The organism is Endozoicomonas numazuensis (assembly GCF_000722635.1).
In the GTDB taxonomy this organism is placed as follows: domain Bacteria; phylum Pseudomonadota; class Gammaproteobacteria; order Pseudomonadales; family Endozoicomonadaceae; genus Endozoicomonas_A; species Endozoicomonas_A numazuensis.
Genome location: NZ_JOKH01000002.1, coordinates 304,216 through 357,686 on the forward strand (window position 1 = coordinate 304,216; position 53,471 = coordinate 357,686).

Genomic DNA, 53,471 nt, shown 5'->3' on the forward strand with positions numbered 1-53,471 from the left:
TACGTTGACACAGAAACCACCGGCCTGAGCGCCCAAGATGAAGTCGTAGAGATAGCCATTATCAATGACAATGGTGAAGCCCTGCTTAACACGCTGGTTAAACCAACCCACCATGATTGCTGGCCAGAAGCTCAGGCGATTCATGGAATCAACCCGAAAGACGTTGCCCATGCTCCCACTTATGATGCGCTACGCCCAACCATCCGGGCATTGTTTCAGGATCAGGAAGTCGTGATCTACAACAAAGCATACGACAGCCAATATCTTGGTACAGATCTTGGAGCCGCGAAAAGCGTTCAGTGTTGCATGCTTCTCTTTGCCGAACACTTCGGTGAATGGAACCATCGCTATGGCAATTACAAATGGCAGAATCTTAACAAGGCCAGTCGGTATGTCCAGTACAAATGGGAAGGAGAGGCGCATCGTGCCCTGTCAGATACGCAGGCAACAAGAGCCGTCTGGCATTACCTGACTCGTCCTGATGTTCGCCAGCGCATTGATGCTCTGAGAAACGCATGATCCCCCTACTCTTCAGGCTGGTGATGATAGTTCTTTTATTGCCAGCCAATACAGTCCTTTCTTCTACTCTCACCATCAATCTGTTTGTCTCTGAAACCATGGGTGAAACAGCTCTGGTTGAGATAATACGGGAAACAACATCTCTTCAAAACCTCAATATCATCGTGCGAGGAATGGGAGCCAGAGATACCAATCTGGCTCAAAGCATCACCCGCTGGCAGCACCGAATCAAACAGGCAGATGCCGGGAAGATTGTTCAGATCAACCCTGTTTTGTTCCGTGAGCAGAATATAAACCAAGTACCTGCAATGACTGTTGTCATGAATGGCAATACTGAATTGACCGTTTTGGGTGTTACTTCACCTGAATGGTTGCTGCGGCAGTACCATACAGGCCAGCGTGGCAATATGGGTACCTATGGTTCAACACTGCCTGTCAGCGAACCGGATTTATTGGAATATTTGTTACAACGACTCAAACAGCAGAACTGGCAGCCCCTTCAAGAAAAAGCACAGAAGCGATTGCAGGCCAAAACCTTTTCTTTCGGAGCAAAGCTGCCAGCCAGTCAAAAGGTGTCCAGCAAAATACTGAAAGTGTCTGGCAATTGGCATACGCCCATAATTGCTCTGGATATCAATGATCGTCAGCAGCAGAAAGCCGTGATTCCCTGGTTACAGCAATTCCCTGATGCGTTGATTCTGGCTTCCAATGGCTCAATACAACAGTTTCAGAACTTACCCAGCCTCTGGCATGAGCATCAAATTTATATTATGCCCACAGAGCTGATTCATCGTTTTCAGCTCACGGCTTTGCCTGTATTACTGACACCTGAAAACCACAGTCATTGGAGAGTCACCACTGCGGCAGTATTACCGTTTTCAGCGGTCGATATAGTGTCATGGGTTAAAGCTTTGGTTTCATCTGCTTATGCGTTGGAAACCACTGAAAATCCATCCAAAGCCCTGTGCCAGAACGTATCTATTTTGTCTGAAAAATTGATTACTTTTGTGCCCTGGAAAGAGCTGTTTCCCATTCGTATCGGACTGGCAAAACTGGGCTCCGGCAAAGAACCCAGTGACAGAGCCAAAACCAACACAGGGCTGTGTTTATGTGAAGACAGCGCAGGTATGTTTCACCCCGGAGTGACTACCGGATTCTGGCGACCTCAACGACTGATCGAATTGACTCGCAGCCCCGGCTGTCTGATGGCACTGGGCGGTCATAAGCTCCCTATTGTTGACCAGCGTCGTTGGGGAACATTAGGTTCTGCCAATATTCCCAAAGGCATAACTTATCTGCACGCTCACGTTTACAGTCTGCCGCTGATTGAAATGTTAAATATGTTCACTGGCATTGGCGGCTGCACCAGTGATCTGGTGGACTTTGACCTGATCAATCTGTCAGAAGTAGATCCTTCGTGGAATCATCCTGAGTTAGCGGCTCTGCTTTCACCTGACCTTGCTGCTTATGCGAATCCTGCGGCAATGAATGCCTGTACTGCTGATGGCGTAGCCGCTCTGAATTCACAGCCTATGGATAATCTGCACTGGTGCGCTGGGAGCTGGGGTTCCCTTTATCCGTTATCCGGTTTTACCAGCACCTATGGTCACTTTGCTGATAACACCAGCCTGCTGGCAACACGGGCTTTAGCCAAGATTCACAGAATTGGGCTTGGCAGAAAAACCTTCGGTGAAGAGGCTCAGTGCCATAGCAAAATCACTCCATGGCTTCCCAAAAGCCAGTACAAGATGAGCATGTTCTGGCCGGAGCCGGAAAAACAGAAAGCTCACTGGATCGGCGCCTCTGCCTCAACATGGGGAATGCATCGTCATCCATTGGGTAAAGACGATGCGATGTATCTGCTGTGGCAGTATCGGGATTGCTGTCAGACCGCCAGCCAATGATAAAACCTGATTCCTACAAAATGCTGAGTGGATTATTCGCTCTCTGCTTTCACACCGTAATGGCAGAAGCCACTCATGAAGCCATTCGTACATTTGAGCAACATACCCGCTCAAACTGGCTCCAACAGATTAACCAGAAGTCTGAAGCTATTACTCGAAATCCTCACTCTATTGCCAACCAAGTGCCAAATCTGATGATGGAGAAGCCTTCAGACAGCTCTCACCGCCAGAAACTGGAAAGCTATTACCAGAATGAAGATTTCGATGGCCTGCAGTCCTTTGGTGAACAGCGGGCACAACAACTGGAAACAGAACAATCACCAGAAGGTGAAGCATGGCGTTTATTGAATCAGTCACCAGATCGTTATTATCCCGATGCCAACGAACACAAGATTCTACACCCTATAGAGCAGAGTATTAACGCTCTGCAACACCCTAATACTTGGTCAAAACAGAAGCACTGGCCTACCGATGCTCAGTGCAATCCCATATACGATAAGAACGGTGAAATGAGTGCCACCATCGCCCGTCTGCGACAGCATTTCAAAGGCTGTGATTACCAGAAAAAACTGGTGCTAAAACAAGGCCGCCAGGTGCATAGTCCGGATATTCGTGAATGCACGCGGGCTGTAGTAATTGACAACAGCGTTACCTTGCACCGAAAAATCAGGGTTCAGCCGTTCGCAGAATATGTTTCCGGCTCAGGGCTATCGGGCATGAACGGATGTGCAAGCCAGTCAGATCAAGAAGGCTGCTTACAGATTCGGTTAGGCAAAGATGCGGGAGCGGATAACTACTATCACTGCGGTTGCTGCATCAAAGAAGAAACCTTCACAGTAACACTACCCAGACCACAGGCATTAAGCCGTGCAGTGCTTCAGGAAGCCCGCTGGGATGACCGGCTGCAAGTCTGGATCAATGATAAAAAGGTCTGGCAGAGCAACTCTGATTTTCCGCCTGAAAGCGGTGGTGGATGTGAACTGGATTCTAATTTTCACCTGAACAGTCCTGTTTCACTGGATAGCCGTGTATTGGATACAACAGGCAATCAAGTCACTTTCAGAATCCGAACCTCTGTTGGCGATCAGGGCGAAGGTTTTGCTCTGATTAAGTTGTATTTCGATATAAGTCAGCTAGTAGAAGATGACCGCTGGGTGCCTTCATCAGCACTGGAGCAACTGAAAGAAATGAAGCAATGGCAGAGTGATGGACTGTGCAGTCTGACATACCAATGCCTTGAGACTATGAGCGACTCTGAACATACGATCCACGGTAAAGTAATTCCTCTGCAACAAAGTCTCTCATCGCAATTACCAGCCAACTGCAAAACCGCCAGAGCGGAAGCGGATTGTTTTTACTACAAAACAGCATCAACACAGTATCCGCCTGATCATTGTGCAAAGTATGCCAATGATCCCAACTGTGAATTTCTGGACAGCCGTTGTTTAGGAGAAAAGTCTGGTATTTGTTACACCCGCGAGGATCGCTACGACTGCGGCTACACAGGCAGCCTGAACCGCATCGGCATTGAAGAGAGTATTCACTGTGAAGGTCAGCCTATGCAGTGCATGTTAGGCGAGTGTCAGGCCAATATAACGGATGCGGATAACACCGACTTTGCCAGTGCGGTCAGTGGTCTCCATGCTGCCAAACATATGTCGCATGATATGCAGTGTAATCAGGACGGGAGTGGTTGCAGGATATTCAATGGCAAACCCTGCACCTGCAAACAGGGCATTTTCAATATGGTGGACTGCTGCAACCTGCCAACAAATGTGAACTTTGCAAGTTATATGAACCTGCTGCTGATGGGCTACCTGTTCGATAAGTCAGCAATCCATCTACAAGGCAATTTCCCCAATCAGCTGACTGGGTATTATAAGAAAATGCGGGAACCGATGATGCAGGGCATCAACAAGCTCAGCCAGCCTGCAAAGAATCTATGGTCAGACATGGGCAAAAGCTGGGACAAGCTCACAGAAAAGCTTTGGCCAACACCGGCTGAAGTTCATACCCAAACGGCCACTGCCAAGCCTATCGCCGGAGAACTGTCGCAGGAAGCTCAGAAGACGATGCTCGGCAATATGCAGCAACAGCTGATGCGAAAGATGGCCGAAGTCGTCCATAAAATTCTGGGCGAAGATGCCTCCAACCTGCTGTTCCGAACCGCTGGCAACAACCTGGCTTCTCAGGGTGGACAGCTCAGCCAGAAAACCCTGATTATGAATCCAGCCATCACATCAGCCATCAGTGCCGTCACCATGATCTACACAGCTTACACCATGACCAAACTGATTATCCAGATCGCTTATCAATGCGACGATGAAGAGTTTGAATTAGCTGCCAAACGGGAAATGAAAACCTGCCACAAAGTCGGCAGCTACAGTGAATCTGAGATATTGGGATTAAGCAATATGGAATACAACAGCTATTGCTGCTTCAGCTCGCCTCTATCCCGCATTTTACAAGTTCAAATCAGGAAACAACTCAAAACAGGATGGGGATCAGCCGAACATCCTGACTGCTCTGGCATTAGTCCCGAAACATTACACTCCGTAGACTGGAACCGAATTGATTTGAGTGAGTGGCTGGCACTGCTAAAACTGCAAAACAAACTGCCAGAGGTGAATGCCGATACTCTGAAGCATCTAAATCTCGAAAGCTTGACGGGAAAAGGGTCAAGGCTGGATTTTGACCATCACCGGGAAGATAGTCGAGAAAGGCTATCAGAAAGATACAAAGCTGTTAAAAAACAACATGTTGAGAGCTTCAATTTTATCAAAACAGAATCACTAAGGAATCACAAACTATCTCATTGACTCCCCCTGATTTATTCATAGTTTCATATATTGATATGTAAGAAACAATTAAAGGGAACTTCTGCATGAATATTGGAAAACCAAATTTAACGATGCCACAAGGAACAAACGTTTCTCAAAACCAGCAGGAAGCCACAAATAGCCCAAAGAAATACCTGCCTTCAGGTACAGAGTCAGCGTCCAACAAAGCAGCAGAAAAAACATTTTCTGAACGAAAAATTGAATCCCCACCATCAGCACAAACTGACAGTATAACGAAGCTTGTTATGGACAAATATGAATTATCACCAGATACAAGAGTCTTTCGCATGTGTGATAAAAAATTCCTTGATCTAAATAATATGCGTGCTCATGGAAACCCCACTCCTGAGTCAACACAGGTCAGAGATTTTTATAACATGGTTGAAGACCCTGTGACAAAGGGGTATATCGAACATTGCAAGAGAAACAATATATCCGCACCAGAACCTCGACTCATTTCGGGGAAAACCTTTGCTGATAAATTAGCACCTTGTCTGAATGTCTCTGTTGAGCCAGCAGTAGATTATTACGTTGAGGGAATGGTGCTTTTCAGCTTCAGGCTTGGAGATGCCCTTGATATCGGTGCAAGAATCTATCCCGATGAAACTTCTGTGGCACAGTTAACGACCCCTCTGATTATTACCATACCAACGGATAAAACAGTACCTATCCAGCTTGAAGATATAGATATTTCACCAGAAGACCCTTGAAACAAAAATGGAAATCCCTCGCACCATCAATGACCCGGTCCAGTTCCTGTTTTGGTCTTTGGACGAAATCTACCCCGTAGCCGTTGGCCTGATCTGGGGTATCTGGTTTGACCAGCTGTTGCTTGGCATGTTTCTGGGCTGGATGGCAATTCGTGTTTATCGCCGGTTCCGGGATCGTCACCCTGATGGTCACTTGAGCCACCGGCTTTACTGGCTNTGAACTTTGCAAGTTATATGAACCTGCTGCTGATGGGCTACCTGTTCGATAAGTCAGCAATCCATCTACAAGGCAATTTCCCCAATCAGCTGACTGGGTATTATAAGAAAATGCGGGAACCGATGATGCAAAGCATCAACAAACTCAGCCAGCCTGCAAAAAACATTTGGTCTGACGTTGGAAAAAGCTGGGACAAGCTCACAGAAAAGCTTTGGCCAACCCCGGCTGAAGTTCATACACAAACCGCCACTGCCAAGCCTATCGCCGGAGAACTGTCGCAGGAAGCTCAGAAGACAGTGCTTGGCAATATGCAGCAACAGCTGATGCGAAAGATGGCCGAAGTCGTCCATAAAATTCTGGGCGAAGATGCCACCAACCTGCTGTTCCGAACCGTTGGTAACAACCTGGCTTCTCAGGGCGGACACCTCAGCCAGCAAACCCTGATTATGAATCCTGCCATTACCTCAACCATCAGTGCTGTCACCATGATCTACACGGCTTACACCATGACCAAACTGATTATCCAGATCACCAACAAGTGTGAAGACAAAGAATTTGAATTAGCCGCCAAGCGAGAAATGAAAACCTGTCACAAGGTTGGAAGTTACAGCAAATCCAAGTTTCTCGGGTTAGCCAGTATGGAATATAACAGCTATTGCTGCTTCAGCTCGCCACTATCCCGTATTCTGCAAGTGCAGATCAGAAAGCAGTTTAAAACAGGATGGGGATCAGCTGAGCAACCTGACTGTTCTGGCATTTCTCCCGAAACACTCCATGCCGTTGACTGGAACCGAATTGACCTTAGTGAATGGCTGGCACTGTTAAAACTGCAAAACAAGCTGCCAGAGCTGAATGCCGATACCCTGAAGCAGCTCAACTTGGAAACCCTCACAGGTAAAGATTCAAGGCTGGATTTCGATCAGCACCGGGAGGACAGTCGAAAGCGGCTGGAGGCTCGCTATCATGGTATAACACCCAGCCATATCAACAACTATCAAACGACAAAAGCAGAAGAAGTTCGCTATTCAGCACCTCGCCACTGATGACAGTACTTCTTAACGCTCTGTTCAGAGTGAGGCCCCGTACTCTGTCCAGCTCTGATTGAAGCACCTGCTTCTTACAAAGCCAGCTTCATTGACTCAAGCCAGGTAACTGTTTCCGGCAATCTTTGCTTTCTCAGTCTGCCCAGGTACTCATCAACCGTCAGGGGTGGATTTTTTAAAGCAGCTCTTGCTGAGCGAATGACGCCAATGACTTCTGCGGGGTGCAGGTCAATCAGGTCATGGATAAAGCTGTCAGGATGGATTGCCTGAAGCTCATACGGGGCAAGGGCTTCATCAGGAAAATCTTTCAGATTATAGGTGACTATAACATCGGCGTTGGCGGCAATGGCCGCAGCAACAACATGCCGGTCATCCTGATCAGGTAATTGAACAGAGTCAATCAGGTGCTCGAAGCCTTCAACCAGTGCATCCCGAACATGAGCATTCATCAGCTGTCGGGTTTTGTTCAGGTAGTTTTCATCGATATCTGGATGATTGGCTTTCAGGTTGCGAGTCCACTCATCATGAATCTGGTCTGTCCACCTGGCGCGAAAGGTGTCTGTTATAGCCAATCTTAACAGCACATCTCTTAACACCGAAGGATAAAGGACACAGGCATCAAAAACAGCCGTAAATTGAGAAGCCATTAGTACTCCGGATCATGCATCTGGGACAGGGCTGACAACTCATCCAGAGCTGATAGTCGTTTCGCATCCACAGCTGCTTTGTAATCCATTAAGTCCTGATACCGGACTCTGCGATGCCGTCCAACCTTGTGATGAGGGATGTCTCCCTGATCCAGCATTCTGACCAGATAAGGCCGGGAAACATTAAGAATATCCGCAGCCTCCTGAGTGGTCAGTTCCGCATGGATTGGAATGATTTTTACCGCATTGCCCTGACCAAGCTGAGCCAGAATATCAACCAGCAGGCTCAACGCCCTGGTCGGAATTGACAGCGCATGCTTTTCACCATCCTTAGAGCTGATGTCAATTTGCTGAGATTCGGTACCCGTCTCAAGATAAGCTGAAATCTCACGGCTGCACTCCTGTGCAATCGCAATCTCTTCAGCCGTAGGCAGGGTTAGTTTGTCTTTGATAGTCATAGGCATTCCTTGATGGCGTACTTCCTGCAGAGTTTTTCAAGATAGTTGTCACTAATTACAGTTTAATCGAAATAAACGAAATAGCAATAAACGAAATATTCGAAACCAACCTGATAATTCTGAGAGCAACTATGAAAATCCCTCGCACCATCAACGACCCAGTCCAGTTCCTGTTCTGGTCACTGGATGAAATCTACCCGGTAGCCGTTGGCCTGATCTGGGGTATCTGGTTTGACCAGCTGTTGCTTGGCATGTTTCTGGGCTGGATGGCAATTCGTGTTTATCGCCGGTTCCGGGATCGTCACCCTGATGGTCACTTGAGCCACCGGCTTTACTGGCTCGGTTTTTATTTCGTAAAAGCCAGAACTTTACCCAATCCTTATGTCCGGGTCTTTTACCCTTCCCGAAAATGACCATTCAAGATTATCTGCAACGCCTGAAACAATGGCGGCAACAGCTCTGTGTGGACAGGCTAATTCTGTTGGTATTGGTGCTGAGCAATGCATTATTGCTGATCCACTGTCTGAACCGTAAACCGTCTGTTGAGTTGAGCCTGCCGTTTATGGANGCACTCCTGTGCAATCGCAATCTCTTCAGCCGTAGGCAGGGTTAGTTTGTCTTTGATAGTCATAGGCATTCCTTGATGGCGTACTTCCTGCAGAGTTTTTCAAGATAGTTGTCACTAATTACAGTTTAATCGAAATAAACGAAATAGCAATAAACGAAATATTCGAAACCAACCTGATAATTCTGAGAGCAACTATGAAAATCCCTCGCACCATCAACGACCCAGTCCAGTTCCTGTTCTGGTCACTGGATGAAATCTACCCGGTAGCCGTTGGCCTGATCTGGGGTATCTGGTTTGACCAGCTGTTGCTTGGCATGTTTCTGGGCTGGATGGCAATTCGTGTTTATCGCCGGTTCCGGGATCGTCACCCTGATGGTCACTTGAGCCACCGGCTTTACTGGCTCGGTTTTTATTTCGTAAAAGCCAAAACCTTACCCAATCCTTATGTCCGGGTCTTTTACCCTTCCCGAAAATGACCATTCAAGATTATCTGCAACGCCTGAAACAATGGCGGCAACAGCTCTGTGTGGACAGGCTAATTCTGTTGGTATTGGTGCTGAGCAATGCATTATTGCTGATCCACTGTCTGAACCGTAAACCGTCTGTTGAGTTGAGCCTGCCGTTTATGGATGGGCAGATCGGTATTCATTCCGGTGAAGCATCTCAGGTCTATTACGAGTGGTGGGGGCTGTCTCTGGCTGAACTGCTGGGAAACATCAATCCACAGAATCTGTCGTTTGTGGAATTCAGGCTGCAAAGCCTGCTGTCACCGAACCTGTACCAACAGGTACACGAAACGCTGAATCAACAATTTCATCAGTTGCGGGAAGACCAGGTTTCCTTAAGCTTTGAGCCATTACAGCTTGAATTTGATGAAACGACTCATGAAGTCAGAGTGACTGGTAACAGCGCCCTGTCATCAGGCCATCAACGGCTGTCGGGGCAGAAAACATTTACCTTTCAGTTCAACCTGATCCGTTATCGACCTGTGCTTGCAGCTATCCAGATTGAATCTGATCTGAAGTAACCTTCCTTTTCTTTCAGAGAATTCATTATGAACAAAGCATTTGCTGTTGTTGTGTGCCTTTATTGCTCATTGACCCAAGCGGCTGCGCCAGTGAAGCTGCAAGTATCACCAGGTCAGCAACAGCCTGTCACCCTCAGTCGTTTACACCTGAACCGAATTGTCACTCCTTTTACCGCACCACAGATTCGTACCATTGATCAGGCAGATATTCGAATCGAAGGCTCAGTGATTTATCTCTCTTCACAGCAAGAAGAACCCTTTGTCGTGTATATCACACCTCATGATAGTGAAGCTCATGCTCTGTCTTTGCTTGTTACGCCTCTTGATGTACCGCCCAAGGAAATCCAGCTTTCTCTATCAAAACAGTGGCAGCAAAAAATCAATCATAACAAGGAGGTAGCAAAACGATTTGAAGAAGCCTCCGACTATCAGCAGGTGATGACAGAAGTACTTTCTATGCTCGTGAAAGGACAGATACCAGAAGGTTATGAGTTGAGTAATATCCATAAACCCGATATTCAGCATTGTCAGCAAGACGGCCTGGTATTTGATTATTCCAGGGGGCAGGTTGTCCAGGGGCATTATTTCAAGGTTCTGGTTGGGACAGCTAAGAACGCTACCGAAAAGCCTCTTATTTTCCATGAGAAAAACTGTCAAGGCAGCCATACCGCCGCTGTCGCCATGTGGCCAAAAAACACTCTGCATCCCGGTCAACGCAGAGAGCTATTTATTCTTTTGAACACTCCCGATCAGGAATCTGCACCTGTGGTGCGCCCTTCTCTGCTGACCTATTAAAAATAAACCAATGAATACTCTCAACCATTACCTGACACCAAGGATAAAGCGTTATGGCATTGTGCTTGGCACTGCGGTGATTTTAGTTGCTCTGATTTTTGCCACCAGTAAACGGCAGGATTCAGACATGACCAAAGCACCGGAGCAAACCACTTCATCCGTTGACTTTACCGGCGTCCCTCCAAAAGAGTTAACCCTGAACCGAATCAGTGCTGACCTGGAACGTATCCATCAACAACAGAAAGCTTTGCACGAAGAACATCAGCAGGAAATGGACTCTTTAAGGGAGAGACTGCAACAGGAAATTCGCCAGCTAAATCAGCCAGAGCAACCAGCTCAACACACCTTTTCTGTCCCTGAACCTTCAACTCCAGAGCTGACTCCTGATGTTTTGCAATGGAACCAGTACAGCCAATCACCAGCGACTAATTACAATGAATCCGGTTACTATGATGCACCTCCTCAACCACCCAGACCTATCCGGGTATTGGGAGCTACATATCCTCAAGCGGTGGCACTGGATTCCAAGCTCGAAGATAAGCCAAAGCTCTTACGCCTACCCGCTGGCAGTCTGTTATCCGGTCAGCTAATCACCGGACTGGATGTTCCTACAGGACAAGGGGCGAGACGTGAACCCTACCCTGTGCTTATCCGGATTAAAGCGTCGGCAATTTTGCCCAATCGTTATCGCACCAATGTCAGGGAGTGTTTTGTATTAGCTTCCGGTTATGGCGACCTGAGTTCCGAACGGGCTTATCTGCGAAGTGAAACCTTGTCGTGCATCTTCAAACACAACCATAAGGAGCAAGTGATTGAACGACCTTTAGAGGGTTATATCGCTGGTGAAGATGGCAAGGCCGGATTACGAGGCAGATTAGTCAGCAAACAAGGACAAGTAATGGCTAAAGCAGCTATGGCAGGATTTCTCAGCGGTGTCAGTGAAGCATTCGATATCAAACCAGTCCCTGTCTTTTCTGTAGTACCCAACCAGAATGGTCAAATCCAATCGCCTTTTCAATCTGGGTTAAAAGGCAGCGAAGCCCTACAAAGCTCTCTGATCAAAGGTAGCAACAAAGCTTTAGAAAAACTGGCGGATTTTTACCTGAAGCTAGCGGATCAGATGGTGCCCGTCATTGAAATCAGTGCCGAACGCAAGGTAGACCTTATTCTAACCCGTGGTCTTAAAAACTAATCTTTCGAGACTTTCCCCCATGTTTAAACACGATACCAGAGCACTGCTTCTGATAGCTTCGCTCGTACCTATTATTCAAGGCTGCTCATTATTCGGCGTTGGAGAAGCTGAGTATGCGTGCCCAGAGCCCGGTAAGGGCGTATGTAAATCGGCAAGACAAGTTTACCAGGATACTGATTCACTGCCTTCTGAAGACCTCCCTCCCACTTCTCCCAAAAGCTTTACAGAGCCCGACCTTCGTCTTGTAACTCCCGAAGCGGTGCCGAACCGAACACCCGCTCAAATCCTGAGAATCTGGATCGCCCCCTGGGTTGATAAACAAGGTAACTGGCACAGCGGTGGAGTCGTAATGACAGATATTGCCCCAAGAGACTGGCAATCTGCCATTCCCGTCTATTCACCTTCTGATGACTAATGGAGTCATTGACCATGCACTTACTTCTACCCCTTTCTGAGAGACACCCCTTCATAGTGAAACAGCAGCAACTAATGCTGTCACTGGCAACGCTGATCATCCTTTCTTTATTACCACCTGAGCTGCAGGCGGCCAATCCTGTCAATGCGACGGGCTCGAATGATTTTGCGGAAATTTATGGCCGTTTAGTGGGCTGGATCAAAGGAGACTTGGGACGAACACTGTCTATCTCTTTCGTCCTGATCGGTCTGGCTTACGGCATGGCTCGCAACTCTCTGATCGGCTTTGCTACCGGGGTCGGTGCCGCTGTGGGATTGCAGGTTACACCTACCATTATTAACTCTATTTTCGGGCTTTAACCATGACCACTTCACAGGCTTTATCGATTATTAATCACTGGCTACATCCGCATAATGCTGACAATGAAACAGCCCTACTACCAAATGATGCCCAAGAGCCAGAACAGCCCATAAAATCCAGTTCAGGCTGCGCCGGATATCAGGTAGGCACCGGAACCATCCTTCATCAGCAACAGAAGCTAGTGGAACAAGTGAACGAGCAGCTTAATCTACCGACAGAACTGCAGCTCATGTTTGACCAGACACTGGATAATCTCACCCACTGGCTCCACCTCCTACCTGCACACCCACAGCACCATTGCGAGCCAGCTGGAGCAGTTCGCCATGCACTGGAAACCGCATTCTGGTCTGTTACCGCTATGCAACAGATTCACAGAGATCATGATTTGTATCCGGATCAACGCAGAGCAAGAGAACCACTATGGCGATTAATGGCAGGCGTCGCCGGACTTTTATATGACTGTGGTCGAATGACTTCTTGTCTTGTGGTTCAACAGCCATCAAGTAAGCAAGCTGAAGAGCAGCCAGCAGAGCTATCAATAGGACAATGGCCAGCCTTCGAACAGGCTCTTGGAAGCTGGTTGCAACAGCATCGCATTACAAACTATTCACCTCACTGGAAGCAGTGTGATACCAACCCTGAGAAGCCATTAACGCCAGAATATACCGCCATCAACCTACTGCTGTTACCGCAGCTAACCCCACAGGCATTCCGCAATGCCCTGCAACCGGATGGAGACAATGGAACCCTCTGGCAAACCTTTATCAGTGCGCTGACCGGACAAAAAACTGGTCATGGCGTATCACAAATCATCAATGCGGTAGAGTTGGCTCGCCTGAAAAGCGTCAAACTGCATTTCGTTCGTGGAGAAGCCCTTAACCAGATTATGAAACCGGCGAAAACTGAGGGCCAGCCAGAAACGGGAAAGGATGATGAACTGAAGTGGCTTGAGAAGGTTATATCCAGCCTCCACAGCGAAGATATCAAGTGGGCGAAAGACAGCCTCCTATTACCATGGCCGGACTCTGCGGAATCCGAGAACCTACCAGAGCCAGATATTCTGCTCAAACAATGGAATCAAAGAGGTTGGATCAGACCTGTCGGCAACCTGATTATTTTTCGCCGAAATGGTCGTACGGTAATTGCTCTGCAACCCGTTATTTCCCAACAGTGCAAACAATGGCTGCCATCAGGCTCTTTTGCAGAAGAATATTCAGAAGAGAGTGCAGGAGAGAGTGCAGGAGAGAGTGCAGGAGAGCAGCATGATCAGTGATCGTCCTTACCTGCAAAACTGGCGACCTATTTATGAGCTGAGCTCGGCTGTCGTCTGGTTATCAGCTATGAACATCGCTCACACACTGTCGTTTTTCAGCTCTCTACCACCGATTGGTTTTATTCTGACGTCTTCTTTCTGTGCTGCCATGACGATTACCCGTCTGGCACAGGCAATACCAAGATGGCAGCAACACCGACGATTAAAAGGCAAAAAGCTGACCCTACTCAAGCTGACCCGTAAACAATGCCAATCGCTGCAAACAAAAAATCAGGAACAAGGAGTCTGGTTAGGCTGGGGGTTTGAGTGGCAACGGCTGCACGGACAACGAGCCTGGGATTTATTACGCAGTGATAACCTGCCTGCCAAATCAGAAAAAACCATGGGTGCAGGTTGGATTCATGGCATGGAGGAGCATGAAGAGCGGCTATACCAGCCTCTTGAACAGATTCAGATGCACACGATGGTCATTGGTGTCCCCGGCAGCGGTAAAACCCGATTATTTGATTTGTTGGTAACACAGGCTGTATTACGCAATGAGCCTGTCATCATCATTGATCCCAAAGGCGACCATGACCTTGCCAGCCACACTCTCAGAAGCTGCGAGCTATCAAGTAATAAATATCGGTTTATGAAGTTCCATCCGGGCTTTCCGGCGGATTCGATTCGCATCAACCTGCTTCAGAACTTCAACCGCTCCAGTGAACTGGCCAGCCGGATTTCGGGATTAATGCCATCCAGTGGCGACAATGCGCCGTTTCAGGCATTTGCCCAGAAAGCGGTCGATGCAGTGGTGCAGGGTTATCTGCTTTGTGGTCAGCGCCCTACTCTGGTGATGATTCGACAGGGATTAGAAGGAGGAGTAACCAAACTCCTGATCAAAGCGCTCACTATTGTTTGTACCCGCCATAATACTCAGGCTCCAAACACTGCCCAGGGAAAAGAAGCGAAGGGCAAAAGTAACATCGAAGCTGTTGCACGACGCTGGATAGAATTCTATCGAGAGAAGGTGATGCCAGAATCCCCATGCACAGATGTTGAGGGTTTAATCTCCCTGTTTGAACATGATCGGGCGCATTACAGCAAAATGATTGCCACCCTACTGCCAGCTCTCGGAATGCTGACTGGCGGTCCGCTGGCTCGCTTATTATCACCTGACCCTACCGATATTGACGATCTGCGCCCCTGCACAGACACAGTGAATCTGATCGAACAAAACAAGGTGATGTATTTCGGGCTTGATTCCCTGTCTGATCCCATGGTCGGTAAAGCCATTGGTCAATTGCTATTGGCTGACCTGGCGGCTGTCGCCGGTGACCGTTACAACTATTCATCGAAAGACTCGCAGCAGGATGACAAACCCATCAACCTGTTCGTAGACGAAGCCGCTGAAGTACTCTGCCCTCAGTTGCTGTCCCTGCTCAACAAAGGTCGGGGCGCAAAATTCCGGTTATACGTCGCCACACAAACGCTAGCAGATTTTGAAGCCCAGTTGGGTTCAGAAGCTGCTGCCCAGCAGTTTATAGACAACTGCAATCACCTTATCTGCCTGAGAACACAAAACCCCGACACCCAGAAATTCATCACCGATAAACTGCCACCGGTTCGCTATCGCTACTTTATCCGTAATCAAGGCATCAGCACGGATGCCAACCGTCCCATGGAATTTACCGGCAACCTCAGCGAGCAACAACTGGAAGAAACCGGAGACCTGTTCCCACCACAACTACTGGGCGAGCTGCCCAACCTGGAATACGTAGCCCGACTGGGCGGCGGACGTTTATTGAAAGGCAGAATTCCGATTCTCTGTGCTCCAAAATTCTGATAATTCGATTTCATCTCTCCTATGACACACTCTCAAAAACAAGTCAGTCCTTTGACTATCTGGTGCTTTGGGCTTGGCCTGATATTGCTCTGGCTGGCGATTTCCGGGCAAAGCATGAATCAGTATCTTCAAAAAGAGCAGCAGCAATATGCTCGTAGATTAGGTAAAGATAATGCGCTGTGGATTATGCGAACCGGCAATCGTCTATATGCCGCAACCATTGCGAAGCCCGGGATTCAGAACTTTCTTTTGGAGCGCACAACTCCCGACAGAAAAATGGGAGAAGGATTAGCAAAGGTTATTGAGCTCTTTCAGGGCGTGGTTAAGAACTTTCTGAGTCTGATACAACAACTCCTTTATCGGATTTCGGTATTGCTGGCTTGCTTGCCATTCTGGGGCGTGATGTTTATTGCCGCCATTGTCGATGGCCTGTTAATCCGAAAAATCCGCTATCACGACTTCCATTACACCAGCCCCCTACAAAACCTATGGAGTCGGCGGGCATCAAAATGGATTCCCGGTTTATTTCTATATCTGATCATTATCCCACTGCCCGTTCCGGTGTTATTGATTCCGGCAGCAGCCTGGTTGACAGCTTTGTGTCTTGGGTGGTGGACAGCGAACTGGCAGAAGAAAGTCTGATGCCCTTCGTTCTGCTATTAATCGGATTCCTTTCAGCCACTGCTTCAGCTCAGCAGCAATGGTTTGATCGCCATTCTGAAGGCTGGTTCTGGTATGAACACATTGCCGAGCCAGAAACAGACGAGAATAAAATCAACGACCAAAACGAAAGGCATCAGCCACTCACAACAGCATGGATCAGAGATAATATCGGTCAATATCTGGACAAAGCCATCGATCTCCCCAGCAAAGAAAACGTCAGCAACTACCTCTATCTCGACAGACTGATCAAAGAAAAAGCAGAACGTTTTGCCTATGTCGGTAAGCAAGTCATCGAAGGCGATCCTATGCTGGATGAAAACGTCCGACGACCAATATCTCCTGCAGCGGCAAAAATCAAAGATGACACGGCTTACAAGGCCAGAGAAATTATTTTGAAAAAGATTGCCCGGATAGCTGGCCTGGTTTTTTACTATCAGGGAAGTTGCAGGCTTTGCCATATTCAGGCCAGAACAGTACAGCTCCTGAGCATGGAATACGGCTTTGAGCTGATTCCTATCTCAACCGATGGACAGCTAATTCCAGAACTACAAAACAGTCGAACAGAACGGTCACCACCTGCATCTCTGAATATTGTCACATACCCTGCTCTTTTCCTTATGCAGCCTCCCGACAACATTGTTCTTATACGACAGGGCTCCACATCTTTGACTGCACTGGCGGAGCGGCTTGTTGATGTTGCCTATCAACAAGGCTGGATCAATAAAGGTGAGTACCAGAAAACCAGAATCTCCAATGACACCTGGAACGAAGGCTTACCACCTGAAATAATAAATCTATTCAGCAAGCCTCCCTCCTCATCTCACCAATAATCAACGTCTTAGTCTGAATATTATGAATACTGAACTGATGCTCTTTGCTAAATACGAGAAGCCCTACGTCCGCCTCGAAGAAGTATGTGATGAGTTCTTTGGCCTTTGCGAGAAAAAAGCCAAAGCAGCGGCGGCTTCTCAGCAACTGCCTGTGCCGGTAGTCCGGCTGACTGAAAGCAGGAAGTCGCCAATGATGATTCGGCTATCGGATCTGGCCAGTTATCTTGACACCCGGCACCAAACCTATAGCAATACCTGGGAGAAAGTTAGAAGTGTACGATAGTCTTTTGGGCGGTATTCAGTTTGGTCATCTTCAACTTTCGTTGATAGAGGCTATCAAAACTTCCTATGCAGAAAAAAACCTATCACTCCGTAAGCTTATAAGATTAATATTTATTAAGCATTATTAATATATATCAACAACTTAAACACAAGTATAATCGCAACCCTCCAATTTCTCTGGGATCGATAGTTGGCACGGTTTTCGCTTTATCGTTGATAACTGCAAAATTAGAGTTCAACTGAATCCACCTACAACTGATGAATTTTCATAATGAAAAACTTTGCAATTAAGAAAGCCAGACCTTTGCCTGTCATCATCCTTGCTGATACCAGTGGAAGCATGAGCATCAACGGAAAAATTGATGCCATGAACCAGGCATTGAAGGATCTTATTGACACACTGGGTGGTGAAAACCGGTTACACGCTGAAATCCAGCTATCTATCATCACTTTCGGAGGCGATAAGGCTGTAGAGCACCTGTCTCTCAAACCAGCCCATCAAATTACAGATTTCACTCCCATGGAAGCCATAGGAAGAACCCCTATGGGCGATGCTTTCGCCATGGCACAGGCTTTGATAGAGGATAATGAACGCATACCTTCACGCGCATATCGACCATTTATCATCCTAATATCAGATGGTTATCCAACTGACAGCTGGCAATCAGCCTTTGACAACCTCTGCAAGTCTGAAAGAGCCCAAAAAGGTACGCGACTGGCCATGGCTATCGGTGATGATGCAGACATAAAAATGCTGGAAGACTTCAACAATGACTTAGAAGCATCTGTGTTTAAAGCAAATGATGCCAGAGACATCATCCACTTCTTCCGAGTGGTTAGTATGAGTGTCACCAGCCGGTCACGCAGTGTTAACCCGAATGAATCAGTAGAGATTGATTTCGACACTCCTGAAGAAGACTTTCTGGACCTGGATTTTCAACCATGAGATGGCTGTTTAGCAGGGCAAGTGTAATAGGCCCTGCTCATGTTCTATCAGGATTACCTAACCAGGACTCTGTAGGGATACGCACTTGCAGGCAGTATTGGGCAGCTAGCGTCTCTGACGGGCTGGGGTCAAAACCATTTTCTGATGTCGGCTCCAAACTAGCTGTCAAAGTTGTCTTGAACAGCCTCCATGACACCATTGATAGCAATGATCATCATAAATTTGTTACCCATCTATATAATGAATGGCTTAAACAAATTTCCCCATTAAAAGCTACCGATGCTGCTGCCACTTGCTTAGCGGCATTTGGACGGGGTGGTGATTGTGTCCGGCTAGTTCAGTTAGGTGATGGTGCGATCCTATACCGATCAAGAGGGGTAACTTCACTCTTTACCTCCTCGGATAATAAATTTGGTAACGAAACCTCCGCTTTAGGTTCTTCGAGGCGCTTCTCTGACTGGAGCATCATTGATATCGAAATACCCGAAAAGGGAGATGGCATCATTCTGATGACTGATGGAATTTCAGAAGATATCGAGCCAGAGGACTTTCCAGAATTTATGCAGTCTATGTATGAATCGCTTCGCCGAAAAAGCACCCGCGCCAGAAACTCATGGCTTAAGCGGGAGCTAAAGGCGTGGCCTACGCCCGGTCACAGTGATGATAAGAGTATTGCGGTTGTTTTCAGGAATTAGTTATTGATGAGCATTAATGTGAAAAACAGTCTGAAGCCGGAAAAGAAAAAAACAGGCAACAGAACCGTAACTGACCAGTACGGTACTGATTATGAACTCACTGGACTTGTTGGGGCCGGAGGCCAGGGTACCGTTTGTTCGACTCAATACCCCGAAGTTCTGCTTAAAATTTTCAACCAAAAATCTTCTGTAGAGCAGAAAAAAGAATGGATTGATCGTATTCAGTGGATCATGCGACAGAATCTCGAACAGCTGAATATTGCTTCTCCGAAAGCCCTGATCATCAAGCCAACTCCAGGTTATGTTATGGAGCTTATGGATGACCTCATTCCACTTCAGGACTTGATCATAGAAACAAATGAGTCTCTTCAGAATGGAGAAGGCCTTCAGGGATTCCTGAATACAGGGGGATTAACTCGACGATTCAGCATATTAGCCAAACTTGCTCGTTTATTGGCTGATCTACATACACGTGGACTTGCTTATGGCGACCTTTCTCCAGCAAATATTTTCATCTCAAAATCCATAAATGAATCTGAAGTATGGTTGATCGACTGTGACAACCTTGCCACATCTTGTCGATTATCCGATCAGCACATTCACACTCCAGGGTATGGTGCACCGGAGGTTGTCACAGGAACAAGAGGAATCAACACTCTTACTGACAGCTGGAGCTTTGCTACCATTGCATTCGAAATATTGAGCCTGATTCATCCACTAAAAGGCGACCATGTCGAAGATGGGGAGCCCGAGCTTGAAGAACAAGCTTATCAGGGTAAATTCCCATGGGTTGACCACCCTGATGATTCATCAAACAGCTCCAGCGTTGGCCTTTCAAGAGATATGATAAGTACCCGCCGCCTGCGTGAGCTTTTTGAAGCGAGCTTTAATGCTGGAATGCTACAACAAAATCATCGACCTACGATGAACGCCTGGGCTGAAGCTTTTGAGGCTGCTGCCAATATATGCATTTCATGCGAATCCTGTCGTAGCTGTTTTGTCTACAAACCCGATCACATTTGTCCTTTCTGTGACCACAAACAGTCTCCAGATAATCAATTGCTATTAAGGCATTACATCTACTCTTCGATGCTGACTGAAGATAAAGAGCTGAATGCCACTCCTTGGGTTTCAACAGGTCATGCCTGCGTACTGAAAAAACAAAGTGAAATCATTTTACGTAATTCGGCACCAGGCTCACGCCTTTACAACCAATCCGAAGAGCTATGTCGCATTGAGTACAGTGATGAAGGTATCACTATTAAGCCCAAACCAGCCTGTAAAGTCGTTCTTCAGAAACACGGAAGCCGAAAAAAAGAACGCATAAACCGGGTATGGAAATACACGACATCTGAACGTAGCCAGCAGCGATTTATGTTGCACATCATGAATAAGACAAGCGGCTCTCAAGGCTTTGGTCACAATGTCTGGCACTTTATCTGGTAAGAATTATGAAACTAATAAATAGTTGCTTGCTGGAGCCTGAGATCATACGACTAAGGCCGCTTGATCAAGATGAATATATCAAAAGCCAATGGCAACAAGGTGATGAAGCTTATTTAATCAGTCGACAGGGAGATATCTATATCAACCAGCAAGATCATTTATTGCCGGTTGAGATTATTGATCATGAGGATAAGGTCAAAACTCTGGTTGCTCAAAGAAATACGTTCTGGGTTATTACAGCCCTGACACCCCAGGATATTTATCTACAGAAATGTACTGTTTCAGCAAGAGTTGAGAACAGCTTTAAAATAGGTGTAGATGAATGGACTGCGGAGAACTTATCCAGCAAGAATGTAATTACCTCCGATTCTGTGAATGATGCTATTCAGTGGCTATCTGACGAATTCCTTCTGGAAAGTGATCGTACCAGCGGGGTATTCACTAAGATTCCCGCAAGAAGATCAGAAGACACTCTGACACTTTTAGGACATGAGTGGCAAGCTATTCTCGAAGTATCTCCTGATAACACAACCACTCTGAAGCACATACAACGAGCTCAACGATCAGATGAAGCTATCGGCGTGCTTGAGGGTGAAATTATTTTCGCTGACACCTCCCAACAGTCAGTGGTTAACAGCAAGGAAGCAAAGAGAAAATTTGAAGAAGCTCTCAGAAGCCATGGAAGCTATGTAAGTCTTTGGGAAGACTATAGCAATACTGACTGGGAGCTGGTCGTCGAGCAAGCCAGAGAAGTCGGCTTCTTTCGTTATACGAAAACAGCCGCCAAAGGAGAAGAGAGTATTCTATGGGAGTTTTCTGCTGAAGATGAAGCGGCTTTAAAAGGCTTCCTGGAACGCTTCGATGCACTGGACAGCAAAGACTTTCAAATAGAAAGCTCAGGCACAAAACCTGACTGGCTAGATAACGAAAAAGCCGTTCATGAGTCCGGCTTCGACCATGTGCAAGACAAAGTGTCTGGTGAGTTGTACAGAAGAAATCAAAACGGACTGGTTCTGAAACTTGATGACCAGAGAAAACAGGATCGTCCGGCTTCAGACGGCTATTTGTACCTGTCGTTGTCTGGACACATTACCAACAGAAACAGACGGCAGAAAGCCAAGGATCAGATTCAATCTGGCAACAACCCTATGCCTCAGCTACACAGGTTGCTTGAAGGTTATGCCGAAGGGGCAAGGCGAAGAAATACTTTAAGAGCATTAACGCCTTATGCAAGAGAAGTATTTAAAGGAGGTAGCCCAACCTCTAAGCAAGAAAGCGCTATCGATATTGCTCTTAACACACCCGATATAGCCATTATTGTTGGTCCTCCAGGGACTGGCAAAACTCAAGTTATTACTGCCTTACAACGCAGGCTGGCGGAAGAGTCTGGTAATCATGAATTAAATCATCAAACTTTGATAAGCAGCTTCCAACACGATGCCGTAGATAATGTTATTGCTCGATCCGATGTCTTCGGTTTGCCAGCAGTAAAAGTTGGTGGGCGTGGAGGCAAAAAGTCAGATACATCGGCTGATCCTGTCGATACCTGGTGCCAGAAAAAACATCAAGATGTAGGCTTAAAACTTAGCGACTACCTGGATTCAAAACCTTTTCTGGGAACTCTGCGAGAATTGTTCACAAGCGTATCAACGCTTCAGGTAGCTCCAATGCTACCAGAGGAAAGACAGCAGAAACTTGATGAAATTTCCAGCCTTTTGGAAAAACTGTATAAGGAGTGTTCCGTAAGGCTTCCCTCATCAATTCGAACAGATTGGGACATCTGGGCTGAAGAGCATAAGGTCAGTTTACACTCACAAAAAATGGGGTTGGATGACCTTCTGATCAGGAGAATCAGGTCATTACGGACTACACCTGATTCTTACGCTGATGATGGTTCAGAACAGGCATGGGCATTGCTTGATCAGGTATACATATATCCTGATCTGCTTAACACGTCACAGAAAGAGCTTTTGGAGCAGTTGGCAAACTCTTTCGATTGCGTAACTACTGAGCAGCTCGAACAGTTATCTGAGCTGCAGAATATGTTACTCGATCACACTAGGCATGATTACCGCCCACCTGTACTGAAAACTGTAATTGATAAACAAGGCTGCCAGATATTGAACGCTCTTCTTGAAGCCATTCGAGAGAAAATTGAATCCTCTCAGCTTGGGGAATATGCAGTTCTTGAAAATTATCAACAATCATTATTGAACGAGCCGTACAGAGTAAGAGAGGCTGCTCAGTCCTACACCAGCATACTTGCAGCAACTTGCCAACAATCTGCATCTAACCAGATGTCAGCTTTGAAGAATGTCGACTTCCAAAATGATATTAATTTTGAAAGCGTAATTGTTGATGAAGCAGCCAGAGCAAACCCTCTGGATCTATTCATACCAATGGCAATGGCAAAACGACGTGTTGTTCTGGTAGGTGACCATCGTCAATTACCCCATATGCTTGAGCCTGAAGTAGAAAAGACAATGTCTGTCCGAGACGAGCTGGATGCAAATCGTCAAGAGATGTTGAAAGAAAGCTTGTTTGAACGGCTCTTCAAGCAATTGAAAAAACTTGAAGCTCAGGATGGCAGGTCAAGAGTTATAACTCTGGACACTCAGTTCCGTATGCACCCTGTCTTAGGGGACTTTGTCAGCCGTAACTTTTACGAAAACCATAAAGAAGAAAGAATCAAGTCAGGCCGCCCTGAAGATGACTTTAAGCACGGGCTTAAGGACTTTGAGAATAAGGTGTGTGCATGGATTGATCTCCCAAAATCAGACGGTAACTGGAAGCGACGTGGAACCAGTCGTTATCGGACTATCGAAGCACGAGAAATTGCTTTAAGAATAAAAAAGATGATGGAAGAAAATCTAAATACCAGTTTTGGCATCATCACGTTCTACAGCGCCCAAAGAGATGAAATTCTTGAACAGCTAAAGCAGATTGACGTGGCCGAGAAAGTCCATGGAAATTATAAAATTCGTTCTCAGTGGTCCACTCTGGCAAATGGAGATGAAAGGCTACGTGTAGGAAGTGTTGATGCTTTTCAGGGCAAAGAGTTCAATGTCGTTTTCCTGTCAACAGTTCTAACAAACTCTGCCTCATTGCCGGATTTGAGTGATGATAAGGCAGTTCGCAAAAAATATGGTTTCTTGACTTTAGAAAACCGCCTTAATGTTGCTATGAGCCGTCAGCAGCAATTATTGATCTGTGTAGGCGATGCTGAAATGTTTAAGTCTGAAGAGGCTGAAAAAGTAGTACCAGCAATGAATGCGTTTTATGAATTGTGCGGAGGTGAGCATGGCAAAATTGTTCACTGATCGCTTTATTCGCTACAGAAATATGAAGCCTTTCGGCTCTTTTCAACGGGCAGTCCTGTGGCCTATGAATGCCTGGAGAGTACTCGTTCCTGAACAGTCAGGAAGTGCTCTGAATATTTTCGAAGAGGCTATTCTGGGGTTAATTAAAAGTCGCTGTACAGACGTAAACAAAATTGCAGACCTCCTCTGTCTGTCTGTAACCCTTGTTGATTATATCATTCAGCAAATGGTTAATAACGGTTTACTTACTAGCGCTATGGGGCTAACCCCAAAAGGCAAACGCAAGCTGACAGAGCAAGAAGAACTGAAAACATCGCTGGCCAGCGGATATGTCTTTCAAGATATTTTCACTGGCGAACTCATGCCAAGGTTCGTCAAAGAGCTTCAATATATTGATGCCGATGAGTACAGAGATGGTCGCCCCGCCTTCAGACGTAGCCGGGGGGAAGAGCAGCTTGACTCACCAACTCTCGTATCACACCTGAATGCAGAGCATGCACTGAACCCACCCAGTGCTTATGAAATTATTGACTGCATTCGAGATCATAACGTTGCGATACACAACAGAAAACTTCAGGCTGACGAATTCCTTGATCTTGAACGAATGAGATATGACTCCATCGAGATCGTAGACAGCACTCCTGTTCCTGTTTATCTATGGTGCTGGCTCTATCAAAAGGAGAACTCTGGAAAAGAGTGGCTTGTCACTGACCCAACGGACATTACTCCTGCATCCGAGTGGATGAGAAATCGGATGAGCCGCCAGTTGGAACATCAACCAAATCTTGCTGGAACATTAAATCAAATGTTCGGCATTGAGCGAAAAGCTACTACTGACTGGAAAGCCCGCGAAGATGAAATTCAAGAGTCAGCAAGACTTGAATTATTATCCGAGTTCCCAGGAATACGACACATACCCTTGGCAGAAAAATACCTTCTGGCAGTTATCAGGCGCACTAAAAATATTGAACAGAATGATCGAGTTTATCGAGAAGATATCGATAGCCTGATAGGTGAAGCTCAAAAATTGGTTGAAGCTCTGTTTCAGTGGGTTTTACAAAAATGGCCTGCACCATCCGCTCATGTTCGCCTACAGGGGAAGCCAAAACCATGGTTAAGACGTGACGTTTATCAAGCTCTTGAAATTGAGTGTGTGCCATCTGGCCTGATTAAGAAGCTTGCTGGGCCTGATACGTATCAGGTTAAACGAGCTTTAGAGAATGGTCAGGCATCTCTTAAGGCCTTAGTTTCAGCTGCTGCATTAAGTACCTGCGATCACCAAGAAACCCATCCACTAAGAAAACTTAGTAAAGATGAAATTAAGTTAATCGAAATTATGGAACTGGCTGAACTTCGCAATCCTGCCAGCCATGCCAGCCAACGAAAATTCAAAAAAGAAGAAGCTTTGACGGCTAGTGAAACCGCTATGCATTGCGCAAAAGTATTATCAAATTGGGTGTAAAAGAGATGTCAAAGCAAAAAGGTAAAAAGGGTAAAAATTGGAATCAGACGATGTCTGATCAACTGGCAGCAGTGCAAGCAAATCTGAATGCAGCGCCAGAATCCGTGACGGAAGTTCCTGCTCTGGCACCGGAGGTCGAAGTGGTTCTCAAAGATGTTACAGCTGAGCAAACAAAAGAACACTTTTCCGAGTTGCTGGATGAGTTGAGCAAGTACTCTAAAGCAGTTCAGGATAGTGCAAAAAAAGCTGAAGCCGCCAAACGTCGGTATGAAGAACTCCAGACGCAGGTCAAAGAGAAGACCAGTGATCTGGAAACTCAAAGCAAAAAACTAAAAGTCGAGCAGGCTGAACTCAAAGCAGATAAAGAAAACCTTGCCAACAAAGAGCAGACCCAGGTTTCGCGAGAAAGAGAGCTGGAGGAGCGTGAAATCAATGCACGAGCAAATTTCGTACGTCAGAATGAGAAAGCCCTCGCTGAGTTGAAGGAGGATACAAAAGCTCTTGAGGAAAAAAGGAACGAGCTAAAGCTAAAGCTCGCAGAGGAAGAAACTGCTCAAAGAGAGAAGTTAACCAAGCAGCTGGATGAACTTCGTCAAAAAACAGAGCTGGACCTCAAAGCGAAAAGAGATGAGCTCAATAAATTAAAATCCCAGTTGGATCAAGACAAACTTAGAATCGAGGTGTCCGGATCACGGCTGGCTACACAGCGAAACCAGTTTGAAGAACGCAAGCAAATGCTTGAGGCAGAAATTGCCGCTGATTATCAGGAAAAGATCAGCCAAAAGGAACATAAACTTGAACGATTGCAGAAGTTTAGAGATAAGGATTTAGAAAACATTCAGAAACTGGAAGCAGAAATTGATGGCTATACGGAAATTGTCCGGGTACTCGATGGTCAGAACCCCGAAACCCTACTGGATCGACTGCATGAACTTGAACACAGCAACCGTGACCTGAACAGAAAACTGGACAGCCAGCCGCAAGATGATCTGCAATCAGAGAATCAAGCTCTGAAGAACCATCAAGCCAGACTGGAAAGCCAGCTTCGAGAAAATGAGACAAAACTGAACAAAGCTGAAAGAGAGCTATCAGCCAATCGTCTTAGCATTCTGGAACATGAACGTTTAGAGCAGGAAAATCTGGTTCTAAATAAGCACAAGCAATCCCTCGGCGCCCATATTACAGAGCTTGAGAGCCGTCTTGACGATCTTTTGGAAAAACAGCAAGGCAGTAGAGTATTTGAATCGCTCTGGGAGATGGACGCTGATAGAAAGTGTCAAATGAAGCCTACTCTGGAAGAAGTACCAAGACTTGATGCATTTGCTTATGAACTTCAGCAGATGATTGCGTCTACCTACCCAAATACCCCACTGTATTACCGCTTACAGGATGTTCGTCTGTTCCTTGCAGGCCTGGCAATGAGCAAGCTTCATATACTTCAGGGCATATCTGGCACAGGTAAAACCAGTCTGGCTAAAGCTTTTGCCAGAGTTATGGGGGGTAACTGTACCGACATCGCAGTGCAGGCTGGCTGGCGTGACAGAGATGATTTGCTGGGTCATTTTAATGCTTTTGAACGAAAGTATTACTCAAAAGAAACTCTGAAAGCATTATACAGAGCCAGAACGCCAGGCTTTGAAAACAGAATCAATATTGTACTTCTGGATGAAATGAACCTATCCAGACCAGAGCAATATTTCGCCGAATTTCTATCCGCCATAGAAAAGCAGCCGGAAGATCGACAAATTGTTCTTCTGGATCATACCGATCCGAACCCACCCAAAATGGTAATGGATGGCAACACCATTTTGGTGCCTGACAATGTCTGGTTTATTGGTACCGCAAACCATGACGAAACCACCAATGAGTTTGCAGACAAAACGTACGATAGAGCCCATGTCATGGAGCTTCCTCGACATGAAGAGAAGTTCAAAATCAGAAACATGGAACAAAAAACCTACAGTTTCAGTTCTCTGCAAAAGCGTTTTGACTGCGCTAAAACTGATTATGAAGAAATCACTAATCAGATTATCGAAAACCTGACCACCAGCGAACTGACAAATGTTATGGCGGATCAATTTGATATTGGCTGGGGTAATCGCCTGGAGCGCCATGCGAGAAGTTTTATTCCCGTTGTTATGGCCAGTGATGGTACCGTCGGGGAGGCTCTGGATCATCTTCTGGCAACCAAAGTTTTCAGAGCTGGCAAAGTCACAGGTCGATTTGATACCGAAGAAGCTGACCTGAATCAGATCAAACAGTCACTCGAAGACACCTGGATTGAAATGGAGCTGGATGGTGAGCCTTCAAAATGCTTCGAACTGATTGAGAGAGACCTTCGCCGCAAGAGGATTGGTGCATGAGGGTCCTGGATCGAATGACCGGGCAGCAGCTGGTTTTAAACCAGCTGCCTGACGCATTAACTCCCGGACGCTATGTTGCACTCGATACGCTGCATGCAAACAACCATTCTGAAATCACCCCGGGCACATTTATTGTGTCCGACGGGAGCGAGCAACTCAGCCTGAATGGACGGGGTTTCTCAGTAAATGACGACTCTGCTAATAAGACTGATAAAGACTCTGGTTATTGGATGAAAAAAGCCATTATCCAAATCGCAGGTCATATTAGAACGCTTGAAATAAATGATACTGAAGAACTCCCTACTCCATTGCTGCCTAGCAGTATCATTGACATCCAGTATGATAAACTGCTGGACTTACTGGACACTGCCCTCAATAAGGGGCATTTACACTCGATTAGCATTCGCCCTCGAATCGATATGAAATATGACAGCCAGCTAATGCCTGTCAGCCGAGCAAGGAAAGTAGCGTCAAATGCAAACAGACATCTTGCCGCACATTCTGAATGCTGGCAAAAGCGAACACTGACAGGAGTTATGCCAAAACAAATTCTGGGATTAGTCAGTGAAGATGAGTACAACCTGTATGAAAATCAGGTTTATGCTCGACTACTGGACAATCTTCAGACTTACCTGACAGTTAGGCTCAACGATTTAAGGGCGCTTGAACTCGACTTAAATGAATTCGAGAAGATTGAAAAATCAGAAGAGCTTTATCACAAGCTGATTTCTGATATTTGTGAACTGTGGGGCAAAACATTTTCTGTAGATGAAACCGAAGAAATCCTTAAGACTTTACGTTCACAAATCAGCACTATTGAAGCATATCTCAGAAAGATTAAGGGACTTAAACAGAGAGGCCTTTACAAACAGGTTCCGAGATCTGCAAGAGTACCGAGTCAAATTCACGTTACCAACATACTCGCTCACGACCAACATTACCGACACCTTGTTGGATTATGGCAAACACTGATTGAGGTTATGTCATCATCCAATCTACCTGCTTCTGAAGTCATGAATGCCAACATTGAACTTCAGGAAAGTTATATGGATTATTGCAAGCTCGTGATAATCCGTTCTTTGAAGGCTTTGGGTTTTAGGCTGAAATCTGCTTCAGAAGAAATATTTAATTTTGAGAGAGGCCGTCAGGAGGTCTTGCTTAAGAAGGAAAGCTATCAATGGCTTGTTCAGTCAGAACTAGCTTCGCTTGACCTTCATTTTACTCCTATTTCTTGCAGAGACGGACACGACCTGCAAGCAACGATTGACAATAATAAAGTCGTTATTCCCTGTATTCCCGGAAAAGGACAACAAAAGCACCCTAACACTTGGTTATCTGGAGGTAATAGAGATCCGCTGTTTATTTCACCTGAAGACTTTTATCTGGAAGAAAGAATGGTGGTTCTGCTGAAAACCTGGCTATGGTCGGGGGTAATGCAGAGTTATGGTCTGGCGATAGATAAATTATGTCGCCCCTTTGTCCAGTATGCTGAGTCAGAAACATCTCTCTTTAGAATTTCTGGTTCATCTTCCATCAAAGTCATAGCTCCTCTTTCACCGAAGAAGCAAACAGAACTGCACCAGGCACTTCAAGATACCGGTCTATCAGCAGACCTGCAGAAAGCGGTCAAACAATCTGTTCAATATGTTAACTTTCTTTCCTCTTGCCCTGACTGCGGAAGCAAAGGAGAGTTTACCCCATGGGAAAGAGATTGCTTCAAATGTGACTGTTCATCCTGCGGTAACCAATGGAGTATTTCTTACACCAAAGGCCATCGTATAGGTAAATTCACCGCCAATAAGAGCAATGAGCCCGGCTTTGATCAGAATGGCCGCTGGAATTACTCGTTTAACTTGTCTGAGCTCTCGAGCCCATAACAATATGAAAAAAAACCTGATCTCCTGGATAGGCAAACATGATATCAATGCTAAAGAGTCGGGCCAATTAGGCCCGGTTCTGGCAGCCATCCTTGATGCAGAAGACAAAAATTCACCTTATGATGCCATCCATTTGCTATGCAATTATCCCAGTGAGTCCTTGCACTCGTACGTAATCTGGTTAAAAGAACAAACTTACAGAGAGGTTCCCATTACTTCTTGCCAGGTTCCATTAAGTTCGCCAATGGCTTATGAGGAAATTTATCCTGTAGTTTCCAATCAACTAAGCCAATTACAAGCAACCTATCCGGATTATCAGAGAGTCGTTCATTTAAGTCCTGGTACACCAGCCATGACAGCAATCTGGGTGCTTCTGGTCAAAACAAAATACCCTTCTGTATGTATTGAGTCTTGGCGCGACAGCACAGGGATTCAGCACGTACATAATCGCGAACTACCCTTCCAAATCTCTGCCGAATTCACGTTGGAAGCCATTAAGAATGCCAGCTTTCGACTCGAACAAATTGAAGGTAGCTCCCCGAGTTTCGAAGGCATCACGGGCAACAGCAAAGCTATGCAGACAGTCCAAGAAAGAGCTAAAAAAATGGCCGTACGTGATGTGTCAGTTTTAGTCCTTGGAGAAACCGGAACGGGCAAAGAGGTACTGGCCAAAGCCATTCATAATGCAAGCCTGCGTCAAAACTCTCGTTTTGTAGCAGTAAACTGCGGGGCTCTCCCGGAAGACTTGGCTGAATCATTACTATTTGGTCACAAAAAAGGAGCATTCACAGGTGCTCACAAAGATCATGCAGGCTTCTTCGAACAGGCTGATGGTGGAACTTTATTCCTGGATGAAATTGGAGAACTATCACCTCTATTGCAAACCAAACTATTAAGAGTTCTGCAGGAAAAAGAGTTCACACCTGTCGGTAGTGAGAAATTGATAAGAAGTGATTTTCGTCTAATTTCTGCGACACATCAAAATCTCACAGATTTGATTGAGGAAGGAAGATTTCGGGAAGACCTGTTTTACCGGCTAGCTATTGGCATTATCAAGCTCCCCCCTGTCAGAGACAGAGGGGATGATATAAGTCTTCTTGCCAACACTATGCTCCATCAAATTAATGAAGAGCTGGCAGACCAGCCAGATTACTGCAAAAAGACACTGACGAGTAAGGGTCATGCATTCATTGCCAGACAGCCATGGCTTGGGAATGTGAGAGAGCTGAACGCAAGCCTGTTAAGAGCTGCAATTTGGACAGATAGCGCCCAGATTTGTGAACATGATATTGAAGCGTCATTAATCTCAAGAAGAGCGAACACACAACTGCTTCCAAACCATCTGCATGAAAGCGTTGATCTTAGCGATGTCGTAGGTAAAGTTGCTGGTCACTATATTTCTCTTGCATTAAAAGAAACTCATGGAAATAAGGCTGCAGCCGCCAGGCTTCTTGGGTTCAACAGTTCACAGGTACTAACGAACTGGATTACAAAATATTCTGTTGACGAAAGCAGCCAATAGGCTGTTGGTTCCTACAACTGACAACCTATCTTCTCCGATAGAGATATCCATTCTTGACTGAGATGGTCAAGCTTAGTTTTTCAGTCAAGATAAGGTCATAGCAGCTCTAAGCAGCTGCTTGTTGACCAACTCATTTTCGGCCCAATACTTATTCTCTATTCTCTTGCACTGCCCCCATAAATCAGGCGGTTCCTTGTGTAGGAGATGAGTATAGCGCCGCAGGTGCTCCCATGTTTTATGACCACTGCGGAGTGCCACTTCCGGAATCGACATTTTCTGTTCAAAAAGGCGGGATATGCCTTCATGCCGGAATGAATGAAAGCGCAACTCTGGAAACCCAAGCCGCTTGGTTCTTTCTGAAAATCTTGATGCAACACTTTGAGCCTTGTAGGGAAAAATCCTGTCATCACCTTCGAAAGGTGGCTGACGGTCAATAATTTCTAAACACTCAGGTGGCAATGGAACCTTCTGGTGGTTACCAAATTTGTTACTGGGATCTTTTCTATCTTCGATGATGACAAAACCAGCCTCCTTATCCAGCTGGCTGTATTTTATCCTGCAGACTTCCCCTTCCCTGAACGTGCTGTAGATACTGAACAGCATAATGTGGTGATAAGGAACTACCCCCTGGGCTGTGTTATAACCTTTCAGTAGTTCCTCAAACAACAATAAAACCTGCTCTTCTGTTGGCCTGACATCATGCCGTTGGGACTTCCCAACGAGCTTGAGCTTCCACAGCTCTTTCATCGCATCCGGTGTAATGAAATTCTTGAAGTAATAGCCTGTCCTCTTCTGCCACTCGATCGCTCGCCTCAACACAGATACATAAAGATGATTGGTCGAAGCTGTCACCGTCTTCCTTCTCTTTATAAGGCAATCAATCAGATGCTGTTCGGTCATCTCATTGGACCGGATATTTTTCAGCTCTGATTTTTGCCAGAACAGAATCGCCTGTCTGTCCCGGTAACTGATCTGCTCTTCTACCGGCAAGCTGTCGTTCATTTCCAGATAGTGGGTGAGGTAGGTTTCCAGAGTGATATCACCGGTTCGGGACTGAGCTGACTCATACTTTGGCAGTTCCTGTTCAGCCTGCTTCAGCATTTCCTGTTCTACCTGCTTTGCCCAGGCTCGCCCTGATGGTTTGTCCGGAAAGGACATGCGTTCTATGGCTTTAAAATGCTGACGGATGACCTTTACCGTGAACTTATAGACGGTTCCTTTTTTTCGTTTACGAACCTCACAAACAATGCTCATGACAACACCTCAAAACCCGATCCAGAACATAAAATTCTGGGGACTAATTTGGGGACCAATCGATAGGATTTTATGGTGTTTTATTGTAGTTTTTAGTTCCGCAAGCGTATCAAAAAAACCGGATTATCAGGGGTTGCAGACCACATATTGTTGATATCAATGTCATGTGGTATGAGTTTCACACAGATCATTTTGATGAAGAAACCGGTGAACGCATCGAGAAGGAATGATTTTCAGCAAGCCGGTTTTTAACTGGCTGCCATAACGCTCAGTGCCCTGTGACACACTCAGGGCACTGTCTTTAACTGGAGACCTTCCTCCCCAACCCTCCCTTCCAAGCAGTCTGTTTTTCACCGCAATAACACCTCTTAATGCTACCTTCCTGATGCAATCAATCACTACTCCACATACCCTTAGCACAGAGCATGCAGGCTCAGGATGATTGGGGCTTGCATGTGATTAACGTTGAGTTGCACAGCCTTATCATCGTTAACCTACACAGTGATTCAGCACTCTATCTAGCCAACCCACAACGACCACTCCGCCAGCACAGACACACTCTATCAACTTTCTTTCAGGATCGAGTAGGAGGCGGAATCACTCCCGCCGTCCTCTCACACCACCGGGCATACGGTTCCGTACCACGGCGGTTCCTGCAAACTCAGCTTTCGTTGTAATACGTCGCCTGCTGTCCAATAAACACCCAACCCAAGCTTCAGATACTGTCTTCCACTCTTTCGAATTTAAAGGCCTCTTTCGAGCATCTGCCCTAAACAATCAGAGATCGCTTACTTCACTTCATTTACAGGTTCAGCCCTTCAGTTTGCGGCAACAAACCTACTACGACTTCTGCTGACTTCTGCCGCCCCATCCCAATGCCTCACGACACTGGTAGCCTGAGGCAGAACGACAGACCTCCCGAGGTAATGCGCGCGACCTTCCCACTTATACCCGCCGCATATACGTCCGCAGTTTCCGTGCAAGTATCGGGCTCTTGTGCCCTTTGGGTATTGAAGATAATGGCCTTCTTACCCACTGCGACCGCCTACTATGCGATTCCTGTCCGTCGGGCCAGTGTTTTGCCTTCGGCTTTCTTCAGATTCCACCTCGCGATGGACACCCTTGCCGTTCGGCTAATCGTTCCCCTTGCCTAAAGCGCCTACTGTTGGTGCCGGGTCGATGGAGGACTTTCACCTCCAAGTCATCCAGCCGCCACCATGCTTACTGGAACAGCGCCGGTTGGCGCTACGCGCCATACTCGGCGCACCATAAAAAAGGCAACACCCTTAGGATTTGTCTTGAAATAACTACCCGATTAAAACATGAACTCCGTTCACCCTGAGTCTGTCGAAGGGTGGTGGCTCTGGGCTTCGACAGGCTCAGCCCGAACGGGGGGTGGTCAAATAAGGAAGTTATTTACGGACTATTCCTTAGGTATTACCTTCTTGGCTTCACACTATGTGAAGCAGCAAGCTACATTAGATGTCGCTCAATCTTTACAGAGGACGGATGTCTTCTGCCCGAGGACCTTTCTGGCCCTGAGTAACAGTAAATTCAACCTGCTGACCTTCAGTCAGAGTCTTGAAACCGTCGCCAACGATCTGACGGAAATGGGCAAACTTAGTTTCTCAGTCAAGATAAGATCACAGCAGCTCCAAGTAGCTGCTTGTTGCCCAACTCATCCTCAGCCCAATGTTGAACAAAATATCACAGTTTAAAATATTTAATATATTGACACCCTGGGTATTAATATTCGCATTTAGACAAACTACTTAGTTTGACATAGAATATAAATTAATACTCTGGGTATTAATATGTCATCTAAGATAAACTGGCTGATAAATCATACCTCTCCTGGCTCTCTGGTGCTCCAGCAATGGCTGACGGAGAACGGCATCCGTTATTCTCTGACTCAGAAATATGCCAAAAGCGGCTGGCTGAAGAGGCTCAGCCCTGGTGTTTACTATCGTCCGGAACCCAGTGGCAAGATCAAACCTGACTGGCCGGACGCATTGCAGGCTCTTACTCAACAGCTACAGTTGCCAGTACACCTTGCAGGGCTTACCAGTTTAACTCACCAAGGGCTTAGCCATTACCTGCAACTGAATTCAGAGCAAGTCTGGGTTGGAACCAGAAGCAAGCAAATCCTGCCCAAATGGTTTCGGGAGTTTTCCAAACAGCCCTGGTTATATAGCGGTAACCACAAGCTTTGTGAACTAACTGACAAAGATTTCACCACAGTAACCGTAAAAGGAAAGGAACTCAGAGCCAGTCGCCCGGAACTCGCAGCTTATGAAGTGGTCGATGCTATCGGGAAAAATATTCGTTTTGAACACGCCGCTGAATTATTTCAGGGGTTGGTTAACCTGAGTCCAAGAAAAGTGCAGTCGCTCCTTAATCGCAGCAGTGCTGTTCAGACCAATCGCATTTTTCTGTTTCTGAGTCATTATTGTGGCCATCAATGGTTCGACCGGCTTGATGAATCTCAAATACAGCTTGGCTCTGGTAAACGTCAGGTGGTGACTAATGGTCGATACGACGAGCGTTACCTGATCACCGTTCCGCAATCTCTGCCTTACCCTGCATCGTAAAAGAAGATCAGACTCATGGACAAAGACTCCGTTTATTACCAGCAGGTTTCCCTGTTGATCCGAATGCTGTCAGTTGTGGCAACCGAGCCTGTCTTCGCTCTGAAAGGCGGAACAGCCATCAATTTGTTTGTTCAGGATTTTCCTCGACTGTCTGTGGACATTGACCTTGCCTACCTTCCTCTCGAACCAAGGGATGAAGCTCTGAAAAATGTTCGCTCAGCTCTCGAGCGCATAGCTGAGCGGATTAATACACAGCCTTCAACCAGTGCAGTACTTCAGGACAACCGGCAAGATGAATTAAGAATTATTGTCACTACAGAATCCGCAACCATCAAAATCGAAGTCTCTCCTGTTGCCAGAGGCACACTGCATGACCCAGAGTTACTGCCCGTTGTTGAGTCAGTAGAGGATGAATTTGGCTATGCTGAAATACCTGTTGTCAGCCAGGCCGATTTATATGGAGGAAAGCTTTGTGCCGCCATGGATCGCCAGCACCCACGAGACCTTTATGATGTTCAGCGACTGCTGAATGCTGGTGGAATTTCCAGAGAGATATTTACTGGCTTTCTGACATACACTCTGAGCCATCCACGCCCCATACATGAAGTCATGTCACCACGCTGGAAAGAGTTGGAGCAAACGTTTTACGATGAGTTTGCCGGTATGACGAACGAACCCGTGGAATTGAACGAACTGATAGAAACCCGTTCTCGTATGGTGGCAGCTCTACAAGCTCACTTCACCGAGAGAGATCAGGATTTTCTATTATCTTTCAAACGAGGCAAGCCAGACTGGACACTGTTTGACGAGCCTTCTGCTGCAGAACTTCCCGCTATCCGCTGGAAGCTGATGAATGTTCAGCGGCTGTCAAAAAACAAAGACAAACATCAGCAGCAGCTTGAAAAACTGGAGAATACACTGAAGCAGTGGCTACAGGTTTAGAAAATATGCGCTGATCACAGCAGGCAGAACTATAAGTTTCTTACTCCGTTTCCCATGAAAGCGACATCGAAGCCTTGAGCAACTGCCTGTTCACCAGCTCATTATCGGCCCAGTAATTATTTTGGCTCTTCGCTGTTTGCTATGGATTTCGTTCTGATATCTGACCGATAAAACCCGACCCGGAAACTCACAGGTTTTGGTAGTCATCCATGGACGGTTTCATGCTCGGCCTCGGTCTGCAGGCACCTTGGAATATGGCGCGTCATCAAGCATTATGTCAGCCAAGCCCTGATGGAGATGGATCTCTCTGCCCTGAAAACAACCTCAAAACGGGGTCACAACTACGTCACCGTATTCATCGACATGGATCGGAATGACAAGCCGGTTGTATTCGCCACACCAGGCAAAGGTAAGGAAACCGTTAAGGATTTCAGAGCTTTTCTGGAAGAACATGGAGGGCAGGCAAGCAATGTACTGGAAGTCGTCTTTGATATGTCACCAGCGTTTCTGTCAGCGACGAAGGAAGAGTTTCCAAAGGCCAACGTTACCGTTGACTGGTTTCATGTTGTCCAGCTATTCACTCAGGCTTTGGACGATGTGCGTAAAGCTGAGCGAAAGTTGAAGAGCCACCCTAAAAGCCTGCGATGGGCAGTGTTAAAAAAAGCAGACGGCCCTTTCACTGAAAAACAGATAGAAGCGCTTGTGGAGCTTGAGGCGAGCGACTTGAAAACAGGTGTTGCCTGGAAGATCAAAGAGAAACTCCGCTGAATCAGAAAGGCCGAAACACCAAGAGCAGCGCGATGGAGACTGACTCACTTTATCAAGTATGCAAAAGAAGCTCTGGGCGACTGCGATATTCTGGAGTCTGTTCGCAAAGCACTGAACACGGTAGAGACTCATGCAGACTGGATATTACAACGCTGGATATCAACCTACACCAATGCCCGTATGGAAGGGTTGAACAGCCTGTTTCAGGCTGCAAGAAGTCGAGCCCGAGGATATCGAAATACTGAGACGTTTCTGATGATGATCTATATGATCGCCAGCCCTGTGTCGGATATTCTTAAATCCATATGAAACGACGAAGAGCCGATTTTGATAGTGATACCAAAGAGTTAGACGATTGAGGCGAGTCTCTGGGAGTAAATTTTGTTACTCCCAAGCTCAATTTTCGTTCCCGAACATGCCCAATAAGAAGTAATAATTCTGAATAGTGCCTTTCTGTTTGAATCCGCTGCTCAACAATAAAACTTTCTAAACCCGTTATGAGCATGGCTATCCAAGTGAAAAGACAAGGCGGAGTGACGAGTCATAGCCATAGCGAGGAGCTCCAACGCCGGATTTTCGCTTGGATAGACAGCGCAATAGGGATTTAGAAAGTGCAATTGGTATTATACAATCGCTGTCTCTAAAAATTCCCTATGCGCTAGTTGCCCGAACGATAACCCTATTTCATGCTTCAGCAAGCCCCAGCCGCTAAAGCCTCCCTCAAGCAAGAAAAAGCAATGCGCTCCTGTTCGAGCCGAAGGTTTTTGCTCAGTTTGTTTTGACGCAAGGCGTCAAACAGTGACTGCTCACTGCTGGTTAGATTGGCAAGATCCGCTAAAAAACGCTTGTTTTCAGGCTCTTCTACGCAAAGAGGCAAATGCAATTCCAGTGTCGCCTGATCCATTAACAGCGACCTGGTTTTTCGGAAACGCCCGCGCAGTTGCGACAACATGGAGAAGCCGTGGGTATCAATATCCCCCCAATAGTTGATCTGTTTGCCCTCCAGCCAGTTCAGTGAGAACAGAGAACGAATGCCATATCCCAGCCCGAAAATGACTATGGAATCTTTTACTGACGGGAAAGTCAGGCCATTGATTTTATTCTCAGTGATAAAAACCCGGCTTACACCCGGATCAACAAACTGTGATAGCGGCACACTCATATCTGTGACCGGAGCCGTTGAGTCCAGCAGGCGAAAGCGGATCAATGGCTCGTCATAACGCAACCCAAAGCGACGCTCAAACCCATTCTCGGCTATGCCCGATACGCTGTCGTCGAATTCTTCCGGCTCAAGTGCCAGCATGAGTAGTTCTGATAGTACGCCCTTGTGAGATTCAATAAATTTGGTATCAACACCCTGAATATCCAGTTGCCGGATATACCGGTCTGGCTGAGAGTTGAGCTGAAAATAGCGGCACACTTTAATCAACTGCGGCCAGACATCAGCATAATCCAGCACTTTCACCGGTTTGCTGTTCACCAACGGCATGACCTGCGGAAGCTGTCGCCGGGTCTGATCAGCCAAGGCCTGAAACTGTTTAAAAGTCGACTGTTGTCCAATAAAAGCCAGCCAGTCGTCCCTGCTTTCAAACAGAATTTTACGAGGTAGCCGTTGCTGTCCTAACTGTTGGTGACTGATGGTTCGATATTCCAGCTGATAACCGCTACCGGTAACAGCTCTGGAATGACGGTGCATTTCTGCAATCCAGTCCCGAACCTGAATAAATTCACTGCTCAGGGTACGCCCTGACGGTGTTTTGAAAGGTATCTCAAAGGGGAAAAACACCTCATCATTCAGCCAGCTTTTCAGAAAAGCCCCGGACGCCCAAGGGCGCAGGGCTTTCTTTTGCAGTTCTTTCTGGGAAATCATGCTAATTCACAGTCACGGAGGCAGGTTCTGTCTCAGCAAACGCCTGCTCTTGCTGATTGGCCAGATATTGTTGCTTATCTTTGCGGTACTCTTCTATGGTCAGGTTCTGCAAGACCGAGTTACAGCCGCCTTCGTTATGAACAAAATGCACCGAGTTGACGTAGTCTTCTATCACATGAATTTTCTGTAGAGGCGTCACAATCAACAGTTGCAGATTGAGCTTGCGGAACAACTCCAGTCCATACCGGGCAGATTCATCAGACCCGCGGCCAAAGGCTTCATCAATCATCACGAAACGGAATGACCGTGAGCGTTTCTCGCCCCACTCGAGGCCAAACTGGTAGACCAGTGCCGCCGCCAGAATAGTGTAGGCCAGCTTTTCTTTCTGTCCCCCGGATTTTCCCGCCGAATCGGAATAAAATTCCTTTTCGGAGTCGTCTTCACGGTAACGTTCAGAGGCATTAAACAAGAACCAGTTGCGCACGTCCGTGACTTTTTTTGTCCAGCGCTTATCAAGGTCGCTCTGCCCTTCCCGACCATTAAAGCGTTCGATAATCTCTTTCACCTGAATAAACTTGTTTTCTGCATAGTGTTCACTGGTATCGGGCGACAGGCTATCCCCCAGACAGTTACGCAGGTCGATTTTGAACTGATTGATTTCCGGGTCTCGATTACTATCTGCCACCAGACGGATATAAGAACCTTCGCTGTAATCAATCGCCGACAGGGAGCGGTTAATGGTGTCAATCTTGTCCCGGATGGTTTGCTGCTGATGATCCAGCCAGTTCTGGAACATCGCCATATTATGAATGGTGCCTTCGTTGAGCATTTGCTTGAAGCGCTGCTCATGCCTTGGCAGGTCTTCACCCTGCAATGTTTGCAACATACCGGAAAATTCTCCGGCAGAAGCAACATCGGCATCCACTTCCCGGGTTTCCTGAGGGTAAGCGTTTTTATAATCGGACATCTGTCCGGTAATTTTTGAAATCAGGTTTTTGGCGGTATTCTGACGTGTATCAATCCGGCTGGTCAGCCATTTACGCATGGCGACTTGACTGCTGTCACAGCTTTCAATAGTGATTTTTTTATCAGGCAGTGCTTCCGGCTCCAGCGACTCAAGTTCTGGGAAACAGGCTTCCCGGTGTTTGCCAGACAATTCATCCAATAGTAGTTGGGCCTGATCCCGATCGTCACGATCCCGCTCCAGCTTTGAGTTCAGGTTGCCCACATCCTGCCCAAGCTTTTCCTTTAGCCTATCCTGTTCCGCAATAAGAGCTTCGGATCGGGACTGGCGCTCCCGCAGGGTTTTCAGGATGTCTGAACCGGCTTCCAGCTGTTGCTTTTCTTTCTCAAGGGTTTGAATCTGCAGCGCCAGTGGCTGCCAGTTAATCTCGGCAAAGCTTTGCACATTCAATAACAGTTCCAGCTTCAACTGACTGTTCTGTAACCCCTTCAGCCGACGGGTAAATTGCGCCTGCTCCGCAGCCGCCTTTTGAATCGTCTGCTCTTTCCGTTTTTGTTCTGTTTCCAGGGCAAAAATCTTTTCCCGGTTACTCCAGCCCAGCACATATCGAGATCGGTCATCAATACGGTAGCGGTCGTCTTTTTCATGGCGGCTGCCGCTGCTTTTGATCTGACCATTGGGCGTAATCGCCCGGCTCTCCCTGCGGAAGTCTGCCATTTTATCGCAGCAGGTATAGTCAAATCGCTGAATCAGTTCCTGTTCCAGCCAGCCATAAAACAGGCTGTCGGTTTTTATCGAGATTTTCCGGCTAAGGGAGTGTTTATCGATGGCATCATGCACTGGGCGTGAAGGTTCCCGAACCCGGTAATACACCAGCCGCCCTTTCAGATGAGTCTGGTTAACATAGTCGGCCACTGCCTGATAGTGATCGTCAGGCACCAGCAGGCTCAGGGCGAAATTATGCAGCACTCTTTCAGCCGCCCCTTCCCACTGTTTTTCTTCTTCCCGGATTTGCAGCAGCTCACCAGCAAACGGCAGGGTGTCTTCCGACAGAGACAGGCTCTCACAAAGCGCTTCACGAATGGCAAGATTTCGGCTGGGGATATTGGACTTACGCCCTTTCAGGGAAGCAATTTCCTGCTCCAGTTCTGAATGTTCATCCCGCAGTTGTTTCAGAACAACAGCCTGTTCCACCTGTTCGTTCTGTAAATGAGCCTGCTGTTGTTCCAGCCGTTGCCGACTTTCCTGCGCCTCTTTCTGGTTGCCATAAAAACCTTCGTCGTCTTTTGGCTCTGGCATATCCAGTTCACGACACAGACCAAGGTATTTGTCACAGGCATCGGACAACCGTTCCCTTTCCCTGTTCAAACGTTCTATTTCAGTTTTCAGCTCCGAGAGTCGTTGCCCGCCGTTCTGGTCTATCGCCCGCTCAATGTCCCGCAACTCCGAGCGCAAATCCGTTAACAGCTGCCGGGCTTCTTCCAGTCTGGCGGTGAGTTTTGTCTGCTCCTGTTCCCGACGAACAATGCGGTCATTCAACAGCTGAATTTTCTTGTCAGCAAAGAATCCGTACAGCGCTTCCCGGCACTGTTTTAAAGAATAAATGGCCGTTTCCAGTTCCGAATAACGATCGCAATCCTGAATCAGCGGCGACAGTTTTTCTATTTGCTGGCGGGCTTTCAGTACGGCTTCATGGGCACGATTGAGGTTATCAAACTGACGACTGAGTTCATCTACCCGATCCGCTACATCGGTGCTTTCGAGCATGTGACTGCGGACAAACTCCGTTAAGTTACCCACGGATTTCATGGAGACTGTCTGATAAAGCAAGTCCAGCGCCTGATCGTTTTCAATCCCCATCTGCCGACGAAATTCCGCCTGATACTGAGTGAAGCTGTCAAACAGTTTCAGGTGATCTTTACGTTTAAGTTGTTTTTTCAGGTCGCCGATATCACTGCCAAAACCACTGAAATGTTTGGCAATGGTTAACGGCTTTCGGGCAACAATATAAAAGCGTTCCGGCGTATTGGCGTTATCCCGGCTCCAGAATACTTGCGCCAGAGTGATCGTCTGGTCATAGCCTTCATTCCTGAACCGGGCCAGCAACACGCTGTAACTGTTGTGGTCGCGCAGGGCAACAGCCTTGGCACTGAGCGTGTCGTCATCTTTAGCGCTTTTAAAATAGCCACGGACATACGACGTCAGGTTTCGTTCACGGGTTTCCGCACCTGCCGCTTTGTTGTAGGTGATCTTTTGGCTGGGTACTAACAGTGTCGTTAATCCATCCACCAAGGTCGATTTACCGGAACCGATATCACCCGTTAGCAGACTGTTACTGCCATCCGGCTGTGCCGACCAGATTTTTTTATGAAAGGTGCCCCAGTTCAACACTTCTAATTTTTCGAGCCGGAATCCTGCCTTGCCAGCGTCCTCACTGAACTCAAACATTTGATTCTGCATATTCCCGGTATACCTTTAACTTGTCATTAAAATCCGCCAGCCAGTCGGCGTCCACCAATGCCTTGATGATCCGGCGCACTTCCCAGGCGGGCGGATTGCTGTTCAGTTTTTTCAGAAATCCGAACTCGGCTACTTTGTTGAGGTGAGTATCAATCTGATCAAACAGCCGCGCTTCATTAGCACGGTCTGGCAAAAAGACCCGCATCATCTCGACAATTTGCTCCCGCGACAGAATCAGCCTGGATTCGCCACCACCGGCATCCTGCTCCACCATTTTCTTGCGCAGCAGCACACAGAGTAAGCTGACCGGAAAACTTAACGGACGACGGGCGACCAGTTTCGGCAACGCCAGATCTTCATCATTAACCTGCTTCAGAAACGCGTAACCTTCCGCTTCATCCAGCACCAGGTCAAGCCCAATCACTTTGACATAATCAATCACTCTGGCGTGTAAATCCTGTAACTGCTGCCAGACCGCAGGGTTAGTGTCCCGATATAAAACACCTTTCATCAAATGAATAACCACTACACCGAGCGAGGCATCCTGCGCTGTTTCAACGTCATCATTCACAAACATTTTTCTCCTGTAGGTTGTCGTCTGATTTCAGCGTCATCGGGTAAAAACGACTTCCGGCATTGAGGCTTCTTTCTGATGCCCTTTGTCATCTAGCCAAACAATCACTTCATCCTGTTCAGCATTGACCAGCGCATGATCCGATTCAGAAGCTATATGCAGATAGGCCACCACTTCGCTCAAGCCCTTTCGCACCGGATATTGTTTCACCAGTTCCGATAAACTGATCTGCTGACGATTCTGGAGCGCATGGCGAATACGTGCCCGCAGCTCCCGCTCATCCACATAGTGCTGGCTATACAAAGCGGTGCTGTCAAATTCAGCCTGCCCCTCTTCCGGCACTTCATCAATCACCGGGCGCACTGCCGGGCGAAACAAACCACGGGACATAGGAAGTTCTATCTCGGGTTTACAAGGTTGTAATGTAGTAAAGAGTTTATCCGGTGGCGGGCTCTGGCGTACAGCGATAGCGCTCTGCTCGATCTCCCGGACAATTTCCATGATGCGTCGGTTTTCCAGCCAGGCCTGATCCGCCAGGTAGTGACGAAGCTGTTCCACCAGTTGCGCGCAAGTGCTGTTCACTTTTTCTCCGGCTTCCAGCAATCGGAAGCGAATTCGACCCAGCAGCTCATCGTGTTGCAGACTTTGCACTTCAGGCAGTGCCAGCACTTTTTCCAGAATTGTCTGTAACTCATCCTGACTGGACGGCGACATCAGCCAACTCCAGAAGGCCTTGAAGCTGCGACCCTGGTCCGATTCGGTGATGGCATCCTGTTCCGAAAAAATATCGTCCAGCATCTGCCCCTTACCGCTGTTGCTGATCGTGATTCGTTCCCGAACGCCCCGATCAAGGCTGCGAAAGTTCTCTTCTACCTGGCGGAAATCTGATAATAACTGTCGTGCGGTATCTTCAGCCTGCAGGAATTTCTCTTTAACTCTTGTCGGGTCATGAGGGGCCATCTGGCCACTTTTCAAACGGGCAATTTCGAGCTCAAGCTCGGCTTTTTCCTGCTCCAGACGATCAATTCTTAACTGCGGGTCGACCTCGGTCTCATGGGCAATCTCATTGAGAAGACGAAAGACCGTCAACAACCGGGACTCGGTGCCCACAAACTGTTTCTGTTCAAACCCGGACAACCATTCGATCACTTTCTCCGTGGCCGGTGTCAAATCAAACAAGGGTTCATCGCCCACACTGGCAGCCGGATAATATTTGCGCAAATATCCTTGCTCCCCGGATGCCCAGTCGTTCAGGTAGTCCCGACCTTTGCGGGGGTATTTGTTTTCACCGCTGCTCTCGCGCAAATGGTGTAGATAATCGTCCAACCGGGTCACCAGCTCTTCAGCAGCGATTGAACGCTGATTGGTCGCGATAAAAGAACGATGCAGGAAGCTGATAATCAGCGGTGCGCTGTCAGCCTGTAATAGACGCCAGGCGGGATGACTGCGAAGTCCGACAAGTCTGTGAAAATCCATAAAACCTCAGGCTGCCATACCGTTTACGGTATCAGTACTCAGTTCGAAGGGGCATTGCCTATTTACAGAATTTGTCAGAAATAGGCTAAAACTGTGCCAAACCAGTAAATGGTAACACCTTAAAGCTGTTGGGCTAGCTGTGGAAGGCACTTAAATGAAATTAGACTCTATTGACCTTAATCGCTCCAACTTTTCGAGCCACTGGGCAAAATGCGGACATCGGCCTTTCATGTCATGGCATCAAACCCGACATCCATAGCCACCAGACTACCGTGGAAGGGTTTCTGATAACTTCTGAAATGCTTGAGAAGTGGCGATTAACGATCACCTGGTCATCAGCTTCAAATTCGTTAATCAGTTCAACCGACTGCGTGGAAACAGTCACTTGATGTTTGAGCGACACTGCTTTTAATTGTGCAGCCAACACAGCAATTGCATAAGGGTGCAGCCCTAATTCAGGTTCATCAATCAGCAAAGTACTGGGCATGAAGCCCTCAGGCTGCTTCACAAGAGCCGTTTCACTGGTGTCATGACAGTGGTAAACCCGCCTGTTAGTGATAGCGTTGCATACGGACTGCTCAGTACCATCTGTCACATGTTGACCAACATAACTTTCAAAATGCCCTGCATTACTGACATGCCCTCCGGCGGCCAGGGACTCATGCTGGAACATCATCCGGTTATCCGCTGTTGGCTCCAACTCAAACCTATAAACCTTGTCACCAAAATACAGCTCAGACTCAAATGACCGGGTTACTTTACGCCCGTGCCTTAACAGAGCGTCCGGACCACCCTGCTTACCCACCGTTCTTTGCAGGTTGCCGGCGAGAATTTGGCCAATAAAACGGAAAAGCTGATAAAGTTTGTCTTACCTGCGCCATTTGCACCTATCAAAATATTCAGAGAGCCCAGCTCTAAATAGCACGATCGTGTAGATTTGAAACCACCTACCCTGAGGTGAGTCAGCTGTTTGTCATCAGTGACCGGCTGCATGGCACACTCTTGTATGAAAAATATTTACCATAATCACCTGATTGGATGCCTGATGGCTGTATTACTGTGCGAGCTCAAATGATTGCTCAAGGGTGCTCATTGTCTATCTCGGCACTTGCACTCATCTACCTTCGCAGAAAATTACACAGCTTACAGTTTTTTATAGTGGCGAATAAGCCCCAAAAGCGGCAAATCAGATAGGCTCCATGCCCAATTCGACATGATTAAAGACATGTGGTATGAGTTTCACGAAATGGATTTTGACACGGATACCAACGACTTAGAGGATTGACGTTGGTCTTTGGGGACCAACCCCTTTGGTTCTCAAAAGTCTGATGCACCACGAGACAGGAGCCATTCCGGATTATGTTTTTGGCAAACGCAGGGACAAGGTTTTCAAGAAACCTAAGGATTATTGGAGCCCTTTGGCATTGGGTGCTTTTATACCGATAACTGGGGAGCGTAATATTGACCAAGAAAAGCACACGGTAGACAAAAGGAATACACAAAAAATTGAGTGCACAAACCTGAATCTGAGAACTTATATTAAACGACTGACCAGAAAAACCATCTGCTTTTCAAAGCTTGAAAAGATGCATAATATTGTCATGGGCCGTCCGATTAATAAGGAAGAGTTTAGGGCTGACATTACTGTTCAAACACACCATTGACCCACCACCATCAAAAAATTTCGAATCATTAAAGACGTCCATTCTATTAACCGTCGACGAGATATCTAAAGCGTGTAATTCAAATAATGTCAATACTCCCCCCTCTTAAAACGCAAGCTGCAGGCTCTGTTTGAAGGTTATATTGACACCATCTACTATAAATAAAAAATTTATCATAGTCGGAATGTATAAGGGTCAGTATGTCGGTTTTTCAACTCTGAATTGCGGGTTTTGATAAAAAAGCAGACGTATTGGGAGGTGTAACTCAGGCATTGATGAGTGGCTGCCCCTCCTCTGATTTTATGGAGAGGCAATAAATAATGGAGAGGCAATAAATAATGGAGAGGCAATAAATAATGGAGAGGCAATAAATGTACTGTATGAAAAAAATAACATTAATTTGTTTATTGCTTTCGATTTTTTTGCTGTCTGTCACTCACTGCTTAGCGCACCCGCAAGCGGTATTGAACCAGTACGAGACACACTTCCAACATGTTAATACAAGTGGATTCCTTAGGATATTGGCTGAAAATCCGTTAAAGAACCAAAGTCACATTGCTCGCCTTTTATTTCACATAAAGGGGCGAGCAGGACAACAGGTAACCCTGTGCGGACACCCAAAAGGAACTCATAATGCCTATTTGATAGAAACGCAACCAGATCGCCGAGTGTATGTTTTAACCAATGAAGATGCCTGGTTTGTTTATGACTCAGCGGTTCTTGCATACTGCACAGAGAATCGATCGTCATCTAAGTTTTTATCTCGATCAACGGAGCCGCAGAAGCTCAGAGTCTACCAATTATCAGACCATGATGAATCCATTCTATCACTGCTTCCTGACTGGGATACTCAAGAGAGGTTGATGAAGGTTTCAGGAGGCACAACTTTTTTTTATCAGCCTCCGCCTGATTTTAAGGGACCAAAAAGAGGGGCTTTCCTGCTATTCGATGATATTTTTTCTATTGACATCCAACCGGCCCTTTTAAATATTTTAAGTTGGTTCCGTCAGGATATGACAGAAGACGATTATTCCAATCTGTCTGTGCATCTTTTGGCACCAGGACATTCACCTCTTGTCTTAACACTTTCCCGAACAGAGTTTAGGCGTTTTCTTTCAGATTACGAAGCAACCGGACAATGGCAATTGCTATTTCAATGGTTGAAATCGATTAGCGGTACTCGAAACCAGTTATTGAACTTTTCACTCGATGTGCTGGGGGATATGCAGGACCAATGGTATCTGGATCATATAGAGAATGTAGCTGCAATGGTGTCACAAATAAATGACTTACTGACCTTGCCTGAGAGCCAAATTCATCTGGATATTGAGGTAAACTGGCTTGAAAGCACGCTCTTAACTTCAGATATAAGCGATGAAGCAACCACTAGCTTTCTTGAAGGCGCCGACGTTATAGAAGCGGTCATCGCAAGTATTGAAGAAAATACAAGCTCAGGAAGTTCAACGCAAAGCGATAACGACACTAATAATGAGAGTGATCATAATGAGAGTTCGTCGTCTGAAGCGTCAGCGTCAGGAACCGTTGTAAATACCTCCTCCAGCACAGGCAACTCAGGAGACGATGACCCACCGCCCCCAACAGCAGAACATACATATTCCAATAATTTCTGCGAGCTCTGTGCGGGTTATTGTCGATACAGAAATGAACAAAGCTATTCGGCGGAGCAAAGTCAGCAACTGATACCTGCTATTCCAGAGCGAGAGGAAAAAACAAACAGGTTTGTTGCACTTACCCCGGTGAGGTTGCCCGTGTCACTCCAGATTGGAAATAGCCTTATTCCTCAACCTCCTGTAGCAAACAGTTGGTCAGATGCTGGCAACATAGCCCATGAAACAAGTTCCTTTCCCATTCACTTGTTGCCTCCCAAAACTCTTGAACAAATTTTTAATTTTCTCAGTTTAAAAGATATTGTGAGACTGTATCACCTTTTTCCTGATATTCGTCCATGGGCTGCAGAGTATCTCCCGAAGCGGATACTGAAAGAATACTGCGGGAACTCAGAGACTCAACAGTATTGCTGGCTGAAGATTCATTTTCCAAACGGGGTGCCGGAGGAGAAGAAGGAAGAAATCCAGTTGTTTTTGAATAGTCATAACCTTCCACAAGCCATTAAAGATTTTGCTGATAAAAGCACAATTAATGCATTGGCTATATTCGACTATTTGAAGAACAATAATCAACTAGCGCAGCCCAAAGTGCTAAACAAGCTCAGGGGTCCACGAAAAGACGATCCCACCAGCTGTTTGACCATCAGTTCAAGCGGTCAACGGCTGTTTGCCGGGGACAATAAAGGACATATCACCATATGGTCTCCGTCAAAACCCAAGATGCCCTGTATTAAAGATTGGAAGCATCATAGTTACAAAGTTATCGCCATCAGCGAAGTTCTTGGGCATATCATTACGGCAGGAGTATATAGAGAAATTAAAATTCTGTCATTAGATGAGATTCTCTCTCGCCCTGGTTTACACCCTGACGCTGGCTCTGAACCTTATAATAGTGGTGAATTTAGCACTACTCATGAGATTCAGGCTATGGTGGTATGGAGCGAAGCGAGATCCCCGGAGTTGATCAATATTGCCGTCAGTCAGAAGGGAGGCACTATCACGCTACGGCAGCTGAAAATCCAGGGGTTAAATGTCGAACTCACTAAGCGTTTATCGATTGGGGATGCATGTAAGGGAATTAGTCTGGCTTTGGCTGGCAATGATCGATTATTGAGTATAGAAATGCATTCTGAAAAAAAAGAACATCTTCTGAAAATATGGGATGTCAGTACTGTTCTTGACCCTGAATGTTTAAGAGTTATTGGTAAGGACGAAGGCTGCACATTCTCTTTTGTTCAAGGGATGCCCGGCTACTTCAGAGCCGTGCAATCCTATTTAGGGAATTTTGAGCGGGAGATTGGAGAAGTTACTATCAGAAATATTGATCCGGCTGTAACACCTCCCGACTGGTTGCTTGAGGGTAAGCACCGTAAATCTGATACCATAGGGTGCATTAGCTTACCTAATAGGTCGGCTTTCTGTTTTTTATTTTCATTTTCATCTTCATTTACATTTACATGTTGGATGGACCATTACAAAGAAAGCAGGTTCTTAATTAAAAATAAAATCAGCATTAAGGATGGAGAGCTTGATAAAACATCCATAAAATTCGCTCTTCCACTTTATGGTGGCTTGGTGTTGATTGTTTTATTTAACGACAAGATGTTAGTAGTTGATTTTCTGGAGACGCCCGCTGAAGGAGATGTTAGGGAGTCCCGGAACATCATACAGGAGCCATTCTGATTATAATTGGTAAGTGGTCATATCGACCCCATTGTTCATGCCATAACTGACTTCACTGCCCTGACCGGTTTCGAAGCACCTGAACTGGCTTTTCCTGTCTGCCAGCACGCCGTCTTTCTCCATAATGCGATAAGCATTATTGATATACCCGATGCTGACATCAAAGGCATTATTCATTGCGGAACGGTTACCCGCCAGTGACTGGAACAGAATTTCTACCGGCGCACCTTCTTTAACTCGATCCTAAGGATTTTCAGGGCATAATCGTACAATAATTTGGAAGCCTGTACTTCAAAGAAGGCGTAGGTTCCATTCTGCCAAGGTCTTTTCCAAGCATGTGACTGACCGAAATATTCTGACAGGTCGCCACATCTAAAGCGCCTACTGTTGGTGCCGGGTCGATGGAGGACTTTCACCACCCAGTCATCCAGCCGCCACCATGCGTACTGGAACAGCGCCGGTTGGCGCTACGCGCCATACTCGGCGCACCATAAAAAAAGGCAACACCCTTAGGTATTGCCTTCTTAGCTTCACACTATGTGAAGCAGTAAGCTACATTAGATGCAGCTCAGTCTTTACAGAGGACGGATGTCTTCTGCCTGAGGACCTTTCTGGCCCTGAGTAACAGTAAATTCAACCTGCTGACCTTCAGTCAGAGTCTTGAAACCGTCGCCAACGATCTGACGGAAATGGGCAAACACGTCAGGACCATTTTCCTGAGCGATGAAACCAAAACCTTTCTCTTCGTTGAACCACTTAACAGTACCGGTAGTAGTAGACATAATCATATCCTTAGTTTTGTAACATAAAATTGCCTTGTCGTGCTTTTTAACAAGATAAGGCGGTCGAGCTAGAAGTTTTGTTATTACTTATGGAAGAATATGGCGAGCTACTACACTCGGAACATCAAATCTATACATAAAGAATCAAACACACTTATAACGTGGTGCCCATTTTACATGGCTTCGAGCTTTCAGCAACAAGTATAAACCAATCAATATCAACGGCAAGTACTGAATCAACATCAGCTTGATTAGTAGTGCTTTTCCAGCCTGATGATTTGTACTATCCGCCCCTCATAAACTTCACCTAAATGACCTTATTCATAGACGGCATTGTATTGAGATTCAGACCGCCATGATTCGACTCTACCAGTGCAAGGCAAGCCCCTCTCAGGAACGACCCACTGCGGCTCCAGCTGAAACTGTCGACATCGGACTTGCTCTCATAATATTCAACTGGCCAATAAACAACATTTTATTGTTTGTCGTTTTCTGGCATGATCGACTTGCTGAGAATATACAACATCAAACAATACACTCTTCAGTGTCGCATGAAGTAGAACAGGACGTTCAATGAGCCAGATAGTCTTATGTAACCAATCATTAAGCTCAGGATATCTGAAAGATACCTGCGGTATTGAAACTAATCTTGTACACGGTCTGAGCTGCCAGAAACCCGGCACCCTGCAAGCCTTTACTCCTTACCTTCTGAACAAGGATAAAAACCGAGATCAGCAGCAGATCATTAACCAGCTTTCACCCAAGCCTGTTGCAGAGGAACTCACCAACCTGTCACTCTCATTCGGGGGCGATAATACCCTTGCTATTGCAGAAATCACCAAACAACTGAAAGATTACAATATTGGGTTGATAGGTGCCTCCACCAGTGTTTACGCGGATCGCGTCGGAGGCTTCGCCAAGGCTATCAAAGAGTACCAGGATGCACTCATGGCCTACCGCTCTGCACTGAGCAGCCCCGCGAACAAGAGAGTGGCTCGTGATAACGCCCATAAAGCGTTCCAAAAACTTCAGATTCGTTTCCGGAATGAACTCAACGCCATCAACTCTGCTAACAAAGCAAGACGTGGCACTCCACTGACCAGCGCCTCACGCGCCACCAATATCGCCAGAAGCAGCCGAAATACAACCAGCCTCAATGTCAGCTCACAGGTTCAGGCCAGCAATCTGGTTAAACTCACCCAACATGCCAAGTATCTGGGTAATGGGCTGGCTGTTATAGACTTCGGAAGTCGTATTGGCAATGTACACAACAGCTACAAGGCTGGCGGGAACTGGGAGCGGGAGCTGTTTATTGAGTCGAGTAGTTTTGCGGCAAGTGCTACAACCGGCTCAATCGCTGTAAGTGCTGGTCTTACTCTACTTTTAGCAGCAACTCCTGCAGGTTGGGTTGGACTAATAGTAGGAGGGGCTTTGGTTGCGGGCACTGCAGCCGGTGCTTCTATGTGGGTTAACGGACAAGTTAAAGATAACGCTGGCAGTTGGTATGACAACATAATGAGGGCTATTAAATAATCATGGGCCTATTTTCATCACTTTTAGCCATTGCCATGTTCATATGTTTTCTCGCATGCATTATGTTTGTTGTTTTCGGACAGGTCACAGTAAGAAAACTCAGAAAAAAACCGGAAACAAAGGATGCTCTTGGTACTGAGTTTGCCAGCGGTTGGGATATCCTTAATGTAGCAGGAGCCTTGTCGACCCCTAGGTTCTTGAATAAAAAAATGGAGTCCAGTCCTCTGGCTTTTTTACGTGCAGATTCCGCCTTGCTGTATAAACATACCAGTCGGCTGGATCGAATACTGGGTAGAATATTCTTCATCTTATATTCTACCTCTGGATTTATGTTCATTGGATTGATGATTCTAGACTTATTAGGTTTTTTTGATTGAAAGCCACACTCCAAGTATCCATAAAGTCGTGAAGATTCATAACGAATCTTCACCCTTGTACATAGCCTTCGGGTTATTCCCTTGTGCGGCATTCTCACCCCAGAAACCAGCTTCTATCTCCTTGCAGCGACTCCAAAGATCAGGCGGATCTTTATGAATCAAGTGAGTATATCGCCGTAAGTTATCCCAGGTTTTATGTCCGCTTCTGATGGCTACTTCCGGAATACTCATATTCTGTTCAAACAGTCGGGAAATGCCATCATGCCGGAATGAATGAAAACGAAGCTCAGGAAAGCCCAGCTCTTTGGTTCGGTCGGAAAAACGGGTCGCTATTGTGTTTGCCCGGTATGGAAATATTCGGTCTTCTCCCTTGAACCTTGGTTGCAAAGCAATAATTTCCAGACACTCTTTTGAAAGCGGCACTTTATGGTGGTTGCCGTATTTCTTCTTTGGATCTTTTCGATCCCGAACGATCACAAAACCATTCTCAACGTCCAGATCACTGTGCCTGATCCGGCAAATTTCTCCTTCACGGAAACTGCTGTAGATACTGAACAGCATCAAATGGTGGTAAGGCACTGTTGCTCTGGCTAATGGATAACCTTTTAAAAAGCTCTCATACAGCTCGTAAACCTGAACTTCTGTAGGCCGAGTATCATCTTCCTTGGACTTACCTACCAGTTTCATTCTCCAGAGCTCCTTCATCACTTCGTCTGTGATGAATTTCCGGAAGTAAAGGCGCAACCTTTTCTGCCAATCCAGCGCCCTTCTCAGCACTGAAACATAGAGATGGTTGGTCGCAGGAGCAACGGTCTGGATACGCTCATCCAGAATATCGATCAGATCAGAATCCAATATCTCGTTGGAGCGCTTCTCACCGAGCCAGCTCTTTTCCCAGAACTTGATGGCCTGTAAATCCCGGTAGCTGATTCTTTGATCTTCAGGCAATGATTCCTGCTTTTTACGGTAGTGAGCCAGGTACTCCTTTAACTTGATGTCTCCGGTTCGGGATTTGGAAGACTCATATTTCAGGCTTTCCTGCTCTGATTTCTCGGCCTGTTCCAACATCTCTTTTTCTACCTGCTTTGCCCAGGCTTTTCCGGATGTGCTGTCTGGAAAGGTCAGACTTTCATGGGCGGAAAAGTTTTGCTTACGAACTGACACCTGATAGATGTAGACCATTCCCTTCTTTCTTTTTCTTCTTTGGCATTGAATTGTCATATAACACCATAGTCGTATTATTGTGATGAGCGCAGTATGCAAAACAGTATGCAATCGCACTTAGCTTATAGGGTATTATTGTGCCTTTTGGTGCCTAATCAGGCAAAACAACCCTATAAAAATCAATAAGTTAGACTATTATACTAATTATCTAATGAAATGTGGTATGAGTTTCACGAAATGGATTTTGACACGGATACCAACGACTTAGAGGATTGACGTTGGTCTTTGGGGACCAACCCCTTTGGTTCTCAACAGTCTGATGCACCACGAGACAGGAGCCATTCCGGATTATGTTTTTGGCAAACGCAGGGACAAGGTTTTCAAGAAACCTAAGGATTATTGGAGCCCTTTGGCATTGGGTGCTTTTATACCGATAACTGGGGAGCGTAATATTGACCAGGAAAAGCACACGGTAGACAAAAGGAATACACAAAAAATTGAGTGCACAAACCTGAATCTGAGAACTTATATTAAACGACTGA

Annotated in this window: 43 protein-coding genes and 3 pseudogenes; 34 read left to right on the forward strand and 12 right to left on the reverse strand. The window is 46.4% G+C overall.

The window, feature by feature from the left end:
• From GZ78_RS29400 to traN (GZ78_RS08725), 6 genes are all read left to right on the forward strand, one after another.
• A partial coding sequence (locus GZ78_RS29400; protein ID WP_081869747.1) for a 3'-5' exonuclease occupies nt 1-519 on the forward strand: 519 nt, incomplete at its 5' end.
• Nucleotides 516-2,423 (forward strand): TrbC family F-type conjugative pilus assembly protein, encoded by a 1,908-nt coding sequence (locus GZ78_RS28270; RefSeq protein ID WP_081869748.1) that lies wholly within the window; start codon nt 516-518, stop codon nt 2,421-2,423. The genes GZ78_RS29400 and GZ78_RS28270, both read left to right, overlap by 4 nt.
• A complete protein-coding gene (gene traN / locus GZ78_RS08710; RefSeq protein ID WP_034834792.1) occupies nt 2,420-5,242 on the forward strand; it encodes a conjugal transfer protein TraN in 2,823 nt (940 codons plus the stop codon). The genes GZ78_RS28270 and traN (GZ78_RS08710) overlap by 4 nt, the downstream gene beginning before the upstream one ends.
• Before the next feature lie 65 nt (nt 5,243-5,307).
• Complete coding sequence (locus GZ78_RS08715; RefSeq protein ID WP_034834794.1) at nt 5,308-5,973, forward strand: AvrPphF family type III effector; 666 nt, start codon at nt 5,308-5,310, stop codon at nt 5,971-5,973.
• A 7-nt stretch (nt 5,974-5,980) separates the two neighbouring features.
• Entirely contained in the window at nt 5,981-6,193 is a 213-nt protein-coding gene (traL, locus tag GZ78_RS08720) for a type IV conjugative transfer system protein TraL (RefSeq protein ID WP_051785973.1), read from the forward strand.
• A 14-nt stretch (nt 6,194-6,207) separates the two neighbouring features.
• Nucleotides 6,208-7,233, forward strand: coding sequence for a conjugal transfer protein TraN (gene traN / locus GZ78_RS08725; RefSeq protein ID WP_034834795.1), 1,026 nt, complete (start codon nt 6,208-6,210; stop codon nt 7,231-7,233).
• A gap of 74 nt (nt 7,234-7,307) precedes the next feature.
• Here the strand turns inward: traN (GZ78_RS08725) and GZ78_RS08730 are convergent, their stop codons facing one another.
• The gene (locus GZ78_RS08730; protein ID WP_034834796.1) at nt 7,308-7,880 is read right to left on the reverse strand and encodes a PIN domain-containing protein; all 573 of its coding nucleotides are present in this window, start codon (nt 7,878-7,880) and stop codon (nt 7,308-7,310) included.
• A complete protein-coding gene (locus tag GZ78_RS08735; RefSeq protein ID WP_034836213.1) occupies nt 7,880-8,338 on the reverse strand; it encodes a helix-turn-helix domain-containing protein in 459 nt (152 codons plus the stop codon). Before GZ78_RS08735 ends, GZ78_RS08730 begins: the two co-directional genes overlap by 1 nt.
• A 131-nt stretch (nt 8,339-8,469) precedes the next feature.
• On the opposite strand from GZ78_RS08735, the gene traL (GZ78_RS08740) reads away from it, so the two are divergent.
• The 20 genes from traL (GZ78_RS08740) to GZ78_RS08840 all read left to right on the forward strand — a co-directional run bounded on the left by traL (GZ78_RS08740) (nt 8,470) and on the right by GZ78_RS08840 (nt 31,199).
• On the forward strand, nt 8,470-8,751 hold the full coding sequence (traL, locus tag GZ78_RS08740; RefSeq protein ID WP_034834797.1) for a type IV conjugative transfer system protein TraL: 282 nt from the start codon (nt 8,470-8,472) through the stop codon (nt 8,749-8,751).
• Between the two features lie 349 nt (nt 8,752-9,100).
• Nucleotides 9,101-9,382, forward strand: coding sequence for a type IV conjugative transfer system protein TraL (traL, locus tag GZ78_RS08750; protein WP_034834799.1), 282 nt, complete (start codon nt 9,101-9,103; stop codon nt 9,380-9,382).
• Entirely contained in the window at nt 9,379-9,933 is a 555-nt protein-coding gene (locus GZ78_RS08755) for a TraE/TraK family type IV conjugative transfer system protein (protein WP_051785974.1), read from the forward strand. Before traL (GZ78_RS08750) ends, GZ78_RS08755 begins: the two co-directional genes overlap by 4 nt.
• A 27-nt stretch (nt 9,934-9,960) precedes the next feature.
• Nucleotides 9,961-10,728 carry a TraK domain-containing protein gene (locus GZ78_RS08760; protein WP_034834801.1) on the forward strand — a complete coding sequence of 256 codons (768 nt, stop codon included), beginning with the start codon at nt 9,961-9,963 and terminating at the stop codon, nt 10,726-10,728.
• Nucleotides 10,729-10,738: 10 nt separating this feature from the next.
• Nucleotides 10,739-11,920, forward strand: a complete 1,182-nt coding sequence (locus GZ78_RS08765) for a TraB/VirB10 family protein (RefSeq protein ID WP_051785975.1) — start codon at nt 10,739-10,741, stop codon at nt 11,918-11,920.
• 19 nt (nt 11,921-11,939) lie between these two features.
• Complete coding sequence (locus GZ78_RS08770) at nt 11,940-12,335, forward strand: TraV family lipoprotein (RefSeq protein WP_034834802.1); 396 nt, start codon at nt 11,940-11,942, stop codon at nt 12,333-12,335.
• 14 nt (nt 12,336-12,349) lie between these two features.
• Nucleotides 12,350-12,694, forward strand: coding sequence for a TraA family conjugative transfer protein (gene traA, locus GZ78_RS08775; RefSeq protein WP_152558626.1), 345 nt, complete (start codon nt 12,350-12,352; stop codon nt 12,692-12,694).
• A gap of 2 nt (nt 12,695-12,696) precedes the next feature.
• Nucleotides 12,697-13,968, forward strand: coding sequence for a TraI domain-containing protein (locus GZ78_RS08780; RefSeq protein WP_034834804.1), 1,272 nt, complete (start codon nt 12,697-12,699; stop codon nt 13,966-13,968).
• Nucleotides 13,958-15,793, forward strand: a complete 1,836-nt coding sequence (gene traD, locus GZ78_RS08785) for a conjugative transfer system coupling protein TraD (RefSeq protein ID WP_034834807.1) — start codon at nt 13,958-13,960, stop codon at nt 15,791-15,793. Before GZ78_RS08780 ends, traD begins: the two co-directional genes overlap by 11 nt.
• Before the next feature lie 114 nt (nt 15,794-15,907).
• Nucleotides 15,908-16,435, forward strand: a complete 528-nt coding sequence (locus tag GZ78_RS08790) for a DUF4400 domain-containing protein (protein ID WP_236631514.1) — start codon at nt 15,908-15,910, stop codon at nt 16,433-16,435.
• A complete protein-coding gene (traF, locus tag GZ78_RS08795; RefSeq protein WP_161787347.1) occupies nt 16,393-17,286 on the forward strand; it encodes a conjugal transfer protein TraF in 894 nt (297 codons plus the stop codon). Before GZ78_RS08790 ends, traF begins: the two co-directional genes overlap by 43 nt.
• Nucleotides 17,287-17,308: 22 nt before the next feature.
• On the forward strand, nt 17,309-17,569 hold the full coding sequence (locus GZ78_RS08800; RefSeq protein ID WP_034834810.1) for a pyocin activator PrtN family protein: 261 nt from the start codon (nt 17,309-17,311) through the stop codon (nt 17,567-17,569).
• Nucleotides 17,570-17,839: 270 nt separating this feature from the next.
• Complete coding sequence (locus tag GZ78_RS08805; protein WP_034834812.1) at nt 17,840-18,514, forward strand: vWA domain-containing protein; 675 nt, start codon at nt 17,840-17,842, stop codon at nt 18,512-18,514.
• Complete coding sequence (locus tag GZ78_RS08810) at nt 18,511-19,209, forward strand: PP2C family serine/threonine-protein phosphatase (protein WP_034834813.1); 699 nt, start codon at nt 18,511-18,513, stop codon at nt 19,207-19,209. Before GZ78_RS08805 ends, GZ78_RS08810 begins: the two co-directional genes overlap by 4 nt.
• Before the next feature lie 6 nt (nt 19,210-19,215).
• The gene (locus tag GZ78_RS08815) at nt 19,216-20,655 is read left to right on the forward strand and encodes a serine/threonine protein kinase (protein ID WP_051785978.1); all 1,440 of its coding nucleotides are present in this window, start codon (nt 19,216-19,218) and stop codon (nt 20,653-20,655) included.
• 5 nt (nt 20,656-20,660) lie between these two features.
• A complete protein-coding gene (locus tag GZ78_RS08820; protein WP_081869750.1) occupies nt 20,661-23,975 on the forward strand; it encodes a DEAD/DEAH box helicase in 3,315 nt (1,104 codons plus the stop codon).
• A complete protein-coding gene (locus GZ78_RS08825) occupies nt 23,956-25,437 on the forward strand; it encodes a hypothetical protein (protein WP_034834816.1) in 1,482 nt (493 codons plus the stop codon). Before GZ78_RS08820 ends, GZ78_RS08825 begins: the two co-directional genes overlap by 20 nt.
• Before the next feature lie 50 nt (nt 25,438-25,487).
• Complete coding sequence (locus tag GZ78_RS08830; protein WP_161787348.1) at nt 25,488-27,800, forward strand: AAA family ATPase; 2,313 nt, start codon at nt 25,488-25,490, stop codon at nt 27,798-27,800.
• Entirely contained in the window at nt 27,797-29,677 is a 1,881-nt protein-coding gene (locus GZ78_RS08835; RefSeq protein ID WP_034834818.1) for a hypothetical protein, read from the forward strand. Before GZ78_RS08830 ends, GZ78_RS08835 begins: the two co-directional genes overlap by 4 nt.
• Nucleotides 29,678-29,681: 4 nt before the next feature.
• Nucleotides 29,682-31,199 carry a sigma-54 interaction domain-containing protein gene (locus GZ78_RS08840; protein WP_034834820.1) on the forward strand — a complete coding sequence of 506 codons (1,518 nt, stop codon included), beginning with the start codon at nt 29,682-29,684 and terminating at the stop codon, nt 31,197-31,199.
• A gap of 84 nt (nt 31,200-31,283) precedes the next feature.
• Here the strand turns inward: GZ78_RS08840 and GZ78_RS27305 are convergent, their stop codons facing one another.
• The gene (locus GZ78_RS27305) at nt 31,284-32,453 is read right to left on the reverse strand and encodes a tyrosine-type recombinase/integrase (RefSeq protein WP_051785980.1); all 1,170 of its coding nucleotides are present in this window, start codon (nt 32,451-32,453) and stop codon (nt 31,284-31,286) included.
• 1,496 nt (nt 32,454-33,949) lie between these two features.
• Nucleotides 33,950-34,072 (reverse strand): annotated as a pseudogene (locus GZ78_RS28275) (cold-shock protein); the annotation flags it as partial.
• A gap of 195 nt (nt 34,073-34,267) precedes the next feature.
• Between GZ78_RS28275 and GZ78_RS08865 the strand changes: the two are divergent.
• The 3 genes and pseudogenes from GZ78_RS08865 (at nt 34,268) to GZ78_RS30260 (ending at nt 37,063) form a co-directional block, all read left to right on the forward strand.
• The gene (locus GZ78_RS08865) at nt 34,268-35,044 is read left to right on the forward strand and encodes a type IV toxin-antitoxin system AbiEi family antitoxin (protein ID WP_034834827.1); all 777 of its coding nucleotides are present in this window, start codon (nt 34,268-34,270) and stop codon (nt 35,042-35,044) included.
• Between the two features lie 15 nt (nt 35,045-35,059).
• On the forward strand, nt 35,060-35,986 hold the full coding sequence (locus GZ78_RS08870; RefSeq protein WP_034834829.1) for a nucleotidyl transferase AbiEii/AbiGii toxin family protein: 927 nt from the start codon (nt 35,060-35,062) through the stop codon (nt 35,984-35,986).
• A gap of 297 nt (nt 35,987-36,283) precedes the next feature.
• Nucleotides 36,284-37,063, forward strand: a pseudogene (locus tag GZ78_RS30260) (ISL3 family transposase).
• Nucleotides 37,064-37,445: 382 nt separating this feature from the next.
• Here GZ78_RS30260 and GZ78_RS08880 read toward each other — a convergent pair.
• From GZ78_RS08880 to GZ78_RS08900, 5 genes are all read right to left on the reverse strand, one after another.
• Nucleotides 37,446-38,624, reverse strand: coding sequence for a DUF3322 domain-containing protein (locus GZ78_RS08880; RefSeq protein WP_034834839.1), 1,179 nt, complete (start codon nt 38,622-38,624; stop codon nt 37,446-37,448).
• Nucleotide 38,625: 1 nt separating this feature from the next.
• Entirely contained in the window at nt 38,626-42,048 is a 3,423-nt protein-coding gene (locus GZ78_RS08885) for an ATP-binding protein (RefSeq protein WP_051785981.1), read from the reverse strand.
• Complete coding sequence (locus tag GZ78_RS08890; protein ID WP_034834841.1) at nt 42,029-42,625, reverse strand: DUF4194 domain-containing protein; 597 nt, start codon at nt 42,623-42,625, stop codon at nt 42,029-42,031. The genes GZ78_RS08885 and GZ78_RS08890 overlap by 20 nt, the downstream gene beginning before the upstream one ends.
• Nucleotides 42,626-42,658: 33 nt before the next feature.
• Nucleotides 42,659-44,098 (reverse strand): DUF3375 domain-containing protein, encoded by a 1,440-nt coding sequence (locus GZ78_RS08895; RefSeq protein ID WP_034834842.1) that lies wholly within the window; start codon nt 44,096-44,098, stop codon nt 42,659-42,661.
• 232 nt (nt 44,099-44,330) lie between these two features.
• Entirely contained in the window at nt 44,331-44,903 is a 573-nt protein-coding gene (locus GZ78_RS08900; protein WP_034834843.1) for an AAA family ATPase, read from the reverse strand.
• A 523-nt stretch (nt 44,904-45,426) separates the two neighbouring features.
• Here GZ78_RS08900 and GZ78_RS08905 point away from each other — a divergent pair.
• Both GZ78_RS08905 and GZ78_RS08910 read left to right on the forward strand, forming a co-directional pair.
• Nucleotides 45,427-45,762 (forward strand): IS1 family transposase, encoded by a 336-nt coding sequence (locus GZ78_RS08905; protein WP_152558629.1) that lies wholly within the window; start codon nt 45,427-45,429, stop codon nt 45,760-45,762.
• Between the two features lie 380 nt (nt 45,763-46,142).
• Nucleotides 46,143-49,073 carry a WD40 repeat domain-containing protein gene (locus tag GZ78_RS08910; RefSeq protein WP_152558630.1) on the forward strand — a complete coding sequence of 977 codons (2,931 nt, stop codon included), beginning with the start codon at nt 46,143-46,145 and terminating at the stop codon, nt 49,071-49,073.
• Here GZ78_RS08910 and eutB read toward each other — a convergent pair.
• Together eutB and GZ78_RS08915 are read right to left on the reverse strand one after the other, a co-directional pair.
• Nucleotides 49,074-49,298: pseudogene (eutB, locus tag GZ78_RS28840) on the reverse strand (ethanolamine ammonia-lyase subunit EutB); the annotation flags it as partial.
• Nucleotides 49,299-49,648: 350 nt separating this feature from the next.
• Nucleotides 49,649-49,855 (reverse strand): cold-shock protein, encoded by a 207-nt coding sequence (locus tag GZ78_RS08915; RefSeq protein ID WP_034834845.1) that lies wholly within the window; start codon nt 49,853-49,855, stop codon nt 49,649-49,651.
• A 573-nt stretch (nt 49,856-50,428) separates the two neighbouring features.
• On the opposite strand from GZ78_RS08915, the gene GZ78_RS08925 reads away from it, so the two are divergent.
• Together GZ78_RS08925 and GZ78_RS08930 are read left to right on the forward strand one after the other, a co-directional pair.
• Entirely contained in the window at nt 50,429-51,388 is a 960-nt protein-coding gene (locus tag GZ78_RS08925) for a hypothetical protein (RefSeq protein WP_034834848.1), read from the forward strand.
• 2 nt (nt 51,389-51,390) lie between these two features.
• Nucleotides 51,391-51,765, forward strand: coding sequence for a hypothetical protein (locus GZ78_RS08930; RefSeq protein ID WP_034834850.1), 375 nt, complete (start codon nt 51,391-51,393; stop codon nt 51,763-51,765).
• 36 nt (nt 51,766-51,801) lie between these two features.
• Here GZ78_RS08930 and GZ78_RS27310 read toward each other — a convergent pair whose 3' ends face one another.
• Nucleotides 51,802-52,947: a tyrosine-type recombinase/integrase gene (locus GZ78_RS27310; protein WP_051785983.1), complete on the reverse strand. Its 1,146-nt coding sequence runs from the start codon at nt 52,945-52,947 to the stop codon at nt 51,802-51,804.
• A gap of 301 nt (nt 52,948-53,248) precedes the next feature.
• Between GZ78_RS27310 and GZ78_RS08940 the strand changes: the two genes are divergently transcribed.
• On the forward strand, nt 53,249-53,471 hold a 223-nt coding region (locus tag GZ78_RS08940; RefSeq protein WP_269078752.1), incomplete at its 3' end, for an IS1 family transposase.

What these genes read in the sequence shown, in the direction of transcription:
- GZ78_RS28270 (WP_081869748.1), top strand. Translation starts at nt 516, where the DNA reads ATGATCCCCCTACTCTTCAGGCTGGTGATGATAGTTCTTTTATTGCCA.
- traN (WP_034834792.1), top strand. Translation starts at nt 2,420, where the DNA reads ATGATAAAACCTGATTCCTACAAAATGCTGAGTGGATTATTCGCTCTC.
- GZ78_RS08715 (WP_034834794.1), top strand. Translation starts at nt 5,308, where the DNA reads ATGAATATTGGAAAACCAAATTTAACGATGCCACAAGGAACAAACGTT.
- traN (WP_034834795.1), top strand. Translation starts at nt 6,208, where the DNA reads ATGAACCTGCTGCTGATGGGCTACCTGTTCGATAAGTCAGCAATCCAT.
- GZ78_RS08730 (WP_034834796.1), bottom strand. Translation starts at nt 7,880, where the DNA reads ATGGCTTCTCAATTTACGGCTGTTTTTGATGCCTGTGTCCTTTATCCT.
- GZ78_RS08735 (WP_034836213.1), bottom strand. Translation starts at nt 8,338, where the DNA reads ATGACTATCAAAGACAAACTAACCCTGCCTACGGCTGAAGAGATTGCG.
- traL (WP_034834797.1), top strand. Translation starts at nt 8,470, where the DNA reads ATGAAAATCCCTCGCACCATCAACGACCCAGTCCAGTTCCTGTTCTGG.
- traL (WP_034834799.1), top strand. Translation starts at nt 9,101, where the DNA reads ATGAAAATCCCTCGCACCATCAACGACCCAGTCCAGTTCCTGTTCTGG.
- GZ78_RS08755 (WP_051785974.1), top strand. Translation starts at nt 9,379, where the DNA reads ATGACCATTCAAGATTATCTGCAACGCCTGAAACAATGGCGGCAACAG.
- GZ78_RS08760 (WP_034834801.1), top strand. Translation starts at nt 9,961, where the DNA reads ATGAACAAAGCATTTGCTGTTGTTGTGTGCCTTTATTGCTCATTGACC.
- GZ78_RS08765 (WP_051785975.1), top strand. Translation starts at nt 10,739, where the DNA reads ATGAATACTCTCAACCATTACCTGACACCAAGGATAAAGCGTTATGGC.
- GZ78_RS08770 (WP_034834802.1), top strand. Translation starts at nt 11,940, where the DNA reads ATGTTTAAACACGATACCAGAGCACTGCTTCTGATAGCTTCGCTCGTA.
- traA (WP_152558626.1), top strand. Translation starts at nt 12,350, where the DNA reads ATGCACTTACTTCTACCCCTTTCTGAGAGACACCCCTTCATAGTGAAA.
- GZ78_RS08780 (WP_034834804.1), top strand. Translation starts at nt 12,697, where the DNA reads ATGACCACTTCACAGGCTTTATCGATTATTAATCACTGGCTACATCCG.
- traD (WP_034834807.1), top strand. Translation starts at nt 13,958, where the DNA reads ATGATCAGTGATCGTCCTTACCTGCAAAACTGGCGACCTATTTATGAG.
- GZ78_RS08790 (WP_236631514.1), top strand. Translation starts at nt 15,908, where the DNA reads ATGAATCAGTATCTTCAAAAAGAGCAGCAGCAATATGCTCGTAGATTA.
- GZ78_RS08800 (WP_034834810.1), top strand. Translation starts at nt 17,309, where the DNA reads ATGAATACTGAACTGATGCTCTTTGCTAAATACGAGAAGCCCTACGTC.
- GZ78_RS08805 (WP_034834812.1), top strand. Translation starts at nt 17,840, where the DNA reads ATGAAAAACTTTGCAATTAAGAAAGCCAGACCTTTGCCTGTCATCATC.
- GZ78_RS08810 (WP_034834813.1), top strand. Translation starts at nt 18,511, where the DNA reads ATGAGATGGCTGTTTAGCAGGGCAAGTGTAATAGGCCCTGCTCATGTT.
- GZ78_RS08815 (WP_051785978.1), top strand. Translation starts at nt 19,216, where the DNA reads ATGAGCATTAATGTGAAAAACAGTCTGAAGCCGGAAAAGAAAAAAACA.
- GZ78_RS08820 (WP_081869750.1), top strand. Translation starts at nt 20,661, where the DNA reads ATGAAACTAATAAATAGTTGCTTGCTGGAGCCTGAGATCATACGACTA.
- GZ78_RS08825 (WP_034834816.1), top strand. Translation starts at nt 23,956, where the DNA reads ATGGCAAAATTGTTCACTGATCGCTTTATTCGCTACAGAAATATGAAG.
- GZ78_RS08830 (WP_161787348.1), top strand. Translation starts at nt 25,488, where the DNA reads ATGTCTGATCAACTGGCAGCAGTGCAAGCAAATCTGAATGCAGCGCCA.
- GZ78_RS08835 (WP_034834818.1), top strand. Translation starts at nt 27,797, where the DNA reads ATGAGGGTCCTGGATCGAATGACCGGGCAGCAGCTGGTTTTAAACCAG.
- GZ78_RS08840 (WP_034834820.1), top strand. Translation starts at nt 29,682, where the DNA reads ATGAAAAAAAACCTGATCTCCTGGATAGGCAAACATGATATCAATGCT.
- GZ78_RS27305 (WP_051785980.1), bottom strand. Translation starts at nt 32,453, where the DNA reads ATGAGCATTGTTTGTGAGGTTCGTAAACGAAAAAAAGGAACCGTCTAT.
- GZ78_RS08865 (WP_034834827.1), top strand. Translation starts at nt 34,268, where the DNA reads ATGTCATCTAAGATAAACTGGCTGATAAATCATACCTCTCCTGGCTCT.
- GZ78_RS08870 (WP_034834829.1), top strand. Translation starts at nt 35,060, where the DNA reads ATGGACAAAGACTCCGTTTATTACCAGCAGGTTTCCCTGTTGATCCGA.
- GZ78_RS08880 (WP_034834839.1), bottom strand. Translation starts at nt 38,624, where the DNA reads ATGATTTCCCAGAAAGAACTGCAAAAGAAAGCCCTGCGCCCTTGGGCG.
- GZ78_RS08885 (WP_051785981.1), bottom strand. Translation starts at nt 42,048, where the DNA reads ATGCAGAATCAAATGTTTGAGTTCAGTGAGGACGCTGGCAAGGCAGGA.
- GZ78_RS08890 (WP_034834841.1), bottom strand. Translation starts at nt 42,625, where the DNA reads ATGTTTGTGAATGATGACGTTGAAACAGCGCAGGATGCCTCGCTCGGT.
- GZ78_RS08895 (WP_034834842.1), bottom strand. Translation starts at nt 44,098, where the DNA reads ATGGATTTTCACAGACTTGTCGGACTTCGCAGTCATCCCGCCTGGCGT.
- GZ78_RS08905 (WP_152558629.1), top strand. Translation starts at nt 45,427, where the DNA reads ATGCACCACGAGACAGGAGCCATTCCGGATTATGTTTTTGGCAAACGC.
- GZ78_RS08910 (WP_152558630.1), top strand. Translation starts at nt 46,143, where the DNA reads ATGAAAAAAATAACATTAATTTGTTTATTGCTTTCGATTTTTTTGCTG.
- GZ78_RS08915 (WP_034834845.1), bottom strand. Translation starts at nt 49,855, where the DNA reads ATGTCTACTACTACCGGTACTGTTAAGTGGTTCAACGAAGAGAAAGGT.
- GZ78_RS08925 (WP_034834848.1), top strand. Translation starts at nt 50,429, where the DNA reads ATGAGCCAGATAGTCTTATGTAACCAATCATTAAGCTCAGGATATCTG.
- GZ78_RS08930 (WP_034834850.1), top strand. Translation starts at nt 51,391, where the DNA reads ATGGGCCTATTTTCATCACTTTTAGCCATTGCCATGTTCATATGTTTT.
- GZ78_RS27310 (WP_051785983.1), bottom strand. Translation starts at nt 52,947, where the DNA reads ATGGTCTACATCTATCAGGTGTCAGTTCGTAAGCAAAACTTTTCCGCC.